The organism is Lysinibacillus mangiferihumi, from assembly GCF_003049665.1.
Classification (GTDB): Bacteria; Bacillota; Bacilli; order Bacillales_A; family Planococcaceae; genus Lysinibacillus; species Lysinibacillus mangiferihumi.
Map to the genome: position 1 here is coordinate 1 of NZ_PYWM01000022.1, position 55,341 is coordinate 55,341.

Annotated in this window: 73 protein-coding genes, 1 tRNA gene and 1 riboswitch (1 of these 75 only partly in view); of the genes, 65 read left to right on the top strand and 9 right to left on the bottom strand. The window is 38.7% G+C overall.

The annotated features are described in order from the left end of the window. Positions 1-429: 429 nt before the first annotated feature. The 5 genes from C9J37_RS18585 (at position 430) to pheT (ending at position 7,052) form a co-directional block, all read left to right on the top strand. On the top strand, positions 430-1,224 hold the full coding sequence (locus C9J37_RS18585) for an alpha/beta fold hydrolase (protein WP_024363850.1): 795 nt from the start codon (positions 430-432) through the stop codon (positions 1,222-1,224). A 27-nt stretch (positions 1,225-1,251) separates the two neighbouring features. Then, on the top strand, positions 1,252-2,220 hold the full coding sequence (locus C9J37_RS18590; RefSeq protein ID WP_107896561.1) for a sensor domain-containing diguanylate cyclase: 969 nt from the start codon (positions 1,252-1,254) through the stop codon (positions 2,218-2,220). A gap of 112 nt (positions 2,221-2,332) precedes the next feature. Further along, positions 2,333-3,097 (top strand): TrmH family RNA methyltransferase, encoded by a 765-nt coding sequence (locus C9J37_RS18595; RefSeq protein ID WP_024363851.1) that lies wholly within the window; start codon positions 2,333-2,335, stop codon positions 3,095-3,097. 487 nt (positions 3,098-3,584) lie between these two features. Beyond that, entirely contained in the window at positions 3,585-4,622 is a 1,038-nt protein-coding gene (gene pheS, locus C9J37_RS18600; protein WP_024363852.1) for a phenylalanine--tRNA ligase subunit alpha, read from the top strand. Between the two features lie 12 nt (positions 4,623-4,634). Beyond that, a complete protein-coding gene (pheT, locus tag C9J37_RS18605; RefSeq protein WP_107896562.1) occupies positions 4,635-7,052 on the top strand; it encodes a phenylalanine--tRNA ligase subunit beta in 2,418 nt (805 codons plus the stop codon). Between the two features lie 225 nt (positions 7,053-7,277). Here the strand turns inward: pheT and rnhC are convergent, their stop codons facing one another. After that, positions 7,278-8,204, bottom strand: coding sequence for a ribonuclease HIII (rnhC, locus tag C9J37_RS18610; protein ID WP_107896563.1), 927 nt, complete (start codon positions 8,202-8,204; stop codon positions 7,278-7,280). A gap of 135 nt (positions 8,205-8,339) precedes the next feature. Here rnhC and zapA point away from each other — a divergent pair, with 135 nt between their 5' ends. The 13 genes from zapA (at position 8,340) to C9J37_RS18675 (ending at position 23,755) form a co-directional block, all read left to right on the top strand. After that, positions 8,340-8,600, top strand: a complete 261-nt coding sequence (gene zapA, locus C9J37_RS18615; protein WP_024363855.1) for a cell division protein ZapA — start codon at positions 8,340-8,342, stop codon at positions 8,598-8,600. A gap of 5 nt (positions 8,601-8,605) precedes the next feature. Further along, positions 8,606-9,151: a CvpA family protein gene (locus tag C9J37_RS18620; protein ID WP_024363856.1), complete on the top strand. Its 546-nt coding sequence runs from the start codon at positions 8,606-8,608 to the stop codon at positions 9,149-9,151. A 259-nt stretch (positions 9,152-9,410) separates the two neighbouring features. Then, positions 9,411-11,120 (top strand): DNA polymerase/3'-5' exonuclease PolX, encoded by a 1,710-nt coding sequence (polX, locus tag C9J37_RS18625; protein WP_107896564.1) that lies wholly within the window; start codon positions 9,411-9,413, stop codon positions 11,118-11,120. Positions 11,121-11,138: 18 nt separating this feature from the next. Continuing rightward, positions 11,139-13,505 carry an endonuclease MutS2 gene (locus tag C9J37_RS18630; protein WP_107896565.1) on the top strand — a complete coding sequence of 789 codons (2,367 nt, stop codon included), beginning with the start codon at positions 11,139-11,141 and terminating at the stop codon, positions 13,503-13,505. A gap of 21 nt (positions 13,506-13,526) precedes the next feature. Next, positions 13,527-13,940 (top strand): DUF350 domain-containing protein, encoded by a 414-nt coding sequence (locus C9J37_RS18635; protein WP_010860124.1) that lies wholly within the window; start codon positions 13,527-13,529, stop codon positions 13,938-13,940. Between the two features lie 515 nt (positions 13,941-14,455). Then, entirely contained in the window at positions 14,456-16,147 is a 1,692-nt protein-coding gene (locus tag C9J37_RS18640) for an AMP-binding protein (protein WP_107896566.1), read from the top strand. A 237-nt stretch (positions 16,148-16,384) separates the two neighbouring features. After that, positions 16,385-16,966, top strand: a complete 582-nt coding sequence (locus C9J37_RS18645; protein ID WP_107896567.1) for a fatty acid metabolism transcriptional regulator FadR — start codon at positions 16,385-16,387, stop codon at positions 16,964-16,966. Positions 16,967-16,980: 14 nt separating this feature from the next. Then, positions 16,981-17,754, top strand: coding sequence for an enoyl-CoA hydratase (locus tag C9J37_RS18650; RefSeq protein ID WP_107896568.1), 774 nt, complete (start codon positions 16,981-16,983; stop codon positions 17,752-17,754). Between the two features lie 110 nt (positions 17,755-17,864). Then, positions 17,865-18,638, top strand: coding sequence for an electron transfer flavoprotein subunit beta/FixA family protein (locus C9J37_RS18655; protein ID WP_024363862.1), 774 nt, complete (start codon positions 17,865-17,867; stop codon positions 18,636-18,638). 51 nt (positions 18,639-18,689) lie between these two features. Continuing rightward, positions 18,690-19,667, top strand: coding sequence for an electron transfer flavoprotein subunit alpha/FixB family protein (locus C9J37_RS18660; RefSeq protein WP_069513669.1), 978 nt, complete (start codon positions 18,690-18,692; stop codon positions 19,665-19,667). Positions 19,668-19,849: 182 nt separating this feature from the next. After that, positions 19,850-20,161: a thioredoxin gene (trxA, locus tag C9J37_RS18665; protein ID WP_024363864.1), complete on the top strand. Its 312-nt coding sequence runs from the start codon at positions 19,850-19,852 to the stop codon at positions 20,159-20,161. Positions 20,162-20,317: 156 nt separating this feature from the next. Then, on the top strand, positions 20,318-22,108 hold the full coding sequence (gene uvrC, locus C9J37_RS18670) for an excinuclease ABC subunit UvrC (RefSeq protein WP_107896569.1): 1,791 nt from the start codon (positions 20,318-20,320) through the stop codon (positions 22,106-22,108). Between the two features lie 136 nt (positions 22,109-22,244). Continuing rightward, positions 22,245-22,422, top strand: a riboswitch (Lysine riboswitch). Between the two features lie 103 nt (positions 22,423-22,525). Then, positions 22,526-23,755: an aspartate kinase gene (locus tag C9J37_RS18675; RefSeq protein ID WP_107896570.1), complete on the top strand. Its 1,230-nt coding sequence runs from the start codon at positions 22,526-22,528 to the stop codon at positions 23,753-23,755. A 101-nt stretch (positions 23,756-23,856) separates the two neighbouring features. On the opposite strand, the gene C9J37_RS18680 is transcribed toward C9J37_RS18675, so the two are convergent. Next, positions 23,857-24,291: a YslB family protein gene (locus tag C9J37_RS18680; RefSeq protein WP_107896571.1), complete on the bottom strand. Its 435-nt coding sequence runs from the start codon at positions 24,289-24,291 to the stop codon at positions 23,857-23,859. A 272-nt stretch (positions 24,292-24,563) separates the two neighbouring features. Between C9J37_RS18680 and C9J37_RS18685 the strand changes: the two genes are divergently transcribed. The 8 genes from C9J37_RS18685 (at position 24,564) to racE (ending at position 30,297) form a co-directional block, all read left to right on the top strand. Next, on the top strand, positions 24,564-25,172 hold the full coding sequence (locus C9J37_RS18685; RefSeq protein WP_024363274.1) for a succinate dehydrogenase cytochrome b558 subunit: 609 nt from the start codon (positions 24,564-24,566) through the stop codon (positions 25,170-25,172). Positions 25,173-25,239: 67 nt separating this feature from the next. Beyond that, positions 25,240-26,994, top strand: a complete 1,755-nt coding sequence (gene sdhA / locus C9J37_RS18690) for a succinate dehydrogenase flavoprotein subunit (protein WP_024363273.1) — start codon at positions 25,240-25,242, stop codon at positions 26,992-26,994. 5 nt (positions 26,995-26,999) lie between these two features. After that, positions 27,000-27,779: a succinate dehydrogenase iron-sulfur subunit gene (gene sdhB, locus C9J37_RS18695; protein ID WP_024363272.1), complete on the top strand. Its 780-nt coding sequence runs from the start codon at positions 27,000-27,002 to the stop codon at positions 27,777-27,779. A gap of 211 nt (positions 27,780-27,990) precedes the next feature. Then, positions 27,991-28,449 (top strand): acyl-CoA thioesterase, encoded by a 459-nt coding sequence (locus tag C9J37_RS18700; protein WP_107896572.1) that lies wholly within the window; start codon positions 27,991-27,993, stop codon positions 28,447-28,449. A gap of 50 nt (positions 28,450-28,499) precedes the next feature. Beyond that, positions 28,500-28,703: a hypothetical protein gene (locus C9J37_RS18705; RefSeq protein ID WP_153063503.1), complete on the top strand. Its 204-nt coding sequence runs from the start codon at positions 28,500-28,502 to the stop codon at positions 28,701-28,703. Positions 28,704-28,740: 37 nt separating this feature from the next. Continuing rightward, positions 28,741-28,962 (top strand): helix-turn-helix domain-containing protein, encoded by a 222-nt coding sequence (locus tag C9J37_RS18710; protein WP_004226437.1) that lies wholly within the window; start codon positions 28,741-28,743, stop codon positions 28,960-28,962. Between the two features lie 74 nt (positions 28,963-29,036). Beyond that, positions 29,037-29,489: a MarR family winged helix-turn-helix transcriptional regulator gene (locus tag C9J37_RS18715; protein ID WP_024363269.1), complete on the top strand. Its 453-nt coding sequence runs from the start codon at positions 29,037-29,039 to the stop codon at positions 29,487-29,489. Between the two features lie 10 nt (positions 29,490-29,499). Further along, the gene (gene racE / locus C9J37_RS18720; RefSeq protein ID WP_024363268.1) at positions 29,500-30,297 is read left to right on the top strand and encodes a glutamate racemase; all 798 of its coding nucleotides are present in this window, start codon (positions 29,500-29,502) and stop codon (positions 30,295-30,297) included. A gap of 64 nt (positions 30,298-30,361) precedes the next feature. Here racE and trhA read toward each other — a convergent pair whose 3' ends face one another. Beyond that, on the bottom strand, positions 30,362-31,003 hold the full coding sequence (gene trhA / locus C9J37_RS18725; RefSeq protein WP_107896573.1) for a PAQR family membrane homeostasis protein TrhA: 642 nt from the start codon (positions 31,001-31,003) through the stop codon (positions 30,362-30,364). 175 nt (positions 31,004-31,178) lie between these two features. On the opposite strand from trhA, the gene rph reads away from it, so the two are divergent. The 5 genes from rph to C9J37_RS18750 all read left to right on the top strand — a co-directional run bounded on the left by rph (position 31,179) and on the right by C9J37_RS18750 (position 34,948). Further along, on the top strand, positions 31,179-31,928 hold the full coding sequence (rph, locus tag C9J37_RS18730) for a ribonuclease PH (protein ID WP_024363266.1): 750 nt from the start codon (positions 31,179-31,181) through the stop codon (positions 31,926-31,928). A gap of 1 nt (position 31,929) precedes the next feature. Continuing rightward, a complete protein-coding gene (locus C9J37_RS18735) occupies positions 31,930-32,523 on the top strand; it encodes an XTP/dITP diphosphatase (RefSeq protein ID WP_024363265.1) in 594 nt (197 codons plus the stop codon). Positions 32,524-32,535: 12 nt separating this feature from the next. Further along, positions 32,536-33,039 (top strand): metallophosphoesterase, encoded by a 504-nt coding sequence (locus C9J37_RS18740; RefSeq protein ID WP_107896574.1) that lies wholly within the window; start codon positions 32,536-32,538, stop codon positions 33,037-33,039. A gap of 147 nt (positions 33,040-33,186) precedes the next feature. Next, positions 33,187-34,653: a protein adenylyltransferase SelO gene (locus tag C9J37_RS18745; protein WP_201262191.1), complete on the top strand. Its 1,467-nt coding sequence runs from the start codon at positions 33,187-33,189 to the stop codon at positions 34,651-34,653. A gap of 133 nt (positions 34,654-34,786) precedes the next feature. Then, positions 34,787-34,948, top strand: coding sequence for a DUF2639 domain-containing protein (locus tag C9J37_RS18750; RefSeq protein ID WP_107896576.1), 162 nt, complete (start codon positions 34,787-34,789; stop codon positions 34,946-34,948). Positions 34,949-35,020: 72 nt separating this feature from the next. Here the strand turns inward: C9J37_RS18750 and C9J37_RS18755 are convergent, their stop codons facing one another. Then, positions 35,021-35,689 (bottom strand): hypothetical protein, encoded by a 669-nt coding sequence (locus C9J37_RS18755; RefSeq protein ID WP_107896577.1) that lies wholly within the window; start codon positions 35,687-35,689, stop codon positions 35,021-35,023. Between the two features lie 84 nt (positions 35,690-35,773). Next, positions 35,774-36,520 (bottom strand): SDR family NAD(P)-dependent oxidoreductase, encoded by a 747-nt coding sequence (locus tag C9J37_RS18760; protein WP_107896578.1) that lies wholly within the window; start codon positions 36,518-36,520, stop codon positions 35,774-35,776. A gap of 218 nt (positions 36,521-36,738) precedes the next feature. On the opposite strand from C9J37_RS18760, the gene C9J37_RS18765 reads away from it, so the two are divergent. Continuing rightward, positions 36,739-36,812, top strand: a tRNA-Arg gene (locus C9J37_RS18765). Positions 36,813-36,906: 94 nt separating this feature from the next. Here the strand turns inward: C9J37_RS18765 and C9J37_RS18770 are convergent. The 3 genes from C9J37_RS18770 to C9J37_RS18780 form a co-directional block, all read right to left on the bottom strand. After that, a complete protein-coding gene (locus C9J37_RS18770) occupies positions 36,907-38,082 on the bottom strand; it encodes a tyrosine-type recombinase/integrase (protein ID WP_167397364.1) in 1,176 nt (391 codons plus the stop codon). After that, positions 38,069-38,572 (bottom strand): ImmA/IrrE family metallo-endopeptidase, encoded by a 504-nt coding sequence (locus C9J37_RS18775; RefSeq protein ID WP_107896580.1) that lies wholly within the window; start codon positions 38,570-38,572, stop codon positions 38,069-38,071. Before C9J37_RS18775 ends, C9J37_RS18770 begins: the two co-directional genes overlap by 14 nt. A 106-nt stretch (positions 38,573-38,678) precedes the next feature. Beyond that, complete coding sequence (locus tag C9J37_RS18780; protein WP_107896581.1) at positions 38,679-39,080, bottom strand: helix-turn-helix domain-containing protein; 402 nt, start codon at positions 39,078-39,080, stop codon at positions 38,679-38,681. Between the two features lie 144 nt (positions 39,081-39,224). On the opposite strand from C9J37_RS18780, the gene C9J37_RS18785 reads away from it, so the two are divergent. Next, positions 39,225-39,446: a helix-turn-helix domain-containing protein gene (locus tag C9J37_RS18785; protein ID WP_107896582.1), complete on the top strand. Its 222-nt coding sequence runs from the start codon at positions 39,225-39,227 to the stop codon at positions 39,444-39,446. A 184-nt stretch (positions 39,447-39,630) separates the two neighbouring features. On the opposite strand, the gene C9J37_RS18790 is transcribed toward C9J37_RS18785, so the two are convergent. After that, the gene (locus tag C9J37_RS18790) at positions 39,631-39,978 is read right to left on the bottom strand and encodes a hypothetical protein (RefSeq protein WP_107896583.1); all 348 of its coding nucleotides are present in this window, start codon (positions 39,976-39,978) and stop codon (positions 39,631-39,633) included. A 66-nt stretch (positions 39,979-40,044) separates the two neighbouring features. Between C9J37_RS18790 and C9J37_RS18795 the strand changes: the two genes are divergently transcribed. The 32 genes from C9J37_RS18795 to C9J37_RS18955 form a co-directional block, all read left to right on the top strand. Next, entirely contained in the window at positions 40,045-40,890 is an 846-nt protein-coding gene (locus tag C9J37_RS18795; protein WP_107896584.1) for a phage antirepressor N-terminal domain-containing protein, read from the top strand. Next, positions 40,890-41,126, top strand: a complete 237-nt coding sequence (locus C9J37_RS18800) for a hypothetical protein (protein ID WP_107896585.1) — start codon at positions 40,890-40,892, stop codon at positions 41,124-41,126. The genes C9J37_RS18795 and C9J37_RS18800 overlap by 1 nt, the downstream gene beginning before the upstream one ends. A 17-nt stretch (positions 41,127-41,143) precedes the next feature. Beyond that, positions 41,144-41,494: a hypothetical protein gene (locus C9J37_RS18805; protein ID WP_107896586.1), complete on the top strand. Its 351-nt coding sequence runs from the start codon at positions 41,144-41,146 to the stop codon at positions 41,492-41,494. Positions 41,495-41,647: 153 nt separating this feature from the next. Then, the gene (locus C9J37_RS18810) at positions 41,648-41,938 is read left to right on the top strand and encodes a type II toxin-antitoxin system RelB family anti-toxin (RefSeq protein ID WP_167397365.1); all 291 of its coding nucleotides are present in this window, start codon (positions 41,648-41,650) and stop codon (positions 41,936-41,938) included. Then, positions 41,926-42,177 (top strand): hypothetical protein, encoded by a 252-nt coding sequence (locus C9J37_RS18815; RefSeq protein WP_107896588.1) that lies wholly within the window; start codon positions 41,926-41,928, stop codon positions 42,175-42,177. Before C9J37_RS18810 ends, C9J37_RS18815 begins: the two co-directional genes overlap by 13 nt. 214 nt (positions 42,178-42,391) lie before the next feature. After that, positions 42,392-42,727 (top strand): RyR domain-containing protein, encoded by a 336-nt coding sequence (locus C9J37_RS18820; protein WP_107896589.1) that lies wholly within the window; start codon positions 42,392-42,394, stop codon positions 42,725-42,727. 137 nt (positions 42,728-42,864) lie between these two features. Continuing rightward, positions 42,865-43,134, top strand: coding sequence for a hypothetical protein (locus C9J37_RS18825; protein WP_107896590.1), 270 nt, complete (start codon positions 42,865-42,867; stop codon positions 43,132-43,134). Continuing rightward, entirely contained in the window at positions 43,131-43,355 is a 225-nt protein-coding gene (locus C9J37_RS18830) for a YqaI family protein (protein WP_107896591.1), read from the top strand. The genes C9J37_RS18825 and C9J37_RS18830 overlap by 4 nt, the downstream gene beginning before the upstream one ends. A 74-nt stretch (positions 43,356-43,429) precedes the next feature. Then, positions 43,430-44,329, top strand: a complete 900-nt coding sequence (locus C9J37_RS18835; protein ID WP_107896592.1) for a hypothetical protein — start codon at positions 43,430-43,432, stop codon at positions 44,327-44,329. A gap of 16 nt (positions 44,330-44,345) precedes the next feature. Beyond that, complete coding sequence (locus C9J37_RS18840; protein ID WP_107896593.1) at positions 44,346-45,083, top strand: LCABL_13060 family 5'-3'-exonuclease; 738 nt, start codon at positions 44,346-44,348, stop codon at positions 45,081-45,083. Positions 45,084-45,279: 196 nt separating this feature from the next. Further along, complete coding sequence (locus C9J37_RS18845; RefSeq protein WP_107896594.1) at positions 45,280-45,483, top strand: helix-turn-helix domain-containing protein; 204 nt, start codon at positions 45,280-45,282, stop codon at positions 45,481-45,483. A gap of 57 nt (positions 45,484-45,540) precedes the next feature. Beyond that, complete coding sequence (locus tag C9J37_RS18850) at positions 45,541-45,891, top strand: hypothetical protein (RefSeq protein ID WP_107896595.1); 351 nt, start codon at positions 45,541-45,543, stop codon at positions 45,889-45,891. A gap of 69 nt (positions 45,892-45,960) precedes the next feature. After that, positions 45,961-46,188 (top strand): hypothetical protein, encoded by a 228-nt coding sequence (locus tag C9J37_RS18855; protein WP_107896596.1) that lies wholly within the window; start codon positions 45,961-45,963, stop codon positions 46,186-46,188. A gap of 15 nt (positions 46,189-46,203) precedes the next feature. Then, positions 46,204-46,995 carry a DnaD domain protein gene (locus tag C9J37_RS18860; RefSeq protein ID WP_107896597.1) on the top strand — a complete coding sequence of 264 codons (792 nt, stop codon included), beginning with the start codon at positions 46,204-46,206 and terminating at the stop codon, positions 46,993-46,995. Further along, positions 46,910-47,749: a DnaA ATPase domain-containing protein gene (locus C9J37_RS18865; protein ID WP_235617171.1), complete on the top strand. Its 840-nt coding sequence runs from the start codon at positions 46,910-46,912 to the stop codon at positions 47,747-47,749. The genes C9J37_RS18860 and C9J37_RS18865 overlap by 86 nt, the downstream gene beginning before the upstream one ends. A 35-nt stretch (positions 47,750-47,784) precedes the next feature. After that, the gene (locus C9J37_RS18870; protein WP_107896599.1) at positions 47,785-47,970 is read left to right on the top strand and encodes a hypothetical protein; all 186 of its coding nucleotides are present in this window, start codon (positions 47,785-47,787) and stop codon (positions 47,968-47,970) included. Between the two features lie 16 nt (positions 47,971-47,986). Then, complete coding sequence (locus C9J37_RS18875) at positions 47,987-48,181, top strand: hypothetical protein (RefSeq protein ID WP_107896600.1); 195 nt, start codon at positions 47,987-47,989, stop codon at positions 48,179-48,181. Next, on the top strand, positions 48,182-48,529 hold the full coding sequence (locus C9J37_RS18880; protein ID WP_107896601.1) for a hypothetical protein: 348 nt from the start codon (positions 48,182-48,184) through the stop codon (positions 48,527-48,529). It abuts the gene before it with no gap. Beyond that, positions 48,522-48,710, top strand: a complete 189-nt coding sequence (locus C9J37_RS18885; protein WP_107896602.1) for a hypothetical protein — start codon at positions 48,522-48,524, stop codon at positions 48,708-48,710. Before C9J37_RS18880 ends, C9J37_RS18885 begins: the two co-directional genes overlap by 8 nt. After that, positions 48,707-48,934, top strand: coding sequence for an LIM domain-containing protein (locus C9J37_RS18890; RefSeq protein WP_107896603.1), 228 nt, complete (start codon positions 48,707-48,709; stop codon positions 48,932-48,934). Before C9J37_RS18885 ends, C9J37_RS18890 begins: the two co-directional genes overlap by 4 nt. After that, the gene (locus C9J37_RS18895; RefSeq protein WP_107896604.1) at positions 48,931-49,476 is read left to right on the top strand and encodes an HNH endonuclease signature motif containing protein; all 546 of its coding nucleotides are present in this window, start codon (positions 48,931-48,933) and stop codon (positions 49,474-49,476) included. The genes C9J37_RS18890 and C9J37_RS18895 overlap by 4 nt, the downstream gene beginning before the upstream one ends. Continuing rightward, positions 49,406-49,945 carry a single-stranded DNA-binding protein gene (gene ssb / locus C9J37_RS18900; RefSeq protein WP_107896605.1) on the top strand — a complete coding sequence of 180 codons (540 nt, stop codon included), beginning with the start codon at positions 49,406-49,408 and terminating at the stop codon, positions 49,943-49,945. The genes C9J37_RS18895 and ssb overlap by 71 nt, the downstream gene beginning before the upstream one ends. A 22-nt stretch (positions 49,946-49,967) precedes the next feature. Then, a complete protein-coding gene (locus C9J37_RS18905) occupies positions 49,968-50,147 on the top strand; it encodes a hypothetical protein (protein ID WP_107896606.1) in 180 nt (59 codons plus the stop codon). Further along, on the top strand, positions 50,144-50,773 hold the full coding sequence (locus C9J37_RS18910; RefSeq protein WP_107896607.1) for a dUTP diphosphatase: 630 nt from the start codon (positions 50,144-50,146) through the stop codon (positions 50,771-50,773). Before C9J37_RS18905 ends, C9J37_RS18910 begins: the two co-directional genes overlap by 4 nt. Continuing rightward, a complete protein-coding gene (locus C9J37_RS18915) occupies positions 50,763-51,416 on the top strand; it encodes a hypothetical protein (RefSeq protein ID WP_107896608.1) in 654 nt (217 codons plus the stop codon). The genes C9J37_RS18910 and C9J37_RS18915 overlap by 11 nt, the downstream gene beginning before the upstream one ends. Before the next feature lie 86 nt (positions 51,417-51,502). Beyond that, positions 51,503-52,318, top strand: coding sequence for a DNA adenine methylase (locus C9J37_RS18920; protein WP_235617172.1), 816 nt, complete (start codon positions 51,503-51,505; stop codon positions 52,316-52,318). A 9-nt stretch (positions 52,319-52,327) separates the two neighbouring features. Then, positions 52,328-52,744, top strand: a complete 417-nt coding sequence (locus C9J37_RS18925) for a DUF1064 domain-containing protein (protein ID WP_107896609.1) — start codon at positions 52,328-52,330, stop codon at positions 52,742-52,744. A 379-nt stretch (positions 52,745-53,123) separates the two neighbouring features. Further along, the gene (locus C9J37_RS18935; RefSeq protein ID WP_107896611.1) at positions 53,124-53,321 is read left to right on the top strand and encodes a hypothetical protein; all 198 of its coding nucleotides are present in this window, start codon (positions 53,124-53,126) and stop codon (positions 53,319-53,321) included. Positions 53,322-53,356: 35 nt separating this feature from the next. Beyond that, positions 53,357-53,611 (top strand): hypothetical protein, encoded by a 255-nt coding sequence (locus C9J37_RS18940; protein ID WP_107896612.1) that lies wholly within the window; start codon positions 53,357-53,359, stop codon positions 53,609-53,611. A 387-nt stretch (positions 53,612-53,998) separates the two neighbouring features. After that, positions 53,999-54,436: a helix-turn-helix domain-containing protein gene (locus C9J37_RS18945; protein WP_107896613.1), complete on the top strand. Its 438-nt coding sequence runs from the start codon at positions 53,999-54,001 to the stop codon at positions 54,434-54,436. Positions 54,437-54,625: 189 nt separating this feature from the next. Continuing rightward, a complete protein-coding gene (locus C9J37_RS18950; protein WP_107896614.1) occupies positions 54,626-55,234 on the top strand; it encodes a hypothetical protein in 609 nt (202 codons plus the stop codon). Positions 55,235-55,249: 15 nt separating this feature from the next. After that, on the top strand, positions 55,250-55,341 hold the start of the coding sequence (locus tag C9J37_RS18955; RefSeq protein ID WP_107896615.1) for a helix-turn-helix domain-containing protein. 172 nt of this gene lie beyond the right edge of the window; only the first 92 of its 264 coding nucleotides appear in the window; it begins with the start codon at positions 55,250-55,252; its stop codon lies off the right edge, out of view.

Genomic DNA, 55,341 nt, shown 5'->3' on the forward strand with positions numbered 1-55,341 from the left:
GGGCTGAAAAGTCTGCAAGTTCGTTACGAAACTTTGCGTTACTCATCTTAATTGAACCGCCGTATACGGAACCGTACGTACGGTGGTGTGAGAGGTCGGGAGTTAATCACTCCCTCCTACTCGATTATGTTTTAAAGGTAAACTGATGTTCTCGATCAGTTGCAACTGATCGCATGTCCTCCATTTTGTTCTATTACACAGAGGTTCCCGTTGTAGCTAGCCTCAACTAGTTACTAAATTTTATTATTGTAAAAGAGTTGTTTTTTACAGCAAAAATGGAAAAACACAGAGCCCTTGTTTCGAAAGTATTAAAAAAATATGTCCCGATGCCTTTTATTATTCATTTCATACTTGTTATTTCCCTTGATAATTATTGAATGCACCGTCAAAATGGAGATATTACATATATTTCTAGAGGGAGTAAATGCGATGAAGGATGTAGTTGTACGCAATAATGTGAAAATAATCGGCAAAGGGAAGCAACCAATTTTATTTGCACATGGATTTGGTTGCGATCAAAATATGTGGCGTTATATTACACCTGCATTCGAGGAACACTATCAAATTATTTTATTTGATTATGTTGGTTCAGGTAATTCTGATTTTAATGCCTATCAATCTCAAAAATACCAGTCACTTCAGGGCTACAAGCAGGATGTTTTGGATATCATTGAGACACTTGAACTGCAACAGGTCATTTTTATTGGTCATTCTATTAGTTCAATGATTGGCTTACTTGCCTCCATTGAACGCCCAGATTATTTTGAAAAACTAATCATGATTGGCCCTTCACCTCGTTATTTAAATGATAGAGATGGCTATGTTGGTGGATTTGAGCTAAGTGACATTATGGAAATATTAGATATGATGGAAATGAACTTTTCGGGTTGGGCTAGTTTTCTAGCGCCTATTGCTATGAATAATCCCGAGTCTCCAAAATTTACAAATGAGCTTGAACAAACATTTAAATCAGCAGACCCAGTCATTGCAAGGGAGTTTGCGGAAGTTACTTTTTTATCGGATCATCGAAGTGACTTATCTAAGGCAAGTATTCCTATTTTAATCATGCAATGTTCGGATGATAGTATCGTTCCGATTGAAGTTGCAGAATATCTACATCAGCATTTAAAAGCTAGCACGTTGCGTTTAATGACAGCAAAAGGCCATTATCCACATATTAGCCATCCGCAAGAAACGATTGACTTAATTACACAATTTCTTTAATGGAAAATGAAAGGATTATTATCACAAATGGATAAACGATTGAACTATGCACCTTGTGGATTTATTGCCATTACACTTGATGGCATCATGATTGAGGTGAATCAGACCTTTCTGCAGTGGATGGGTTATGAACGGGTGGATATATTACACCAGCATATTGAAATTCTCATGTCCAAGCCTAACAAAATGATTTTTCATTCATTTTTTTACCCGACCATTAATTTGTACGATTATGTGGAAGAATTATTCATCAGTTTAAAGCATGACAATGGTACAGCCATTCCTTTTCTGTTGAACGGTCGGAAGTATGCGGTGGGAGAGGTTGAATGTATTGATTGCATTTTAGTGCCGATGAAAAAGCGCATTGATTATGAATTAGAATTACGTGCGGCTAAAAAGCAACTAGAGGCGGCTTATTTAGAAAAGGATCAAGCATTAGCAAAATTAAAGCAAATCCATTTGGCAATTGAGCACAAACAAGAAGAGTTATTATCTATGAACGCCACGCTTGTAGAACTTTCCATTACGGATAAGCTAACAGGTTTGAAAAACAGAAGATTTTTTCAAGAAAAGCTTGAAGAACAGTTTGCTATTTTCAGGAAAACGGCGATCCCTTTCTCACTATTAATTTTGGATATCGATCATTTTAAAAAGGTCAATGATACATTTGGACATCAAGTAGGGGATGAGGTGCTTGCCCAATTGGCACAAATTTTAGATGCACAAGCTCGTCCAAGCGATGTAGTAGCGCGCTATGGTGGGGAAGAATTTGTCATCATTTTACCTGATACTAGTGTCGATGATTGTTGGACTATTGCTGAACAACTTCGTCAAACGGTTGAGCAGGCTCAATGGCAGACAGGAAGCATTACGATAAGTATCGGCATTGCCACAGCAACCGAGAACGATTCCGATGCGACGATTTTGCAAAAGGCGGATCAGGCTTTATATACTTCGAAAGAGAACGGAAGAAACAGAGTGAGTTTGTTTGAGTGACTGGCACGCAAACAATTCTGACAATTTGCTGTGTTTTACTGGACTATGTAATTTGCGGTTTTCTACTGTATAATAATGAACAGTAAATAGGATAAAGGCGGTACAAACTACGATGAAAAGAATAGAATCTACGCAAAATGCGTTAGTGAAATATTGGAAAAAGCTAGCAACTACGCGAAAAGAGCGTGAACGTTCGGGTGAGTTTTTAGTGGAAGGCTTCCATTTAGTAGAAGAAGCGTTGAAAAACAATAATCAAGTGTTACAGCTAATCGTGCGCGAGGGTGTTGATTTACCGTTGCTATGGCCAATCGACAATGTAGCAATGGTGGAAGTAACAGCAGCTGTAGCAAAAGAATTTGCGGAAACAGAGACCTCTCAAGGAGTTTTTGCAGTATGCAAACAGCTAGCGGTAGAAGAAGATGCAATGGCTTCTTGGCGCAAGGTACTTCTAATCGATGCTGTGCAAGACCCAGGTAATATTGGCACAATGATTCGAACAGCGGATGCGGCTGGTCTCGATGCAGTGATTTTAGGCAAAGGTTGTGCAGATTTATATAACCCGAAAACATTGCGTTCTGCCCAAGGGTCACATTTCCATATTCCTGTAATCCGCGGTGATTTAGAAGATTGGATTGATATGCTTCAGGACAATGGTGTACCTGTATTTGGGACAGCTCTTGATGAGGATGCAGTCGTGTATCATGAAATTCAGCATACTGGTGCATTTGCGATTATGATGGGCAATGAAGGCAGTGGCATTAATCCACAACTATTAGCGATGACAGATCAAAACATTATTATTCCCATTTTCGGACAAGCAGAATCGTTAAATGTCGCTGTTGCAACAGGTATTGTGTTATATGGCTTTGTTAAATAGAAATTGGTGTATAAATGGAAGGAAATACCGATAAACAAGTGTAAATCGTCGGTAAAGTAAACCTTCCAACAACGCCGATAGAACAATGCTAAAGTCAAGCTTGCACAGATGCCCCTTGATTTGAAGTGGTATCATATTGTATAATCACATTTAAAATGTAATTCTGTATAATGAAATGCTTTGACCAGGAAGTAGTAAAGATTGTGAATGGACGACAGGGAGCGTAGGCCGGAGATTGAGAGCCAGCGCCGAACCAATGCAATTTTGAATTCATCCTGCGAGCAGCTACCGGGACCAGCAAGAAAAGATGCTGTAAAGGTAAGCCGGCTTCAATCGAGTCGTTATGGCAATGAAGTGATTGTGCGCACCAAAAGCGCGCAATAACTAGGGTGGTACCGCGAATATGTCCTCGTCCCTTTTTTGGGGGCGAGGTTTTTTTATGCCATTTGAGCAAGCGGGCATTTATATGATCAAGGAGGTTTTTTACATGGAAGAGCAATTAAAGCAGTTAGAACAAGAAGCGCTAGCAAAAATTGAAGCAGCAGCAAATTTAAAAGAATTAAATGATGTGCGTGTCGCTTATTTAGGGAAAAAGGGACCTATCACAGACTTGCTAAAAGGAATGGGGAAATTATCGGCTGAAGAACGTCCAAAAATGGGTGCTTTAGTTAATACAGTTCGTGAAAATGTTACAGCAGTGTTAGAAACAAAAGCGACTGTATTAGAAGAAGCGGCAATTGCCGAAAAATTAGCAAGTGAGTCGATTGATGTCACATTACCAGGGCGTGCTATTAAAGTAGGTAACCGTCATCCTTTAACACGCGTTATTGAAGAAATTGAAGATTTATTTGTCGGTATGGGTTATGAAATTGCGGAAGGCCCAGAAGTGGAAAAGGATTACTATAACTTTGAAGCGTTAAACTTACCAAAAGGTCACCCTGCACGTGATATGCAGGATTCATTCTATATTTCCGAGGAAATATTATTACGTACACATACGTCTCCAGTTCAAGCACGTACAATGGAAGCGAAAAAAGGCGAGTCAATTCGTATTATTTGTCCAGGGAAAGTATTCCGTCGTGATAATGATGATGCAACACACTCTCACCAATTTATGCAAATTGAAGGTTTAGTTATTGGCGAAAATATTCGTATGAGTGATCTGAAAGGGACATTAGATACACTAGCAAAAAAAATGTTCGGTGCTGACCGTGAAATTCGTTTACGTCCAAGTTTCTTCCCATTCACAGAGCCGTCTGTTGAGATGGACATTTCTTGCTTCAAATGCGGTGGTGCAGGTTGTAACGTATGTAAAGGCACAGGCTGGATTGAGATTTTAGGTGCAGGTATGGTACACCCAAATGTACTTGAAATGGCTGGTTATGATCCGAAGAAAGTTTCTGGTTTCGCATTTGGTATTGGAGCAGAACGTATCGCTATGTTGAAATATGGCGTCGACGATATTCGTCATTTCTATACAAGTGACACACGTTTCTTATCACAATTCGAGCGAACAGAGGCGTAAGGGGGACTATAAATGTTAGTATCATTAGAATGGTTAAAAGATTATGTAAGTACAAAAGGCTTAGCGCCTGAAGAATTAGCAGAAAAAATTACTCGCTCAGGCATTGAAGTAGACGCAGTAATTGACCGTGCAAGCGGTATGGATAAAATTGTAGTCGGCTATGTTGTATCAAAAGAAAAGCACCCTGAAGCCGATAAATTAAATATTTGCCAAGTAGATGTTGGAGAAGAAGTGCCACAACAAATTATTTGTGGAGCGCCAAACGTGGATGCAGGTCAAAAAGTCATTGTTGCTCGCCCAGGTGCACATTTACCAGGTGGCATTAAAATTAAAAAAGCAAAACTACGTGGGCACGAATCGAACGGTATGATTTGTTCATTACAAGAGCTTGGTATTGAAGGGAAAGTAGTACCGAAAGCTTATGCAGAGGGCATTTATGTGTTACCAGCAGATGCAGAAGTGGGCGCTGATGCTCTAGCGCTTTTAGGTCTTCGTGATACAGTGCTTGAGCTTGGCTTAACACCAAACCGCTCAGATGCGCTTTCGATGTTAGGGGTAGCTTATGAGGTTGGTGCTATTCTATCTGAGGAAGTAAAGTACCCAGAAATCGCTTATAGCACATCTTCTGACAAAGCGGAGGATTTACTAAAGCTTCGTGTAGAAGACTTACAAGCGAACCCAATGTACGTAGCGAAAGTTGTGAAAAACGTTAAAATTGCAGAATCACCAATGTGGTTACAGCACCGTTTGATGGCAGCTGGCGTACGTCCTCACAATAATGTAGTCGATGTGACAAACTATATTTTAATGGAATATGGTCAACCACTTCATGCATTTGACTATGATAGCTTAGCAACAGGTGAAATCGTTGTGCGTAAAGCAACAGAAGGTGAAACAATTACGACTTTAGATGACCAAGAGCGTACATTAAAGGCATCTGATTTAGTGATTACCAATGGCAAAGAGCCAGTGGCAATTGCAGGCGTAATGGGTGGAGCCAATTCGGAAGTAACAGCATCTACAACGACCGTTGTTATTGAATCTGCTTATTTTGATGGCTTAACAGTACGTCAAACTTCACGCAATCTAGGTCTTCGTTCAGATGCTTCAGCTCGCTTTGAAAAAGGCGTTGATCCAAACCGAGTTGTACCTGCCGCTGAACGTGCAGCGGCATTGCTTGCTGTATTAGCTGGCGGTGAAGTGTTAGAAGGCACTTGTATCGTAGATGAATTAGATAAAACGCCAGCACGTGTTGTGGTCTCTCCGGATTTTATTAACGAACGTCTTGGCATGAAAATTTCATTAGAAGATATGCTTTCGATTTTAGAGCGTTTGAAATTCGGTGTAGAAGCAGCAAATGGCTTATTAATCATTGATGCACCAACACGTCGTCAAGATATTAAAATCGAAGAAGATATCGTTGAAGAGATTGCACGTTTATATGGCTACGATGAAATCCCTATGACTTTACCAGAAGGTGCCAACCAAGTTGGACAACTGACAGCGTATCAAGCAAATCGTCGCGTTGTACGTAACTTTATGGAAGGTGCGGGGCTTTATCAAGCTGTTACTTATTCATTAACGTCTGAGGCGTTATCACAACGCTTTGCACTAAAAGCGGAGCCCGTAACACGTTTATTAATGCCAATGAGTGAAGAACGTTCAACACTTCGTCAAAGCTTAATTCCACATTTAATCGAAGCAGCGGCATATAATATAGCACGTAAAGCGGATAGCGTAGCATTATACGAGGTTGGTTCTGTCTTCCTTGGTCAAACAGCAGAGGGCTTACCGTTTGAGGAAGAGCATGTAGCAGCTGTGCTAACAGGTAAATGGTTAGATCATGCTTGGCAAGGTGAGAAAAAAGAAGTTGATTTCTTCGTATTGAAAGGTATTATCGAGGGTGTTATTGGCAAGCTTGGTTTAACAGAGCGCATTACGTTTGTGAAAGCAGAAGTAGCTGGCTTACATCCTGGTCGTACCGCTAGCATTTTATTAGATGGTGAACAAGTGGGTATTATCGGTGGTTTACATCCTGCGGAGCAAAAAGCATGGGGTGTAAAAGATACGTATGTGATGGAAATGAATCTAGTAGCATTACTACAAGCCAATGCAAGTGAAGCGCCACTTGGCTATAAACCGGTGCCTCGTTTCCCAGCGATGTCTCGTGATATCGCACTTGTTATGAATCGTGCAACAACAGCGGGTGAAGTAGTAACGGTTATTCGTTCTGCAGGAGTGAAACTGTTGAAGGATATTAAAGTGTTCGATGTTTATGAAGGTGAAAAAATGGAGGCAGGTAAGAAATCTGTTGCTTTCTCCCTCACATACTTCGATCCAGAACGCACGTTAACAGATGAAGAAGTTGTTGCTGCGCATAATAAAGTATTGAAAGCTATTGCTACAATTGAAGGAACAGAAGTACGTTAATTTATGCTAATTAAAAGCTGTCTCGAATACGAAGACAGCGCAGAATGTCGACAAAAGGCATCCAGAGGTTCGCTCTAGATGCCTTTTGTCTTTTTTATATTATTGATGAGCATTACATGAAATAGCTTTGCAAATATATTCACCTGATTGGAGCGAAGGGCTTACGATGTGCCTGCGGAAAGCGGCCAGCCCGTAGCAAAAATCAACGACAGAAACCCTATAAATCTATTTTAACTTCCGAGCTTTTTCGGTGTTCGCAAAATGCCATTTTGTAATGGAGCGTAAAAATGCCTCACCTTGTCCACGCCAAATTCGTGCTGCTAAGGCATCAACCTTGCTAGATGCACCTTTTTGTAACGCCACGCCAGCAAGCTCACTGAGTCGATCCATTTCTTTTAAGAATGCTGCACGCGCCAAAATGGAAGCGGTGGCAACGGAAACATGTAATTGTTCTGCTTTTGTTGAAAATAGGACGCCATCTCGGACGATTTCACGCTCATTTTTTAAATAATTATAATACACCCCACGTTCTGCAAACTGATCAATTAAAATATGTGCAGGTTTTTCGGGCGCCATTTTCGCTAATGTATGTCCAAGTGCCTTATTATGCATCATCGCTTTCATTTTGCCTTGTGAATAGCCTTTTGCTTGTAAAGCATTATATTTTTCATTGTGCAATACGAGTACGCTATGAATACATGCCGCACGTAAATCAGGGGCAATTTTTCGCATATAGTCATCCGTAAGCATTTTAGAATCTTTCACGCCAAGCTCGTTTATTAGTGCTATTTTTGAAGAGGGAACGTAAACGGCTGCCACTGTTATCGGTCCGAAATAATCGCCAGTTCCTGTTTCGTCAGAGCCTAACACAGACATTGAAGCAAAGCCTTCTGGGAGCGTGTCCCCCTTAGCCCCAACAGCTGAAGATTTTTGCGTAGTGGCTACCCCAGCGGTACCCCATCGTGCGGCTTCTCGCTCAGCACCGCCTCCTTGAAACATACATTTTCCTGATTTATACATCGTAATGGCTGTATCAGGCAGTTTTGCAGCGAACACAACACCAGGTGCTTTTCGCTCCACATAATAATTTGCGTAGTAGGCCATTACCTCTTTTTGTGCAGTTGTTGAAATTAAAAGTACAATATTTGACATTAAACCGTTCCTTTCTATCCTCATTGTTCACAATTTTATACCTTTCATGGTATGATAATATATAGCTTTTTTGTATGGACGTTGCTCATAACGAATAAAACCGTGAGCAAAAAGATTTTACTGGAGGGTGCGACTATGGAAAATCAAGAAAAGAATAAAATTTCTGTGGAAATATATGGTCATACATATAAAATGGTCGGCTCCGAATCCATTGGACATATGCGACTTGTCGCTTCTATTGTTGATGACCGTATGCGCGAAATGAATTTACATAATCCCTCACTTGATAGCACAAAGCTTGCCGTCCTTACAGCCGTAAATACGGTGCACGATTATTTACTCTTAAAAGAGCAAATAGAATTACTAGAAGAAGAATTGAAAAAATTAAAGGGTTGAAGTAAATGCTAGATTTAATTATATTAGTAGTTCTATTAGGTGGACTGCTAGTGGGGGCAAAACGTGGCTTCATTGTACAAATGATGCATATAGTTAGCTTTGTTGTTGCCCTAATTGTTGCGTATATTTATTATAAGCCATTAGCACAGAAATTTGTGTTTTGGGTGCCATATCCAGGTGTTACAGATTCGGGAAGCCTTGGAGTTGTCATTGACAGCTTAGATTTAGACCGAACATTTTATCGTGTCATTGCGTTTGCGGTTATTTTCTTTGCAGTAAAGATTGCCTTGCAAATTGTGGCATCCATCTTTGATTTCATTGCTTATTTACCAGTGTTAAGTACGGTCAACCGCTGGCTTGGTGCACTGCTTGGCATGATTGAAAATTATTTAATTTTATTTATTGTATTGTATGTTTTGGCATTAGTACCGATTGATTTTATACAGAATTTAATGTCGAAGTCGTTCATATCAGGCCTTATTTTGGAACATACGCCGATCATTACAAAGATGTTCCAAAATTGGTGGTATATTTATCTCCATGCTTCCTAAAAAAATTTGGCATCTACGCATGGAAATTTGAATGTAGTATTCACTCATTTGTCCGTAGAAATCTGCTAAATGGCGAAATTTCTGTTAAGGGCGTAGCTGTTTTGTGCACAAGCCGATTGTAAATTTTGTTGAATGTTGATTGCCTATCGCAATGTAAGCTAAAACAAAGTTGCGCAAAAGCCGTAATGAATAGGCAATAGTAAATGATGCACTTCTCTCGGACTAGAGGGAAGTGTTTTTACGATAGGGGGAATTCTAAATGAACAAAAAAACAATTATCCGTACGTTAGAAAAAATTGCATTATATATGGAGTTACAAGGTGAAAATCCGTTTAAAGTATCCGCATTCCGCAAAGCTGCAGCAGCACTAGAGGGTGACGAGCGCTCGCTTAGTGAGATGGAGGATGTAACAAAGCTCAAGGGAATCGGTAAAGGTACAGCCGCTGTTATTGAAGACTTAATCGAGACAGGTGAATCGAGTCTGCTTAAAGAATTACAAGATATTGTACCGAAAGGATTACTGCCATTACTGAAATTACCAGGCTTAGGCGGCAAAAAGATTGCGAAGCTTCACCAAGAGCTAGGCATAGACTCTGCTGAAAGCTTACAAGCTGCATGTGAAGCTGGTAAAGTGCGCGAGCTCGCAGGCTTTGCCGCCAAAACAGAAGAAAAGATTTTAAAGGAACTAGCTAATTTTGCCAATCGTTCAGAACGTTTGCCAATTTGGCAGCTTGAGCCTGTCGTTTTACAAATTGAAGCACTTCTCGGTAGTATGGAGGAAGTGACGCGTTTTTCCGTAGCAGGCAGTTTCCGTCGTGCATCTGAAACAAGTAAAGATATTGATTTCATTGTTGTAACTGAAGCAATAGAGACAGTACGAGAAAAAATATTGAGTGCACTCGCTATTCAAGAGGTAGTGGCAGCAGGAGATACAAAAATTTCGGTTATTTTAGATTTAGATGATGCTGTAAGTGTTGATTTTCGATTAGTAAAGGATGTTGAGTATGCCACAGCCTTGCACCATTTTACAGGCTCAAAAGAGCATAACGTTCGCATGCGCCAACTTGCCAAAACACGTGGGGAAAAAATTAGTGAGTATGGTGTAGAGCAAGCAGATGGTTCTGTGCTGACATTTGCAGACGAAGCGGCATTTTTTGCCCATTTTGATTTGCCCTTTATCCCCCCTAGCTTACGAACAGGGTCAACAGAGTTTGACCGGCAAAGTGAAGTCAAGGATTTAGTTAAGCTAGAGGATATTGTCGCTGATTTGCATATGCATACAACATGGTCAGATGGCGCGTACTCTGTGGCTGAAATGGGTGAGGCGCTAATTTCCCGTGGTTATCAATATAGCGTTATTACCGATCACTCACAATATTTAAAAGTGGCGAATGGTTTGACACCTGCACGATTAGTGAAGCAACGAGCTGAAGTTGACGCTTTTAACGAAGCGCATCCTGACTTTTATTTATATGCAGGCACAGAAATGGATATTTTACCAGATGGTTCGTTAGATTTTGATGATGAAGTACTGCGGAAATTGGATTTCGTGATTGCCTCCATTCATTCGAGTTTTACACAGTCACAGGATAAAATAATGGCGCGATTACATACCGCGATGCAAAATCCGTATGTACATATGATTGCTCATCCGACGGGTCGCATTATTGAAGACCGGGCTGGTTATAATCCAAATATCGCGCAGTTGATTGAATGGGCAAAGGAATATGGTAAAATTTTAGAGTTGAACGCCAATCCCTATCGTTTAGATTTATGCGTTGAGCATTTAGAGATGGCTGTTGCGGCAGGTGTACCGGTAGCGATTAATACCGATGCTCATGATATCGCGCATTTACGTTTTATGGATATTGGTGTGCGCTATGCAAACAGGGCATGGCTAAAAAAAGATATGATTGTCAATACATGGACGCGCGAACAGTTCGAGTCGTTCATTCGACGAAATAAATAGGTTGAGGAGGTGTTCTCAGTGATCGCAGACCGCGCATTGAAAACACTAGAATATGATAAGGTACGTCAACAAGTGGCTACATACTGTACTTCTTCAATCGGCAAATCAGCCATTGATGAACTTGTGCCACAAACAGACTTTGAAAAAGTCGTTCAGTTGTTAGAAGAAATGGATGAAGGGCTATCCATTTTACGTGTAAAAGGCAATGTGCCAATGGGTGGTATTTTCGATGTACGACCAGCAGCAAGACGTGCCCAAATCGGAGGCATGCTTTCAGCGATGGAATTAATGGAAGTGTCTAGTACGATTCGAGCTAGCCGTATACTGCGTAATTTCTTAGAAGATTTAGAGTCAGATGAAATCATTGAAATACCTCATTTTATCGCTAAAAAGGAAATGATGCCTGTATTAACAGGTTTACAGCATGAAATTAATAACTGTATTGATGATAATGGTGCTGTTTTAGATTCTGCAAGTCAAACGTTGCGCTCTATTCGCCAGTCTTTACGAGCAGAAGAGGCTAAAGTGCGTTCAAAGCTAGAGAGCTTAACACGAGGAAGTAATGCAGCCAAAATGCTTTCAGATGCAATTGTAACGATTCGTAACGACCGTTATGTGATTCCAGTTAAACAAGAATATCGCTATCACTATGGCGGCATTGTGCATGACCAATCATCGTCTGGTCAAACGTTATTTATCGAACCAGATTCAGTTGTACAAGCGAATAATGAAATACATCGTCTCAAAATGAAAGAGCAAGTTGAAATTGAGCGCATTTTGCTTGCTTTAAGTGCAATGGTTGAAGAAGTGGCACCTGATTTATTTAATTTAGTAAAACTATTAGGCGAGATTGACGTTATTTTGGCAAAGGGTAAATATGGCCAAGCCAATAAATGTACGATGCCTAAAATGAACAAGGATGGTTATATCCGTCTTGTGCGCGCACGCCATCCGCTATTACCTATCGAAACGGCGGTTGCCAATGACATCGAATTTGGCAAAGATATTACGGCCATTGTGATTACAGGACCCAACACGGGTGGTAAAACCGTGACGTTAAAAACAGTTGGTCTTTGTACATTAATGGCACAAGCAGGCTTACCGGTGCCGGCGTTAGACGGTTCAGAGCTAGCAGTATTTGAGCAACTTTTTGCTGATATTGGCGATGAGCAATCCATTGAACAATCGCTTTCAACATTTTCATCACATATGGTGAACATTGTCGACATTTTACAGCAATTTGATCACGAATCACTTGTGCTATTCGATGAATTAGGGGCCGGAACTGATCCACAAGAAGGGGCTGCCTTAGCTATTTCTATTTTAGATGAAGTGCATGGTCGCGGCGCACGTGTCATGGCAACGACGCACTATCCTGAATTAAAAGCATACGGCTATAATCGCCCAGGGGTTGCCAATGCAAGTGTGGAATTCGATATTGAAACGTTGAGTCCAACTTATCGCTTACTTATTGGTGTACCAGGTCGCTCCAATGCTTTTGAAATTTCTAGTCGTCTCGGTTTGCCAGAGTCCATTATCGATCGTGCCAAAAACTTTACAGGAACGGATCGACATGAGGTGGAATCCATGATTGCGTCCTTAGAAGCAACTAGACGCCAATCAGAGGACGATGCAGAGCGTTCCCATGATTTACTACTAGAGTCCGAAGCACTACGTAAAGAGCTTCAGGACAAGCTTCAAGCTTACGAAGAACGCAAAGAAGCCCTTGACAAAAAAGCGAAGGAAAAAGCGCGCAAAATTGTCGAAGAAGCGAAACGAGAAGCAGAAACGATTATTTCAGAGCTTCGAGAAATGCGTAAAAACGCTGATCAAGTAGTGAAAGAGCATGAGCTGATTGAGGCGCGAAAACGATTGGAAGAAGCGACACCGCTTGAGCATAACAAAGTATTGAAAAAAGCGGCACAAGTCAAGGCGCGTGCACAAAACTTGGTTGTCGGTGATGAGGTAAAGGTGTTAAGCTATGGTCAACGAGGTACGTTGCTTGAAAAAGTATCTGATGTTGAATGGGTTGTACAAATGGGCATTTTAAAGATGAAAATTGCCGATACCGATCTTGAATACATTAAACCAGAGAAAGCGCCCATACAACGAGTTGCTGGTGTGAAAAATCGAGATAGCCATGTGAAATTAGAGTTAGATTTACGCGGGGAGCGCTATGAGGATGCATTAATACGCACTGAAAAATATATAGATGATGCGCTACTTGCAAACTATGGTCGAGTGTCGATTATCCACGGTGTTGGGACCGGAGCATTACGTCAGGGCATTCAAAGTTACCTGAAAAAACATAAACGGGTGAAATCCTTCCGTTTTGGAGAAGCAGGCGAAGGTGGATTTGGCGTCACTGTTGTGGAATTGAAATAAGCTGTAAAGGGGACGGAGAAAATGCTAAATTCTAGCTTTTGGCGATATCCAATTATCGAAACGGCAGGATATTTTAGTGTTGTTGTGTTATGTTTAGTCGTCTCGATGGCATTGTTCGAAGTCGTTACGAAATATAAAAACTGGGAAGAAATAAAAAATGGTAATGTAGCTGTGGCGCTTGCAACGGGCGGTAAAATATTAGGTATTTGTAATATTTTTCGTTATTCGATTGCTCGCCATAGCACGCTGAGTGAAATGATTGGTTGGGGACTATTTGGCTTCACGTTACTAATTGTGGCATATTTCTTATTTGAATTTATGACCCCTCGTTTTAATGTAGATCAAGAAATTGCTAACGACAATCGCTCAGTTGGCTTTATTTCCTTTACGATTTCAGTCGGTTTATCGTTTGTTATTGGGGCAAGTATTGCATAGGAGTGTTATAGGATGGAAAAATTAGCGAAAGTTCTAATCGTAGTCTGTATCGCATTTTTGGCAGTCGGCGTCTACTATATGTTGACCGTATAATGAGACGAGGGATTTAACTGTAGGTAAACTTGAATTTCAAGTTTGTCTACAGTTTTTTTGTTTAGAAATTTGTAGGAATCGCCACGAAAAGCAGGTAAAACGCCACGAAAACAGTAGCAATCGCCACGAAAAAGAGGGAATCGCCACAAAACCAATTGCACGTTGATGGATATTGCTTTTTAAAAATTTTTCTAATATAGAAATATAATGGTTATTAGTTGCATAAAAAACAAAAAAGTGAATGAGTATTCATAATGATATCAACGGAAAAGACATTAAGGGGTAGTAATATAAATGTTGTTAAATGCATAATAATTAATCGAAAATGCATTTATTTTCTATTTTACGTTTGAAAGTACATTCCTTTTTCATTATAATTAAAATAAGAATTTACAAAGTTTGGGACAAAGGGGAGAGGACGTATGACAGCAAAACCATGGCTAGCAAATTATCCTGAAGAAGTACCACCGTCTTTAACGTTTGAGGAAATTCCTGTGCAAGAGTTTTTAACACGTGCCTATAAAAAGAAGCCATCGAAAGTGGCAATTCATTTCATGGGTAAGGATTTGACGTACACCGAGTTATATGAATCTGCACTTAAGTTTGCAAACTACTTACAAGCACTTGGCGTGGAAAAAGGAGATCGTGTAGCGATTATGCTACCAAACACGCCACAAAGTGTAATCGCTTACTATGGGGCAATGTATGCCGGCGCAGTCGTAGTACAGACAAATCCACTTTACACTGAACGAGAATTGCAGTACCAAATGGCGGACTCTGGTGCGAAGGTAATTTTAGTAATGGATATATTGTATCCACGTGTCATGAAAATCATGAAAGAAACAGACCTTGAAAATGTCATTGTAACAGCTATTAAAGATTACTTACCATTTCCGAAAAATTTAGTATATCCATTTATTCAAAAAAAGCAGTACGGTTTTAGTGTGAAAGTGGAGCATAGCGGACAAAATCATTTATTTACAGAAATAATGAAGTCTTCACCTGTAAAAATAATCGATATGCCATTTGATTTCGAAGAAGATTTGGCATTGCTTCAATATACAGGAGGGACGACAGGGTACCCGAAAGGCGTTATGTTAACGCATAAAAACCTAATTGCCAATACGACAATGTGCGATGCCTGGATGTATAAATGCGTACATGGCGAGGAAACAATTATGGGTATTCTTCCATTTTTCCACGTCTATGGTATGACAACTGTGATGCTACTATCTGTTTTTACCCAAAATAGAATGGTATTGTTGCCGAAGTTTGATGCTGAAACAGCTTTAAAAACAATTGATAAGCAAAAGCCAACATTGTTCCCTGGTGCACCGACATTATATATTGGTTTATTAAATCATCCAGATATTGCGAAGTATGATTTATCGTCTATTAAAGCATGTTTAAGTGGTTCCGCTTCACTGCCTGTAGAAGTACAGGAACAATTTGAGGCCGTAACAGGTGGGAAGCTTGTGGAAGGTTATGGCTTAACTGAAACCTCTCCCGTAACGCACGCAACACCCATTTGGGGTAACCGAGTTATTGGTTCAGTAGGTTTACCGTGGCCGAATACCGATGCTGTCATTTTACGTACGGGGGATACAGAACAACTTGCTGTCGGTGAAGTAGGTGAAATTGCTGTCAAAGGTCCACAGGTTATGAAGGGCTATTGGAATCGTCCAGAAGATACTGCTGCAACCTTTGCAGATGGCTGGTTTTTAACAGGAGACCTTGGCTATATGGATGAGAAAGGTTACTTCTATGTGGTGGACAGGAAAAAGGATTTAATTATTGCGGGTGGCTTTAATATTTATCCTCGTGAAGTCGAAGAAGTTTTGTATGAACGGGAAGAAATTCAAGAATGCGTTGTAGCAGGTATTCCTGATCCGTATCGAGGAGAAACAGTAAAAGCATATATTGTATTAAAAGAAGGATATTCGATTACTGAAGACGAATTAAATAAATACTGTCGTCAGCACTTGGCTGCTTTTAAAGTGCCACGCATTTATGAATTCCGAGATGAACTACCAAAAACAGCTGTTGGAAAAATTTTGCGTCGTTCCTTAGTGGATGAAGAAAAAACAAAATTAGCGAATAAAGAAGCAAAATAACTACGTGTGAAAGTATTGACAAGTGCGAGTGTAAAATATAATATGAAAATATGAATGAATAACCATTCATATTTTCATATTTTTTTGTTTCTATTGACCACGCCATATTTAGCTAGGATCACCGCTCAAATTTTTGTATCGGGAACTTCAGCATTTATTAGTATACTGATTGGCAAATAAGCAAAGTGCCACAGATGGAAATGGGCGTGCGTATGTTTTTTAGGTGGTGATATAAAGATGAAACGAGATAAGCCAAAATATAAGCAAATTATTGATGCAGCTGTCTTCGTTATTGCAGAAAATGGGTATCACCAAGCGCAAGTATCGAAGATCGCAAAACAAGCTGGGGTGGCTGACGGAACGATCTATTTATATTTTAAAAATAAAGAAGATATATTAATTTCTGTCTTTAATGAAAAAATGGCTGTTTTTGTAGAGTCATTACAAGATATAATAGAAAATGGAAGCACGTCGAAAGACAAACTTTCACGAATGATTGAAAATCATTTTAATGTTCTAGCTACAGATCGATCACTAGCGACTGTGACTCAATTAGAACTTCGTCAATCAAACAAAGATTTACGTCAAAAGATTAATGCAGTATTAAGAGATTACTTGCAATTGCTTGATCAGATTCTAATTGAAGGTATGGTTTCTGGTGAGTTCAATCAAACGATGGATGTACGTTTGGCACGTCAAATGGTATTTGGCACAATTGACGAAACGATTACTTCATGGGTGATGAATGACTATCGATATGATTTGATAGAACAGGTTCCGAAAGTTCAGGCATTAATCCTGAACGGCATTAAAGCTTAAAAGGATGTGGAGAAATGGAATTTCTAAGTTGGAAAGTAGAAGATGGAGTAGCAATTATTACGATTGCACGTCCTCCAGCAAACGCATTATCTCGTGGAATCATTGCAGAAGTAGATGCTGTGCTAGATGCCGTAGAAAACGATGACGCTGTACGTGTCCTTGTACTTCATGGTGAAGGCCGTTTCTTCTCAGCGGGTGCAGACATTAAGGAATTTACTGAAGTAGAGTCTGGAGATGAATTTACGAAGCTTGCAGGCAATGGGCAACAAGTATTTGAACGTGTTGAAACGTTCTCTAAACCTGTTATTGCAGCAATCCACGGTGCGGCACTTGGCGGTGGTCTAGAACTAGCAATGAGTTGCCATATGCGCTTTGTAACAGAATCTGCGAAATTAGGGTTGCCTGAATTACAACTAGGTCTTATTCCAGGCTTTGGTGGCACACAACGTTTACCGCGTTATGTGGGGGTAGCAAAAGCAGCGGAAATGATGTTTACAAGCGAACCTATTTCAGGGGCAGAAGCTGTGCAGTGGGGCTTAGCGAACCGTGCATTTACCGAGGAATCATTACTTGAGGAAACACTAAAGGTTGCTAAAAAAATTGCTAAAAAGAGCCCAATCGCTTTGAAAGAAGCAATTCAAGCATTGCAATATGCGAAGCCGGCTTCATTCTATGAAGGTATTGAGGCAGAAGCTAAATCCTTTGGTACGGTTTTTGTATCAGCAGATGCTAAAGAAGGTATTCAAGCATTTATCGAAAAACGCGAGCCTGTGTTTACTGGCAAATAGTTTTCCATCAGTGTAGGTAACGACTGAAAGGGGAGTTTATCTACGTTGAAAATATATAATATTTACAAGTTTACTTGGAAATCAAAAAACGTTGCAGGGGGTATGAATATATGAATATTTTTGCATTAATTAAACGTACGTTTGATACAGAAGAAAAAATCGTTGTGTCAGGTGGTAAAATCCAAGAGGATGGCGCTGAATTCATTATTAATCCTTATGATGAATATGCAATTGAGGAAGCAATCCAAGTTCGTGACGCAGCTGGTGGTAAAGTAACAGTTGTCACAATTGGTGGCGAAGATGCGGAGAAACAATTACGTACAGCGTTAGCAATGGGTGCTGACGAAGCGGTTCTTATTAATACAGAAGATGATCTAGATGAATTAGATCAAAATGCAGCTGCTTACATTTTAGCTGAGTACTTAAAAGATAAAGAGGCGGACTTAATTTTAACAGGCAATGTGGCAATTGACGGCGGTTCTGGTCAAGTAGGTCCACGCGTTGCTGATTTATTAGGCATTAACTATGTAACAACAATTACAAATCTTGAAATCGATGGCACATCTGCAAAAATCGTGCGCGATATCGAAGGGGATTCAGAAGTAATTGAAACATCTTTACCACTTTTAGTAACTGCTCAACAAGGTTTAAATGAGCCGCGTTACCCATCATTACCAGGCATCATGAAAGCGAAGAAGAAACCGCTTGCAGAGCTTGAATTAGATGATTTAGATATCGATGAAGATGATGTTGAAGTAAAAGTAGAAACGGTGGATATTTACTTGCCAGCTCAAAAAGCAGCAGGTCGTATTTTAGAAGGCGAACTTTCTGCTCAAGCAAAAGAGCTAGTCAACTTACTTCATTCAGAAGCGAAAGTAGTTTAAGTCATTTGTTAACGCAAATCGAATCTTAAAGGGTAACGGAGGGAATATACTATGTCAAAAAAAGTATTAGTATTAGGTGAAGTTCGTGAAGGAAGCTTACGTAATGTATCTTTCGAGGCAATTGCAGCAGCAAAACAAATCGCTGATGGCGGCGAAGTTGTAGGGGTACTTTTAGGAGATGCGGTTGCAGGGTTAGCAAGTGCATTATTCGAGCATGGGGCAGATCGTGTTGTGACAGTGGAGCATCCGCATTTAAAACAATATACATCAGATGGCTATGGACAAGCTTTATTAGCTGTTATCGAGCAAGAAAATCCAACAGGCATCGTATTTGGTCATACAGCTAATGGTAAAGATTTATCGCCTAAAATTGCGAGTAAATTACAAGCAGGACTTGTTTCTGACGTCACTTCTATTGAAGGTGCCGGTGACGATGTAGTATTCATCCGTCCAATTTATTCGGGTAAGGCTTTTGAAAAGGTAAAAGTAAAAGATGGCGTAGTGTTAGCTTCAATCCGTCCAAATAATATTGCACCTTTAGAAAAAGCACCAGGTAAAACAGGTGATGTATCTTCTATTACAGTTGATATTACAAATTTACGTTCAATCATTAAAGAGGTCGTACGTAAATCTTCAGAAGGCGTAGATCTTTCAGAAGCTAAAGTGGTAGTAGCAGGTGGTCGTGGTGTTAAATCAGAGGAAGGCTTCGAACCGCTAAAAGAATTAGCAGATTTACTTGGTGGTGCAGTTGGTGCATCTCGTGGAGCATGTGATGCTGAGTATTGTGATTATTCATTACAAATCGGTCAAACAGGTAAGGTTGTGACACCAGACCTTTACATCGCAGCAGGTATTTCTGGGGCTATCCAACATTTAGCAGGTATGTCAAACTCAAAAGTCATTGTAGCGATTAATAAAGATCCTGAGGCAAATATCTTTAAAGTAGCAGACTACGGTATCGTAGGCGATTTATTCGAAGTGATTCCATTGCTAATTGAAGAATTTAAAGCGTTAAAAGTGAACGCATAAGCTAGGGGTCTTCCCTAGCTTTTTTAATGCTTGAGAGAAGAAAAAATGGGGAATAGTAAGATAGAGCAACAGGATAGCCAATTGTATGTAAAGCCTAAATTCGACATTGCAGGCAGATTGTTCGCTCAACATAAATTAACCATGCTATACTACAAACATAGTAAGTTTAAGGAGGATTTCAAATGGCAATTGTACATGCAACAGATGCGACGTTCCAAGATGATATTAAAGAAGGCTTAGTATTAGTCGACTTTTGGGCTGCTTGGTGTGGACCATGTAAAATGATTGGACCAGTTCTTGAAGAAATGGATGCTGCGGGTAGTGCTGCTAAAATCGTCAAAGTTGACGTAGATAACAACCAAGGTACTGCTGCACAATACCAAATCATGTCTATTCCTTCACTGCTTTTATTCAAAAATGGTGAATTAGTAGACAAAACTGTTGGTTTCCAACCAAAAGAAGCATTAGAAGCTTTCATCGCAAAACATGCTTAATTCGTAAAAAAAGAGCTGAGCCATCTTTAGATGTGCTCGGCTTTTTTTCGTTATATAATAAAAGAGAAGCAACCGTTAAATGTTGATATTTGATATCCGTTTAGGCATCGCAAATGGCGCTTTTATTTAGCATCAAAAAAAGGGGGCAGGTAGGCGATGAATGATTTAATTAAACGAAAGCTTGATATTTTACCAGATCAGCCTGGCTGCTATTTGATGAAAGATCGACAAGGGACAATTATTTATGTAGGCAAGGCAAAGGTGCTAAAAAATCGAGTGCGCTCCTATTTTACAGGAACACACGAAGGCAAAACACAACGCCTTGTTGGCGAAATTGAAGATTTTGAGTATATTGTGACTTCATCTAATTTGGAGGCACTTATTTTAGAGTTGAACCTTATAAAGCTACACGATCCTAAATACAATATCATGCTTACGGATGATAAAACATATCCGTATTTAAAAATTACGAACGAGAAATATCCACGACTTATTACAACACGTAAAGTAAAAAAAGATAAGGCAAAATATTTTGGTCCTTATCCAAATGCGTATGCAGCAAGTGAGACGAAAAAGCTGCTGGATAGACTATATCCGCTACGTAAATGTGTGCAATTACCATCCAAGGTTTGCTTGTACTATCATATGGGACAGTGCTTAGCTCCATGTGTAAAGGATATTGATGCTCACATATATCACGATATGATTGAAGATATGACGAAGTTTTTAAATGGCGGTGTTGAGACAGTAAAAAAAGAACTTGAGGACAAGATGCTAGTCGCGGCAGAGCAACTAGAATTTGAGCGAGCGAAGGAGTTCCGCGATCAAATTGCACATATTGAGACGGTTATGCAAAAACAAAAAATCGTGTCTAGTGATACGACCAACCGCGATGTCTTCGGTTATGCGGTTGAAAAAGGTTGGATGTGTGTGCAAGTGTTTTTCGTTCGTCAAGGCAAGTTAATTGAGCGAGATGTCTCCATTTTCCCAATTTATCAGGACGTGGAGGAAGAATTTTTAACGTTTGTCGGACGCTTTTATGAAAAGCTAGAGCATATTAAACCGAAAGAAATTTTCATTCCACAGGCTATTGATGCGGCAATTTTAACCGAATTATTAGGGGTTAAAGTACTGACACCGAAGCGAGGGCAAAAGAAAGAGCTAGTTGATTTGGCTATGAAAAATGCGGAAATTGCTGTGGCAGCTAAATTCCAATTGATTGAACGACAAGAAGAACGCACAATTGGCGCATGCGAGGCACTAGGCGAAGCAATGGGCATTTCAGCACCACTGCGCATTGAAGCATTCGATAATAGCCATATGCATGGTACGGATGCGGTATCAGCAATGGTTGTTTTTATTGATGGTAAACCGGCAAAGAAAGAATATCGTAAATACAAAACACGAACAGCCGCAAAACATGACGATTACGGGGCAATGCAGGAAGTGATACGACGCCGTTACACGAGGGTATTAAAAGAAGGCTTGCCATTGCCCGATTTAGTGCTAATAGATGGTGGTAAAGGACAGATGGAAGTGGCACGAGAAGTGTTGGAAGATGAACTTGGTCTTGTTATTCCAATCGCTGGTTTAGCAAAAGATGATAAGCATAATACATCTCAGCTCTTGTTCGGTGATCCGCCTGATGTTATCGCATTAAAACGAACGAGTGATGGCTTTTATTTACTTCAACGTATTCAGGATGAAGTGCACCGTTTTGCTATTACATTCCTACGGCAACAACATGAAAAAAATGCGATTCAATCTGTACTCGATGGCATTGAAGGTGTTGGACCGAAACGAAAGCAACAGCTATTGAAGCATTTTGGCTCAGTTAAAAAGATTCGTGAGGCGAGTGAGCTTGCCCTTCAAGAAGCAGGAATGCCTGCAAACTTAGCGAACATTATTTACACTTATTTTCAGCAGCAGACGTTGTCAAAGGATTAGACATATGCTAATGTTGGAATAGAACATAGCAATGGTAATACCATTATGTTCTAACAATCCTTGTATGAACGATTGTGCAATAAAGCATAATAACGAAGTATTTTCATAAAAGGTAAAATTACATTTCACTATTTTAAGTGATGATAGAGGTGCAAGGTTCAATAGTAGCACATCGAAGGATGGACAAATCCAGTGATGATGTGTGAAAGGGGAGCTTGCCGAAGTGAAGTATCGTTGTTCCGATACTTTGCTGGTTTTGCATTTAACAGATGTAGGACTGTCGAATCTTGACGTTTCGGAGAGCTATCACACATGCGCAAGCTATTTTATTGTACATGTTGCAGGCAGCTTTCACGTTATGTGATGGCTGCCTTTTTGCTGTTCTAGAAACGAATCTAAAAAAGGAGAATGATGAAAATGGCAAGTATTGTATTGAAATTTGGTGGACCTGCAATCGCCTCAACAGAGCGGATTCAGGAGGTCGCTAAAATTGCAATGGCAAAAAAAGAGCGTGGCTATGATGTAGTAGTAGTGACAGCAGCGATGGGCCGTACAGCTAAAGACTTAACTAAAATGGTACGTGCATTATCAGATGATGCCTCTAAGCGTGAGATGGATGTACTGTTATCGACGAGCTCGCAACTATCAAGTGCACTATTTGCGATTGCTTTGCAAGAGGCCGGTTATGATGCAGTGTCATTAACTGGCTGGCAAGCTGGTGTGCAGACAGATGCAAAACATTTTAATGCACGTATTGATCAAATCAATGTTCGTCGCATGCAAGAGCATATGACACAAGGACAAATTGTTGTTATTGCTGGGGAACAAGGGATGAATGCTGCCAACAATATTACAACACTTGGAAAGGGTGGAGCGGAAACGACAGCAGTAGCCATTGCAGCAGCATTAGATGCAGAGCGTGTTGAGATTTATACAAATGTCGATGGTGTCTATACAGCTGATCCAAGTCATATTGAAAAAGCGAGAAAGTTACAGGAGATTTCCTATGATGAAATGTTGGAACTTTCGCATTTAGGGTCACATATTCTACATCCACGTGCAGTGGAGTTAGCAAAAAAATTTCAAATCCCGGTGATTATTCGTTCAAGTGTAGTTGATACAGTAGGGACTTTATTGAAGGAGGAAGTTGAAATGGAGAAAAATTTAATTGTACGTGGTGTTGCTTTCGAAGCAGATATTATTCGTCTAACAATTGGCTATGATACATATTCAACTGCGTCGTTAGCAGATATGTTTGCGATACTGGCAGAAAACCGCATTAATGTTGATATTATTGTTCAAGCTATTATTGAAGGTGTGAAACCATCTGTATCCTTTACCATTTTAAAAGAGGAATTTGCTGAAGCTTTACGAGTGTTAGAAAATAGTAAATTGTCGCTTGGTTTTAGCTTTGCCGATTTTGAAATCGGCTTAGCGAAAGTTTCGATTATTGGATCTGGGATGGCATCGAATCCTGGAGTAGCTGCCAGAATGTTTGATCGCTTACGTCGAGAGGATATTCCAGTAAAAATGGTGAGTACGTCGGAAATTAAAGTCTCTGTTGTTGTGCCGCAAGACGAAATGATTCGAGCTGCTAATGCATTACATGAGGAGTTTAATTTAGAAGAAGAGATTCACAAACAGTAACTACTATATAAAAATGACAAAAGGCATCAAGCGTAACATCTTGTTGCCTTTTGTCCACACGTATAAGGTTTGCTTTTCTTACAAAAGAATCCTTTAGACTTTTATTCATTTGTTATTGTATTCATAATACGTTCTTTAACATCCCATTTGACTGTAAACGTGACAAGCTGTTGTTTTTCACGCTTCTCATCATAACATTCAGTCAAGTACCCTTTTACTTGCTGAATTTGTTCAGCAATAAAGCCTGCTTCAAGTCTAAAGCTACGATTTTGAATTTGTAAAAGGGTTGGTTCATTCATTAAATGGAAAATACGTCCATCTTTAGACTCCTTTGTCAATACTAGATTACCCCAGCACGCATCTGCGAAAAATGCGATAAGTTCATCTTGACTTTTACAAGGAAACTTCCGTGCAAGCTCCTTGCCAGCCCAATATAGTACGTCATCCTCATGTTTACCGAGTATTGAAGATAGGACATGATCACGAATTAACTCATATCCAAATGATGAGATAGTATTAGATGGATTATTTAACATAGAAATCCTTCTTTCTTAGAATTTTCTTATAATTTAGTACCAATAAAGTAATGATAGATTTTTCGAGAAGAAACGACACGTTATGTACTAGATTACTTCTTTAATAAGGTCTAGCAAAAACTCTATGTTACCTTGACGCTCGTAGCTCTTGAGAGTACAATAAACATGTCATAATATTGTACCATGATGAAATACACAGTCAATGGAGTATCATTTACAAAATGATGACTTCTTTTGTTGTGCTATTTTAAGTACTAAGGGGGGTAACAGTCTTGTCGAAAGATCGAGAGTTTTTATGGCGTCGCTTACATTCTCTACTTGGGATCATTCCAGTAGGTCTGTTTTTAACGATGCACCTATTCATTAACTTTACAGCAACAGGCGGAGCAGAAAGTTACAATGATGCTACCGCAGTAATGGAAAAAATTCCATTTCTTATCCTAGTTGAGTGGATTGTCATCTACATTCCATTAATGTTCCACGCATTCTATGGTGTGTTCATTGCATTCACAGCTACACCAAATACAGGGCGTTTCAGCACATACCGTAACTGGATGTTCTCATTACAACGCTTCACAGGTGTATTTTTAGTAATTTTCATTGCATGGCATATTTTCCAAACTCGTATTCAAAAAGCGCTTGGTACACACGTTGATTACGACATGATGGCAAATATCGTTGCAAATCCATTTATGCTTGGATTCTACATTGTTGGTATTTTATCAGCAACTTTCCACTTAACAAATGGTTTGTGGTCATTCTTAGTAAGCTGGGGTATTACACAATCACCACAGTCTCAAAAGATTGCTACTTATGTAACAAACGTTCTTTTCGTAATTCTAAGTGTAGTTGGTGTGGCTGCTATTTTAGCTTTCGTATAATTCAATAGAAGCTACTATAAGAGTACATGCAATCATTGCAATTTTTTAAGAGGAGTGAGAAATAATCATGGCGAAAAGCAAAATAATTGTTGTCGGCGGCGGTTTAGCTGGTCTGATGGCAACGATTAAAGCAGCTGAAGTTGGTACTGAAGTTGATTTATTCTCATTAGTTCCTGTAAAACGCTCACACTCTGTATGTGCGCAAGGCGGAATTAATGGTGCCGTAAATACAAAAGGTGAAGGGGATTCTCCTTGGATTCACTTTGATGATACAGTATATGGTGGGGATTTCTTAGCGAACCAACCACCAGTTAAAGGTATGTGTGATGCTGCCCCTGGTATTATTCACTTAATGGACCGTATGGGTGTAATGTTCAACCGTACACCAGAAGGTTTACTTGATTTCCGCCGTTTCGGTGGTACGTTAATGCACCGTACAGCATTCTCAGGTGCAACAACTGGTCAGCAATTACTATACGCGTTGGACGAGCAAGTTCGTTCTCACGAAGTAGCTGGTTTAGTTAACAAATATGAACACTGGGAATTCCTTGGTGTTGTTATCGATGATGACGGCGTTTGCCGCGGTATCGTCGCACAAAATATGCGTACAGAAGAAATTCAATCATTCCGTGCAGACGCTGTTATTATGGCGACTGGTGGCCCTGGTATTATCTTCGGTAAAACAACAAACTCTGTTATTAACACAGGTTCTGCTGCTTCTATCGTATACCAACAAGGTGCTTCATACGCGAATGGTGAGTTCATTCAAATTCACCCAACAGCGATTCCTGGGGACGACAAAAACCGTCTAATGTCAGAATCTGCTCGTGGTGAAGGTGGCCGTATTTGGACATATAAAGACGGTAAACCTTGGTACTTCTTAGAAGAAAAATACCCTGCATATGGTAACTTAGTACCACGTGATATCGCAACACGTGAAATTTTCGACGTTTGTGTAAACCAAAAACTTGGTATCAACGGCGAAAACATGGTATACCTAGATCTTTCTCATAAAGATCCACATGAATTAGATGTAAAACTTGGTGGTATCATTGAAATCTACGAAAAATTCGTAGGTGATGACCCACGTAAATTACCAATGAAAATTTTCCCTGCAGTTCACTACTCAATGGGTGGATTATGGGTTGACTACAACCAAATGACTGAAATTCCTGGTCTATTCGCAGCGGGTGAATGTGATTACTCTCAACATGGTGCAAACCGTCTTGGTGCTAACTCATTATTATCTGCAATTTATGGCGGTATGGTTGCTGGTCCAAATGCAGTAGATTACGTTAAACATCTTAAAAAGCATGCTGAAGATTTATCGCAAGATATTTATGATGCACGTGTTAAAGAAGAGCAAGCGAAATGGGATGCTATCATGAAAATGGACGGCACAGAAAACGCTTACCTTCTTCATAAAGAGCTTGGTGAGTTAATGACTGCTACAATGACAGTTGTACGCTATAACGACCAACTTGAAGAAACATATAAAAAACTTGGTGAATTCCAAAAACGTTGGGAAAACATTAACATCAACGATACACAAAAATGGAGTAACCAAGGTGCTCACTTTACACGTCAGTTGAAAAACATGCTTTACCTAGCGAAAGTAATGACAAAAGGTGCTTTACTTCGTAATGAATCTCGTGGTGCGCACTATAAACCAGACTTCCCGCAACGTGATGATGAAAACTTCTTAAAAACAACGATGGCCAAATTCGACCCAGCTACGGGCGAGCCAGTTATCACATATCAAGAAGTAGACGTTTCATTAATCCCACCACGTAAACGTGACTACTCTGCGAAAGGAGACTAAGAATTATGGAAATCGCAGCTAATACTGGAAGAATGGTAAAAGTTGAAATTTTACGTCAAGATACACAAGGTGGCCAAAGCTACTGGCAGAAATTCGAAGTTCCTTACCGTCATGGTATGAACGTTATTTCTGTGTTAATGGAGATTCAAAAAAATCCAGTGATGGCAAACGGTGAAAAAACTACACCAGTTTCATGGGATATGAACTGTCTTGAAGAAGTTTGTGGCGCATGTTCAATGGTAATCAATGGTCGTCCTCGTCAATCATGTTCAACATTGATTGATCAATTGACTGAACCAGTTCGCCTTGAGCCAATGAAAACTTTCCCGGTTGTACGTGACTTACAAGTTGACCGTGATCGTATGTTCAACGCACTGAAAAAAGTTAAAGCATGGGTACCAATCGATGGTACGTATGATTTAGGTGAAGGTCCACGTATGCCAGAAGGTAAACGTCAATGGGCTTATGAATTATCTAAATGTATGACTTGTGGTGTTTGTATGGAAGCATGTCCAAACGTGTCTGAAAAAGCTTCATTCATTGGACCAGCACCATTATCACAAGTACGTCTATTTAACACTCACCCAACAGGTGCAATGATTAAAGACGAACGTTTAAATGCAATTATGGGTGACGGCGGTCTTGCTAACTGCGGTAACTCTCAAAACTGTGTAGCTGCTTGTCCTAAAGGTATTCCTTTAACAACATCTATCGCATCTTTAAATCGTGCAACAACAGTGCAAATGTTCCGTAACTTCTTCGGTTCTGACCATTACGTTGACTAATTGTACAATGCTACTCCCTTACACAATAGTGTAAGGGAGTTTTTTTATAGACTGTTAGATAGAAGATGAGTGAAATCGTGAATAAAACACTAAAATTTCTGATTTTTCTATCATAATTGCCTCTCTTCCTTTATAATGAATTTGTATTCATTTTTAACGATGGTAATACGAATAGATTAACAGTAGGCAATCACACAAAGGGGTTGGGGATATGAAAGCAAATTATATTGAAGACTTTGAGAAATGGGCAGAGGATTTTTCATTTTATATTGAGGTACGTGTGCGTTTTTCGGAAACGGATATGTATGGGCATATGAATAATACCGTTAGCTTTACATATTTTGAACAGGCTAGAATCGATTATTTTAATCATTTAGGCATATTAATGCCTTCTGCATTGGACGACAAAGTAAAGGGGATTCCGATTGTAGCAGATTTACAATGTGATTATCGAAAGCAAGTTTTCTTTAATGATGTACTTCGTATATATACAAAAGTAGCGAAATTAGGTAACTCATCAATGGATATCCATTACTTAGCGAAAAATCAAAAGGATGAAGTATGCTTTACAGGTCGTGGTACAGTAGTACAAATGGATCCACGAACAGGTAAAAGCGTGCCGATATCACAAGAAGAAAAGGCGCAATTAGCACAGTTAGTGATTATGTAATTTGCTATTCAGCGAGTGCTTCATTCTTTTAAGTGAGGCATAATGGAATATTGGCATGGATGGAGGTCGGCGTGGAATTTCTTGTGGCAGGTAACGCAGATTTTCCCGAGCATGCTCGAAAAAAGAAGCTAGGGCGTCAAGAATTCCATTTTTCATGTCATTTGTCGCGCGAAAAAGAAGAACTTCCGAAATTTTTGTGGAAACTCGGTGTATTCATGAAAATAGCCGTCACCGCTCAACACTCCTTAACATAAGTTACAATACGTGCGGGGGAGGAGGGTGTGACTGAAAATGAATGGCTCTCATCATCGTTCTCTTTTAACAAACCGAGAACGTGAAATATTTGCGCTTTTATTAGCTGAAAAAACAACGAGGGATATTGCAGAGCAGCTTGGTATTAGTGAAAAAACAGTGCGAAATCACATTTCCAATACAATTCAAAAGCTAGGTGTAACAAATCGATCTCAAGCGTTAATTGAGCTGTTACGCTTAGAAGAATTCAAATTAGACTAATGGACACTTGCTATTTCGTGAAAAAAACGACAAAATAGAACTATTCAACGCATGTTTAGGAGTGGAATAGTTATATGTCGGATGAAGTAACAAAGCACTCACCTGAAACCGTTGCAACGGTTGAAAAGGAACTACGCTATATTGCGGCCATTGTGAAGCAAAAAGGAAGAGAAATTGTTTCACAATATACAATTACGCCGCCACAATTTGTTGCATTACAGTGGTTAGAAGAGCTCGGTGATATTACAATTGGCGATTTATCAAACCGTTTATACTTAGCCTTTAGTACGACAACAGATTTAGTGGACCGAATGGAGAAAAATGAATTAGTCAAGCGAGTGCGTGATGAAAATGATCGCCGGGTCGTTGTCGTTCATCTTCTCGAAAAAGGCGAACGAATTATTCAAGAGGTTATTGAAAAAAGACAGCAATATTTGCAAGAAATGCTTGTAGGATTTAACGAACAAGAAGTCGCGCAATTATCGAGCTATTTACAAAAACTACATGTACACATGAAACAGGATTGAGGCGGAAAGTATGAATGCCCCGATAGGCGTTATTGATTCAGGAGTAGGCGGTCTAACCGTAGCAAAGGAAATAATAAAACGATTACCAAACGAAACGATTTATTATATCGGTGATACCGCAAGATGTCCGTATGGTCCACGAACTCGACAGGAAGTACGGAATTTTACTTGGCAAATGGCCAAAGCACTCGAGAAAATGAATATCAAGATGCTCGTCATAGCTTGTAATACAGCGACTGCAGTAGCACTCGAAAGTTTACAACGTAATATGCCTTTTCCGGTACTAGGCGTTATTAATGCTGGCGCACGTGCAGCTGTAAAGAAAACGAAGCGACATGAAGTCGTTGTGCTTGCAACAGAAGGTACAATTAAAAGTGGGGCGTATGAAGAAGCCTTATTGTCTTTGAATACGTCTACCCACATTATTCCATTGGCTTGTCCAACGTTCGTACCACTAGTAGAAAGTGGCGAATATAAAGGACAATTTGCAAATAATTTAATTGCAGAAGGCTTAAAACCGTTAAAAAACGAACAATTTGATACGGTCATTTTAGGATGTACGCATTACCCGATTTTGCAAAAACAAATTGAAGCTGTCGTCGGAGAAGATGTTTTCGTGCTATCTTCTGCGGAAGAAACAGCAAAGGATGTCGAGGAAATGCTTGCGTATAATGGTACTTTAGCAGATACAAATGCTAAGCCTGCACATAAATTTTATGCAACGGGTTCTGTGCCAATTTTCCGTTCCATTGCAGAAAATTGGTTAGAACAAGGTACGCTTGACATACACCGTATTACATTAAAATAAAAATCAGCTTAGCTTACGAGCTAGGCTGATTTTTTTAGTCGTCATTATATTGAAATAGACAATTTTACATAAACAAATAAATAGCAACGAACATCGCTGCACTTCCTGCCATCACAAAGACATGCCATATTGCGTGGTTGTACTTTATTTTTTTGTTTTTGTAAAAAAATGTGCCAGCAGTATAAAAAATACCGCCGAGTAAAAGTATCATAAACCCGTTGAATGAGATATAAGCGACCAATGGTTTATAGGCAAAGACAATCAACCATCCCATGCCAATGTAAACAATCAACGAGATTTTTTTGAAACGATGGACGAAAAATTGTTTTAATACGATGCCGATAAAGGCAAGAACCCATTCGATGATAAATATGCTCATTCCTAATTTTCCACCTACGGCAATGAGCGCTACAGGTGTATATGTTCCTGCGATTAATAAGAAGATGGAGCTATGATCTAATTTTTTCAAAAGCACTTTATGTGTGGGCAGTGCATGATATAAGGTCGATGCTATGTATAAACAAAACATCGAAATACCAAAAATAATGTAACTAATAAGCTCGGTGCTTGTACCGGTTGTTAGAGCTTTATGCACTAATAGAAGGGTAGCAGGAACTGTTAAAAATGCACCGATTCCATGTGTTAGCGCATTCCAAAATTCTTCCTTTATGGTATAACTACTATGCTCAATTGTTGATTGAGACATGACCATCACCTCTTTCTTTATTATATTACTATAACAGCTTAAGGTTTTTCATTGTAGATGAAAATGTAATGCAATTGATATGATAAATATCATATATTGCATGTAGTAAATCGTCGCATCAGTGGAAAATATGATAAAATAAGGGCGCGAAAGATTTTAGGAGGCACGATGAATGATGACAAGATTTGATGGTAGAGATGCAGATGCATTGCGTCCTGTGAAAATGGATAGCGAGTATTTATTGCATCCAGAAGGCTCAGTATTAATCCAAGTTGGAAATACGAAAGTAATTTGTACAGCAACGGTTGAAGATAAAGTACCAGGTTTTTTACGCGGACAGGGCAAAGGTTGGATTACAGCTGAGTATTCAATGTTACCTCGTGCCACAGCACAACGAACACCACGTGAATCGTCACGCGGGAAAGTGAACGGACGTACAATGGAAATTCAACGTCTGATTGGTCGCGCATTACGTGCTATCGTCGATTTAGAAGCGTTGGGAGAACGTACAGTATGGATTGACTGTGATGTGATTCAAGCAGACGGCGGAACACGAACTGCTTCGATTACAGGGGCATTTGTCGCAATGACACAGGCAATTGCCAAGCTTGCTGAAGAAAAACAACTAGAAAAATTCCCTGTTACTGATTTTTTAGCGGCTACAAGTGTTGGCATTGTTGAAGAGCAAGGTGCCGTTTTAGACTTAAATTATGTAGAAGATGTAGATGCAGCGGTAGATATGAATATTGTCATGACAGGAGCAGGCCGTTTTGTAGAATTACAAGGGACTGGTGAAGAAGCGACCTTTTCACGTGAGGAATTAAATAACTTGCTTGCATTAGGCGAAAAGGGCATTCGCGAGCTTATTGAACTACAAAAACAAGCACTTGGAGAAATAGCTCATAAAGTAGGAGGAAACTGCTAATATGAAACAAGTTGTAATTGCTACAAAAAACAAAGGCAAAGCAAAAGATTTCGAAGCATTGTTTGGGCCGCTCGGTTATGAAGTGGTGACGATGTTTGATGTCGCACCGGACATGGAAATTGAAGAAACAGGCACAACATTTGAAGAAAATGCCGTGTTAAAAGCAGAGGCTTTAGCAAAAGAGCTTGCAACGATTGTTATTGCGGATGATAGTGGTTTAGCTGTAGATGCGCTTAATGGGGAGCCAGGTGTTTATTCGGCACGCTATGCTGGTGATCATGATGATGAGGCAAATATGGTAAAACTATTGCAAAATTTACAAGGTATAGAAGATAACAAGCGCACAGCTCGCTTTTGCTGCTGTATTGCGATTGCGGGTCCTGATTTTGAAACAACAACAGTGTTCGGCACGTGCGAAGGTGTCATTGCACATGAAAAACGTGGAACTAATGGTTTTGGCTATGACCCTGTCTTTTTTGTACCAAGTTTAAATCGTATGATGGCTGAATTAACACCAGAAGAAAAAGGGGCTATTTCTCACCGAGGAAATGCCATTCGCAAGTTAAAGGAACAATTGCCAAACCTTATTAAGTAAGAGGTGATATCCATGCAAATAGTGGTTATGAGTGATACACATGGAGATAGCCATGTTATTGACCAAGTACGTGGCTTTTATCCGTATGTCGAAACGATGATTCATTGTGGTGATAGCGAACTGCCTTTTTCCCATGCTGCATTAGATGGCATGAAAAAAGTGCGGGGAAATTGTGATCTTGATAAAGCCTTTCCAGAGGAAATAATTGTGCAAGTGGGAGATGCTGCCCTTTTTGTCACACATGGTCATTTATTTAATGTTAAATCATCCATGTTGGCATTATTGTATCGCGCAAAGGAAGTCGATGCACATATTGTGTGCTTTGGTCATTCTCATCTATTAGGTGCCGAAATGATTGATGATGTCTTATTTATCAATCCAGGAAGTTTATTAAAGCCAAGAGGTGGAAATGAAAAAAGCTTTGCAGTTATAGACATTCAAGCTAGCTATTATCAGGTGGATTTCTTCACAGAGAACAATGATTGTTTGTCAACGCATACGTTTGTTCGTGCATAACTCAAACTTATTAAAAACGCTTAAGATTCTATGAAAAGAGAGTTTAAGCGTTTTTCTATTTATGGATTACAAAGGCTTTGGAAAATACGTCCACGAATGAATTGCATGTTAGTAGAAAGACTAAATGAAAAGAACAAGGGTGATCAAATGACTAAGGCAAATAATATTGGTTGGAATTTTGATAATAGCTATGCTCGTCTACCAAATTCATTCTATAGCCATCTTCAATTAAATCGCGTGCATGCACCTAAGTTGGCGATTCTAAATGAAGCCGTGGCAAAGTCCCTTGGATTAGATTATAGTGCGCTTCAACAAGAAGATGGTATTGAGGTGCTTGCCGGTAACGAGATACCAAAGGGGGCATTGCCGCTTGCACAGGCATATGCAGGACATCAATTTGGGCATTTTAATATGTTAGGGGATGGTAGAGCACTCCTTCTAGGCGAACAAATAACACCTTCAGGGGAGCGCTATGACATCGGACTCAAAGGTTCAGGACGAACGCCTTACTCTAGAGGAGGCGACGGCCGTGCAGCACTTGGCCCGATGCTACGTGAATATATTATTAGCGAAGCAATGTTTGCGTTAGGCATCCCAACTTCTCGTAGTTTGGCAGTAGTGACAACAGGAGAAACAGTACTTCGTGAAACAGAACTACCTGGTGCGATTTTGACGCGTGTTGCAAGTAGTCATTTACGTGTAGGGACATTTCAATATGCGGCACAATGGGGTAGCGATGAAGAGCTTCAGAAGTTAGCTGATTATGCAATCCAACGCCATTTCCCAATGATTGAACAGACGGAAAATCGCTATTTGAGCTTGCTTCAAGAAGTTATGGAAAGACAGGCAGCCCTTATTGCCAAATGGCAACTAGTCGGCTTTATCCATGGTGTAATGAACACAGATAATATGACGATTAGCGGTGAAACGATTGATTATGGTCCTTGTGCTTTTATGGATCGTTATAATCCAGCAACAGTTTTTAGCTCCATCGACCGACAAGGACGCTATGCTTATGGCAATCAGCCGCCTATTGGAGGATGGAATATTACGCGTTTTGCTGAAACGCTCCTTCCACTTATCCATGACGACCCAGAAGATGCTGTAGCACTAGCTCAGCAAGTGATTGAGCAATATCCGCAGTTGTACTATACAAACTGGTTAGCGGGAATGCGCGCAAAGCTCGGTCTCTTTAATGAAGAACAGCAAGATGCCGCACTAATAGATGAACTTCTAACGTTAATGGAAAAGCATGAAGCAGATTATACAAATACATTCCGTTCACTAACGTTTCAAAGATGTGAAGGAACGGCGCTTTTTGATAGTATGGAATTTAAAAAGTGGTACGAACAGTGGCAAGCAAGAAGACAAAGGCAAGAGCCATCCAAAGCACAATCACAGCAGTTAATGCGAGACACGAACCCTGCCGTTATTCCGCGAAACCATCGGGTAGAGGAAGCGTTAGAAGCGGCTGTTACACGCGGTGATTACCGTGTTATGGATAAGCTATTACAGGTGCTATCTCAGCCGTACGCTCATTTAGCGGAACAAGAAGCGTATGCCACGCTACCAGCACCATCCGACTGTCCATACCAAACGTTTTGTGGCACATAATTGAATGGACTGTAAACAAAGGATTATTTCTTGTCCTTTGTTTTTTATTTTGGTGTAACAAGGGGTAGCGGTAACAGCACAAAACCTTTGCGCATACGCTATGGATGACTAACAGAAAAGGAGACGGTGCAACGTGCATCAATATTCAAAAGGTTGGTTTGTCAAAGAGCTACGCGCAAAAGGGATTTTAGTGCATCCTCAATTAAAAACACATCTAGGCAAGTTTAAAGAATCTGAATTACGGAATTTATATTACCGCTATGTGGAACAACAACCCGATACGGAGCAATCATAGATTTTTTCTCCAATACGAAAAACCAGATTGATGGACAAATGCTAATTGTCGATGAATCTGGTTTTTTATTTATTATGAATAAAAGCGGTAGCAAAACTGCATGACTATCGCATTTGCTATCATGTCTGACATGGCAAGTGCCTCTGCCTCTATATCATCAAACACTTGCACGTCTGATTGATAGTCTTTTTGAATCATCGTCACGGCTTCTTTTTTCGTTAAAGCTAAATGGCGATAAAACATTTGCTGCACAGCTTCTTTAGTTAAATATGGATTAATGGAACTTAAAAATATGGCAATGTCATCGGCATTACGATACCATTCTTGTTCTTTAGCCGCTGCTGTTGCCGCATCTCCTTTATTCGCCGCTGTAACAAGTTGCGCTGCAATAAGTAAATGCTCTTTTATTAGCTCTGCATAGCGATCTGCTATTTGATCGCCGTAAAAGGGGCGCAGACAATTACCTAAATCCGTCGCATTGCGTAAAAGACGTGCTTGCACAAATGGTAAATCCGGCAAATTAAAGACAATACTTATAATGGTCATCCTCGTCCAATTAACATGCTCCATCCACAACAGTCGATTCATCGCCATAAAATCAGCCTCTCCTTTACTAATGCACCTGCGATGATCCTGTTGCGGCTGTAAAAAGTGCCGAATAGGCGCCGTATACTGGTTGGATGGAGCCGTATAGATGGCGCTTAAAGAATTCCCGAAATAGCTGTTTGAATATGGAAACAATGCACATTCACTCCCTTAAAAAATTCATTCTAGTGTAGAATACTCTACACGATCCTTGAATGTGCAAGAATCCAGATGCGTCCATTATTCCTCATAGATCATTTTCTTTGACATGCCTCCATCGACCGTAATATTAATCCCTGTGACAAATCGATTCGCTGGATTTGTTAAGTACAGACAAGCTTGTGCAATATCTTCCGGCACACCAACACGCCCTACTAGATGTTGTTCATGATCGATAGCACGTAGCTGTTCATAATCACCGGTTTCAATCCAACCAGGTGATATACAATTGACCGTAATGTTATCTGGACCGAAAGAGCGGGCTAATGCATGCGTTAACGCTACAATACCGCCCTTGGAAGCAGCATACGCTTCACTATAAGGCTCAGACATAAAAGCCCGTGTAGAGGCTAAAGAAACAATCGAACCTCCAAGCTCATTTGTCCGCATGATTTTAGCCGCTTCTCTAGAACAGAATAAAACACTCGTTAAATTCGTTTGTAAAAGATTATGCCACTGCGCAACCGTAATATCATAAGGTGACACATGCTCAAACTTACCCGCATTATTAATCAAAATCGTAATAGTCCCAAAATGTTGGACCGTTTGCTGCATTAACGCAACAATATCTTGTTCCTTTGACACATCCGTCTCCACAAACAATGCCGAATACCCTTGTTCATTACACTCTTGTGCTAATTGGTGCCCCAGCTCTACATTCACATCTGCAATTACAACCTTGGCACCACGCTGTGCATATGCACGTACAATCCCTTCTCCAATTCCTTGCGCACCACCAGTCACCACAACCACCGACTTTTCAAACATACACATACCTCCATTTTTGCTTATTATTTTAACAAAAAATAAGACAATGTAATGCAGTAAAATAACATAAAGAAAGCTATAGCTTCATACAATAAATAGGTATATAATATTTTCAAGGCAAACCTTGCCTCCATAGTAAAATTCATGTTGACATTATGTAATAAAGGACATATAATAAATATTGTCTTTCCTAAGAGGTTTTTAGGAACACACACCATGTCTCAGTAGCTCAGCAGGATAGAGCAACGGCCTTCTAAGCCGTCGGTCGGGGGTTCGAATCCCTCCTGGGACGCTAACGTAAGCCTTACAGCCACAACGGTTGTAAGGCTTTTTATTTTTATGCAAAGGTGTATATTTAAGGTATTGGTGCCCAAAAGGTGCCCGAATCATTCTTTTTCATCAAATAGTTTATCAAAATGAGAACTTGCTCGTTGGTCAGTTTCTTGTAAAAGGTGGCCATAAGTATTCATTGTCGTTGTAATATTAGAATGCCCTAATCTCGATTGAATGACTTTAGGATGTTCTCCAGCATGAATTAATAAAGTTGCTGAAGTATGTCTTAAATCATGAAAACGAATTTTAGGTAAATCCGGATTCCTTTTCATAAAGCGATCCCACCATTGGCTAATTGAATCAGGACGATATGGCTTACCGAACTCATTTGAAAACAGAAAAATATGCTCGTTCCATTCTCGTTCCTCACCAGCTTCTTCTAATTGATATTTTTTAACTGCAGCAAGCGTAACTAAATCGTTCATTATATTTGTAGGTATAGTTACCACACGTTTTCGTTTCCCCTTAGTCTCTTTTACAATAATTCCTTCTCCAGTTAAATTAACTAATGCTTGTTCAATTAATAATGTATTATTTTCAATATTTAAGTGTTTTTCTTCAATTGCTACTAGTTCGCCTTGGCGCGCAGCACTAACTACTGCAAGTTCTACTAATAATCTTTTTTCAGCATTTTCACGATTATGTAATCGTTCAAACAATAATTTAACTTGTTCTGCACTATAGGCTTTGCCTTCTTCATATTTAAGTTTAGGTAGCTTTACATTTTTGCAAGGACTTTCTTCTATTAAGTTCCACTGGACAGCAACATTCATAATACTAGCGAAAGCTTTGTAAATATTATGGACTGTTGAAGGGGCAAGTTCACCTTCTTGTTCATCTAGCCTACGTTTCTTCTTCTGTAAATCTCCAACGAAGAAAACCACATCTACTTTTTTTATATCCTTTAATTTCATATCACCGAAAATAGGAAGGATGCGTTTTTCTAAGTGAGTGCAGTTATCATGAAGTGATCTTGCACTATAATGTTGTTTTGCATAATTATCTTTCCATCGCGGATAAAGATTGTTTAATGTTATTGAATCTATATTACTAAAATAGACATCTTTACTTTGTTTCATTTCTTCTTCGAACAGTATTAGGAGACGAATCGCTTCTTTTTCGCTTTTAACCTCAACAACCTTTGTTTTACGAATTCTTCGTTTGCCACGGTAACCAAGATCAGCAATTAGTTTGAATTTGTTTTTATCAATTTTTTTAACGTACCCCACAATAATTACTCCCTTCATGTAGACTATAATCACCAAAAAAATGGTTATTAAGATAGTGGCTTAATCTTTTCCTTGCAAATTCATAATCTACATTAAATAATAGTTGAATCTTATTAATAGCTTTTTCTTCATTTACAGGTAGTTGAATCTGGTTAAGCATATATGTAGGTACACATGCATGTAAGGCAAAGTTATTTGCTTTCCATTCCTGGTACTCTCTAAACAAAGGATGAGTTTTTGTTTGATTGCCAGAATGCGAGATTGCATGACCTAATTCATGACAAAAATCTTGCCACTGCTCCTGTTCAGATAATCGTGAATCTATATAGATTATGTTGTCGTAACTTACTGAATCAAAAGGTAAGTAAAGGACAGTAAAACCAAGATTAGGACCAATTATCCTTGGATCTAATTGATTTGGGTTAGTCACGCCAATATTAGTGAACAGGTCTCGAATGTAATCTTCTAAATGAGTATAAACAAAATTCATAACATCCCTCTTTTGCAAACATATGTTCTTTTTATGTTAACAAAAAAATTCACCACTGAAAAGGCGAATTTTTAAATGTTTGGAAAGTCTACATAATAATGTAAAATTACTTCTTATTTTCTTGTTGCTTTTTCCATACTTCATAATAAACTTCGAATTGCTCTAAAGCATCAAGTAAATTTTCTGGTTGGTTTTTGAAAAACAAATTCTCTCTAGTTAAAAAGAAATCAATAACCTCTTTTTGGTATGCACTTAAATTGTTGTACGCCTCATCTGAAATGCCAGCTTGTGTATGTAAGGCATTCTTGTTATCAGTTCTACCTAGTAGATAATCTATAGATACATCATAAAAGTCAGCTAATTTACTTAAAGTTTCAAAATCAGGTTGTGTTGAAGAAGTTTCATAACGAGCATATGTTGATCTATTGATTGTAAGGCGGTCAGTTAGTTCTTTTTGAGACAAACCCTTTTCAGTGCGTAATTTTTTAAATATCTCGCCATATTTCATACAGTACGCTCCTTTCTATTCTCTCTATTATAGGTGAATTTTTTGCACAATAAATATTTTGTGAAAAAAATACACAAAATGTATTGACTGTGCAAAAAATGCACGATATACTATGTGTAAGAAATGCACAAAGGAGGTATTGATATGTTTCCTGAAATTTTAAAGGAACAACGAAAAGCTCTTAAATTATCCCATGAGCGAGTTTCTAATATGGTAGGAATTGAACGCTCCTACTACACCAAGATAGAGAATGGTCTTAGACCAAGTGTGAAAGTTGCACAAGCTATTGGAAAAGTATTAGGTATAGAATGGACCATTTTTTTTATTGAAATTTGTGCAAAAAATGCACATACGAAAACAGCATGATGCATAGTGTTTTTTACTAACCAAGCTATATAACTCGAAAGGAGTGAAGATATGAAATCTAAATTAAATAGAATGCCACTTGAAACAATGCAATGTAAATGCAACGTGTGCAGAAAAGAGTTGCATATCGAAGAAGCAAAGTACTGCACACGCTGTGGAACAGAATTAAATCTCAATCAAACTATTAGAAGAACGGGTCATCATTTCCACTAGATTTATATGAACTCTGATGTACTATTTCAACCTTAGGATATTTATTTTCAATTAGTCCTTTCTCAGCAAATAAGGAGATTGAAGAACATTTTGGACAAAACACAACATTGGGCTCTAGTACGTATTCTTCATCATCTATGTCATGTTCGACAGGGTCATTAAAGTTCCCATTATGAAACTTAGTTGTTCCATAACATTCATTTCGAATAGGAAATCCACATTGAGTGCAATAAATATGTTCTGGATTCAAGTCTGAAACTTCGTTATTGCAATTAAGGCATTGTTTTAAAAACTTATTTTCATGCGTTTCAAAAGACATTATCTCACCTCCAATCTACCAATATTTTAGCAGATTGGAAAAATATAAAACATAGGAGGCTTTATCATGAATCAATTAACAGTAGTTGAACAAAAGTTAGTACCCTTTGGTGATTATGAAATTCTTGCGGTAAAAACTGATGACGGTAAAATCCGTGCGGCAGTTAGTTGGGTGTGTAACGGAATTAAACTTAACGAAAATCAAAAAGATAGACAAGTCAAAAACATACAAAGTGACTTGGTTCTTTCAAAAGGTAGCAAAAAGCTATCCGTCATATTTGACGGTCAGGTTAGAGAAGCATTGTGTATTGAATTAGATTTCCTTCCATTATGGTTAGCGAAAATTTCAATCACACCATCAATGCAAGAGAATAACCCACAGGCTGTTGAAAATCTAGTGACATATCAACTTAAAGCTAAAGACGTATTAGCAGAGGCATTTTTACCGCAAGTACAACCTAAAACACAAGCTGAACTAATTGCAATGATCGCTCAACAAGGTGTAGAGCAAGAACGCCGCCTAAATGTTGTTGAACAACGCACAGCTCAACTAGCAGCCCAACAAGAAAATATCACACAAATTGTTTCTCTTAATCCTAATGAATGGAAGGACAAGGTTAATGTCATTCTAAACAAAATCGCCTTAGCTCGTGGAGGCGGTGAACAATATCGCCTAGCGAGAAATGAAAGCTATGAGTTGTTAGAAAGACGTGGCCATTGTCGTTTAAATATTCGCTTGGAAAATCGAAAGAAAGAAGCTCTATCAAACGGAATCATTTCTAAAGCAAAAATTGAAAAGTTTAAAAAGATTGATGTAATTGCTGATGATCCTAAACTAGTTGAAATCTACTTAGCGATTGTGAAAGAAATGGCTATAACACACAAAATTAAAGTAGAAGGGTTGGGAGCCTAATGTTAGAACTAATCAGAAAAAACACTTTACTCACAGATCAATTTGCAATTGAAACTGATACAAACGTTGATAGTGCTTTATCAGTTGTTTCTATAAATGCAGTAGATGGAAATGAAGCTGATGGCTTCAAAGAAAACACAGGTATAACTTTAAGTCTTGACTATGAAGAATTAGATGAAATCATCTTCATTTTACAAGAAGCTAGTAACGCTCTTAAACGATCAGAAAATCGATAGATTAGGAGGTTAATAAATTGAATCTAACAATAGATGAACTAAAAGAAGCGTTATTAAACGCTGAATTAGCTGACTTGTTTCAAAAGGCTTATAAGCAAGGTGTTGAAGATTGTAGAGAAAGCATGAGATTTGAATTATCTCTACCATCAAACTTAAAAAAAGAACATGTAGCTCAAATATTTCAGTGTGAATTACCAACTGTAGAAAAGATCATACGCATGGATGGATTTCCTAAATGTCATGCACTAACAGCTCGTTATCCAAGAGATAAAGTGTTGGAATGGCGAGATAAAAATGTAATGTACATGAACTCACGTCTTGGTATCTATGTGAGTGAAAATGAAAGTCTCAGATTATTGAGAGCATAGGAGAGGCCAGGGCAAATGGCCTCGTCAAACTACCAATCTAGTAAAAGAGGTAGGGGCAAATCTACCTCTTGTCACTATATTAAGTTAACTTGGGAGAAATTTGTATTCCACTATGGAATTTATTCCGATTCAGAATATTTAGGAGGACTTTTTATGTTCGATGCACTTGAACACGGAAAAATGTTAAAACTCTTTCGCAAGAAAGCCAAAATGACTCAAGAGGATATCGCGGAAGAATTAAATATAACTCAATCATGCGTAAGTAAATATGAAAGTGGCAGGAAGGTATTGGACTTATCGACTTTTTTAAAGTGGATTAACATAACCAACTCGGAGATACCAGCCGCAGCAATGTTGTTCGGAATGGACACAGTGAATATGGTGACTCAGTTAATGCCGATGGTGCCAATGTTTATAGGAGGATTATTCAATTGGATGCTTTAAAACGAATCAACGACCAAATCATCAAAGAAAAGGCTTGTATTAATGACTTAATAAAAGAAATCGCTATGTATACACAAAATGGACGATACAAGTTAGCTGCTGAACGTGGTCGCGATATGCAAAACTCTATTATTCGTATTCAACAGTTAGAAGGTCAAAAAGGGTTGCACTTACTGGCTCTCAAATATGTAGGAAAAGGCATTAATGCAGAGGTGGTACCGAGACATGTTCAAGTTTAAAGCGTGGTGGAGGCTCACGTTAAAAGAGCGCTTAATATCAATCAGAAAGTGGTGAATAAGAATGTTCATTAGTGCAGGGGATTGGTTACATCTCAACAAGAAACAACGTAGATTATTGCTTGAAATGCATGCAAATAAAAAAGCTGCTTAATCAATGACGTGATTAAACAGCAACAACATATACAAGTTCATTATAACACACGGAGGTAATTAAATGAATATCGAACTAATCGCAAAAATCTGTCACAACGTGAACAAAGCTTACTGTGAAAGTCAAAATGATTTCTCACAATCTAGTTGGGAAGAGGCGCCAGAGTGGCAAAAGTCATCTGCAATCAGCGGAGTACAGTACCACCTAGAAAATGAAGTAACGCCTGAAATGTCCCATGAAAACTGGTTAAAACAAAAGCTAGATGAAGGTTGGGTTTATGGCAAAGAAAAAAATCCAGAGTTAAAAACTCATCCATGTATTATGCGTTACGATGAGTTGCCGAAGTACCAGCGTACAAAGGATGCGCTATTCAAATCAGTAGTCGATTCATTCAAATAAATTAAAGACGTTTGCGAGTCGAAACTCGCTCTCGTCAAGCAGTTTGTAAATGGTTGGTTAGCCGTTTCCTCTTTGGAATTTACAAGCTGCTTGATGGGAAAGCCCATCAAAAAATAAAAACGAAAGGGTTGATTTGTATGGATAAACGTATGACCGAACTTTTAGAACTAGCTTCCAAAGTGCCGCAAATTGTTCATTCATTAGGTATCAAATCAGTTATTAATTTGACTGTAAATGAGTTGTATGGCGTTGAGGTGCAGGTCTTAAACACCAATGAGCTCTTGAATCTTAATTGGGAGTTAGCCAGCTATAACCGAATTGTGGCAGAAGTAGAAGGTATCAAGTTTACCACTTGTTTAACTGAATTTGAAAAAGATCACTTATTCATACAGGAGGCGATAGCGTGAATTTATTAGTAGAAAATCCGATGGTGTTAGGCACTATCGAGCCAGTAAATCAAGTTCCAACATTTCGTTATATCGAAGAAGATTTTCGAGATGTATATGGCTCTCTAATTGTAAGTAATGACGATTATATGAAATTTCCAAATGGCGATGTAGTGCATTTCGACAACATTCACACGTATCTAGAAACATACTTCGGTGCAGCATTTTGTACAAAAAAATAAACCACTACTCGTAATAGTGGCTTAAACAAATCAAATATTTAGCGCAATTATAGCGCACTACAGGAGGAATTTCAATGAGTAACTTAGCAGAACAGTTTAATAATCCAACTGCCTACCAACAACCACAAGGTGGAGGGGTACTAGCTCAAGCTAGTTCCTCTCGTGAAATGGAAGAGGTCAAAGGTCAGATTTTCATGGCGAAGTCATATCCACGTAATTATTTTGAAGCTGAAAAACGTATTCAAGATGCTTGTAAACGTCCTTCGTTAGCTGGTACTTCTATGTACGCATACAATCGAGGAGCTACCAAGGTAGAAGGTGCTTCCATTCGATTAGCAGAGGTATTAGCACAAAATTGGGGTAATTTATCATACGGTATTCAAGAATTGGAACAACGCGAAGGTGAATCAGTAGCAAAAGCATTTTGTTGGGACTTAGAAACGAATGTACGTCAAGAAAAAGTATTTACAGTGAAGCATGTACGTAGTGCCAGAGGAAACTTAATACCGTTAAAAGATCCAAGAGATATTTATGAACGAGTTGCGAGTGATGGTGCGCGTCGACTACGTGCATGTATTTTAGGAGTTATTCCAGGTGATGTTGTTGAAATGGCTATTGAACAATGCAGATTAACACTATCTGGACAATCTGATAAACCCTTAAAAGAACGTGTAAGTGGAGCATTAGCTCACTTTAAGGAAAAGTACGGTGTTACTCAAGAAATGATAGAAGATCGCTTTGGTTATAGTGCTTCGTCATTTAGTGAATTTGATCTTGTTCAATTAACAAACATTCGAAATTCTATTAAAGACGGTATGTCTATCGTAGAAGATTGGTTCAACAAAGATATTGGTAAAAACCAATCAAGCGCATTAGGAGAAGATTTTAAAGCTCAAACAGAACCAAAAACAGAGGTGAAACCAGATGCACCAAACGACATTCCAATTGAACAGCCAGAACTACCACTCGAGTGAGGCCAACCGACATTACATGTCAGTATCGCAGTTTAAAAGCGCGATGGAGTGCGAAGCTAGAACATTTGCAGAGGTACGGGGAGAGTTTACTCGTCCCCCCTCTACAGCTCTAATGGTGGGATCCTATTTACATGCTGCTTTCGAAAGTAATGAAGCATTTGCTGAATTTAAGGAACTAAATCATAACAGCATTTACAACAATCGTGGCAACAAATATAAAGACTACGAAAAAGCTGACGACATGATTGAAACGATTAAAAATGACGAGTTTTGTATGTTCGCTTTACAAGGCGAAAAAGAAGTTATCTTCACAGGTGAGTTATTCGGTAATGAGTGGAAAATCAAAGTCGATAACATCAGTCATGAACGTGGATTTTTCAGTGATTTAAAGAGTACGCAGGAGCTTAGGAAACGGTACTGGAGCGAGAAATACAACACTTGGGTTTCGTTTGTACAAGCATTCGATTATGTGCTGCAGATGTGGGTGTATCGTGAAATCATTTATCAAAATACGGGCCGTTACTATGATCCATACATTGTTGCAGTCACTAAAGAATCGCCACCCGATAAAGCAGTTTTACACTTTGATTCAGGACGTTTCGACTTTGAAAAGGAATATGTTCAAACGATGTTACCAAGCATCGTAGAAGCGAAGTTAGGACGTAAAAATCCACATCGTTGTGATAAGTGCGAATACTGTCGGTCTTCAAAGAAGTTAGAAGGAACATTTGAAATTGAGTATCTACTAGAGTAGGTGGTGTAAATGAATGAATAACGTACCGCACAAAGTCCTTCTGCCTGCTTGGATATTCCAACAGGCGAAGGATAACGATGAAATAAGGCGTCTGGTGCTCGACTACATGCGTAGATACCCAAACTACAGAGTGTTAAAGGTTAGTGGTAATTTCGCAGTTTGTGAGAGGGAGCAAGGGCTTTTATAGGAGGTAACCATGATCAAATTACGTTTCAGGGTATGGTGTGCTGCACGCAATTTAAAAGCTAGTGATGTTCATAGGATGACTGGTATCTCATATCCAACATTAAGAGATTTATATTATGGGCGTTCGAAAAGTATAAAAATCAGTGATTTAGATACTTTATGTACGGTTTTAAAATGTGATATCAGCGATATTATACAGCACGAAAAAGCTTAAATAGCAGTAGCAAGGGCAACAGGCAAGATGATTTTTATTCCGTAGGAGGTTTTAAAAATGGGCAAAATTTTGAGATTCAAGGAAGAACCGACGTTATTAGATTTAGAGGGATTAAGTGTTAACGGTGCTACATTCATTAGGGACAAAGGGTTTTTCCAATCGACAGAAACTCTAATTATGAGAATTCCGCATACATTCCGTTTCTCCACTAGTTTAGAGGTTTACAAAGGAGACGAACATTGCGATTTAATATTGGTGCAATTTTTAACACGCGGCCCAGAATATTGGGAAATGGGAGATTCGTTCCGTCGAATTGGATTTAGAAACCCAGAGATTGAAACTCAATTCAAAGAGTTATGCGAAACATTGGTTACTAAAGGTTTGGCGTATTGGACAGAAGAACAATGACCAAATGTGGATTCTGTGAATAATTCTGTGGTTAAAAATTTGAATATTGCGAATATGGAGGGTTGAGGTATGAACAAATCCTTGAAATTAAAACTTGAACTAATTCGAAAAGAAGTTATTAGCGAAATTATCGCTCAAAAAACTAATCAACAACTAGATACAAATACAGCTTTTAAATTTATTAAAGAAATCAATAATGCGACTTATAAAGAGCCGCAATCTCTAGCAATAGAAGCTGTAATTCATGATAAGAAAGTTAGTGATTTATTTATCAATGGCACACCATTGCCATTTTAGGAGAGGTGAGGGCAAATGGGCATCATCCGAGTGGCTAAGAACAGCAACTATGTAGTGATGAATCGAACAGCATTGAACGACAACCGGCTATCTTGGAAAGCTAAAGGCATAATGGCATACATGCTTTCAATGCCAGATGATTGGGTGTTTTATATGGACGAGCTAATGACTCATTCAACTGATGGCAAGGCATCTTTCAGAGCAGGTTTCAACGAATTAAAGACATGTGGCTACATTGAACGAAAACCTATTCGTGAAGGGCAAAGAATTAAAGAATGGGAAACGATTGTTCATGAAGTGCCTATAAATTCTCTACTTACCGATTTTCAAGAAGTAGAAAAGCAAGAAGTAGAAAACCAAGAAGTAGGTTTTCAAGAAGTAGAAAATCGAACACTACTAAGTATTGATAATAACCAAGTATTGAATAAACCAAATACTGATAATAACCAAGTACTGAAAGAGAGAGAAGAGAGTCGGTCGGTCAATCCTTTCCTAGAGATAAAAAATTGTTTTGATTCAATAATCCGAATCAGTAACTTTACGGATCACCGAAAAATGGACAAACTTCTTGAATTGTATCCTGACCACTTACTGATTATCGAAGCCATTAAACTTACTGCTGATTTAGGTAAATCAAGTGTTGAGTACATCGAAGGGATACTACGTAATTGGTCATTAGAAAAAGGAGTAAATTCATACGCAGATTGGCAGGTGAAGGTTGATGAAAAGAATGGGCGACAGAATGGCAGCAGTCATGGAGGAGTTAAAGGCCAGAAGCCAATTGTGTTCGGAGACTACAGTAGTTGAGGAACCTAACTATAACTGTCCAAAGTGTAAGGATACTGGCAGTTACTTAGTCCGAAAAAAGAATGGCTACTATATCAGAGGCGTTGAAGTTGAGCAAGACTATTACGTCGAATGCGAATGTAGCAAGATGTTCAAGATTAATAGACTCATTAAATCTAGTGCAATTACAGAAGAATTTCAGAAAATGAGCTTCAAAAACTTCTCGACTGATGACGTCCATCCCAAAGTCGTTGAAATGAAAAGCAAGGCAAATCAATATTATGCAGCCTTTGATGATATTAGAGGTTTTAGACAGAACAGTATCATGCTTATCGGACAACCTGGTTGCGGAAAGACGCATCTATTGACCGCCATATCTAATTACTTGATGCATGCAAAACAAGTACCTGTCCTGTACTTTCCATACAAAGATGGCATGAACAATATCGCTGCTAATAACTTTGAGCGTAAAAACGAAATTATGGATCGGATGAAAGAGGTTGATGTCCTATTCATAGATGATTTATTCAAGCCGATTGGTGGCAAAGTCGATGTGAAACCGTGGCAGACAGAGGTCATCTTTGAAGTAGTCAACTATCGCTATTTGAACAACAAGCCGTTATTAATATCCAGCGAGTTATCACTGGACGACATGCTTTATATTGACGAGGCGCTAACGAGTCGATTGTTTGAAATGGCTCAAGATTTCACAGTAACGATTCCGAAAGACATGAAAGTGAACTACCGATTACGGAAGGTATTTGAACATAGATAGAGGGGCACACAGCCCCTTGATTGGAGGGCGAAGGGATGAATAGAAAATATCGATACTTTATTTCGTACTTTTACACAAGCGGTTTTGCGAACGCCGAAATTAGACGAGCAACACCAATAACTAGCATCGGTGACATTGTTGAGGTGTCTAAAGATATTGAACGAAATAATGCTTTTGCTGATGGATCAGTTGTAGTCATTAGTTATCAATTATTCGAGTGAAATGGAGGGTGATAGGATGTCGAACTCATTATGTTGTGAAGAGTGTGGTAAAACGCATTTTGAAGTACCAATCATTGAAAAACCATTACGTTTTTGTTCAGTAGTAAAGGTTTATGTATTAAATCAAAACAATCCTGATGGTCGGAAGCAGGACAACATCTGTATAGATTGCTTACAAAATGAAATAGAAGGATTAGTAGGGAGTGAATGAGTGATGAATCAAGAACAGTTGAATGCTATTAAAGAACGTGTGGCAAAGGCAACACCAGGGCCGTGGGAAAGTGAAGAAACAACAGAAGGGCATATCGATATATTCAATCCTAATCAAGATTATGCCATTTGCCAAACAGGGAATGAAACATACGATTGCTTAAATGATGGTGATACAGAATTTATTAAACATGCGATTACAGATGTGCCAAAGCTTGTTGCAGAGATTGAGAGGTTACGTAAAGCGCTTGAGCAAATCATGGAAGCCGAAGCGCCAAACATGGAAGGTTGGAAAACTGAGGTATACAAGATTGCGCGAGAGGCACTAGGTGGTGAAGCTGATGAATGAACAATATCTAATAGATCAGCTAGTGTTACACGTTGGCCTCTACAAGAAATACCAGTACAAAGAAAACGAAATAGGGTTTTATCAGAACTTAGAAGCTTTACGAGTGCTGAAAGGTCTTTGCACACAGGATGAGGCGTTAGATTATGCAATCTCTATTACAGAAGGGGTGAAGGCTGCGTGAGTGAAAGTTTAAAAAAATGTGAGGCTTGTGATGAAACATTCAGTTGGAATGATGAAGTGGTTCTTGTAAACGACGAAGTATACCACAAAGATTGTGTATCGCTTTATCCAACAGGATATTTTGCAATGTTGGATGGAGAGCCTTTAGGAGAAACGGAAAACGATGACGGAAGTAGCGCATATGAAGTTATGCACGAAGGTGAATACGAGGAGGAGTCGGCATGAGTAGAGAGATTAAATACTTTCCGATTCATGGGCATGAAGGATATTACGTTGATGTAAAAGGAAATGTTTATTCTCGTTGGGTAAATAAGGGTCTACATGGTTTAGTTCTTGAAAATAACTATAAAAAACTTAAACCAAAAGTAAACGCAAATAGTGGGCATCACTCTATTTCATTAGGTAGGAAACACCAAAAACTTATTCATAGGTTAGCTTACGAAGCCATTATAGGACCGATCCCAGAAGGTTTGGTTGTAAGGCATTTAAATGACATTCCTTCGGATAATCGAATAGAAAATCTAGCATTAGGGACACAATCTGACAACATGCTTGATTGCGTCAGAAATGGGCATCATGGCTCTGGAACTAAGATAACTTTTAAAGATTGCGAGAAAATTTGGAAGTTAAAAGAAACTCTAAGCTGGAAAGCGATAGCTGAGATATATGGAGCTTGTCCTTCAACAATAAGGAAACATGCTAACAAGTACAAAGAAATTAGGAGGAACAAGCTTGAACTCTATAAATCTAATCGGAAGGCTAACTAAAGATCCTGAGCTTATGTACACTCAATCAGGTATTGCAAGGGCACGTTTTACATTAGCTGTAAATCGAACTTTCAAAAGTCAGAATAACGAAAATGAAGCTGATTTTATCCAGATTGAAGCATGGAGAAAGACTGCTGAGAATGCTGCTAACTACTTAAGAAAAGGTAGTTTAACAGGGATAACTGGAGCTATACGCACTGGTTCGTATGAGAGAGACGGGCAAAGAATCTATTTTACGAACGTTGTAGCCGACAGCATCCAATTCTTAGAGCCAAGAAACAGCGCAGGAAGCTCACAGAGCACGCCAAACTATCAATCTAGTACAAATACAGGTGGAACGTATCAAAACCCACCACAGGGCAATTACGGCGGTAATAATAACCAGCCAAGTTATACGAGAGTGGATGAAGATCCATTTGCTCATAGTAAGGGGCCGATTGAGGTTAGTCAGGACGATTTGCCTTTCTAGAAAATAAATCGAGGTGATATACATGGTACCACTAAGAAAAATCACCAAGGCTAGAACAGCACGAGAGTTAGAACGATTGATTGAGGATGACAAGGAAAGAGGTTGGAAAGTAGGAAGTAGGGTTAATCATTTTCCGCATCATTCACGACCGTATCAAATACTAATGAAATTCGAAACAGATAAGGAGCATGTGAAATTATGAACTTAACTAAATTATTCAAAACACAGGCAGCGTTGGACGAGCACATCATGCAGGAGCATCCAGAACTACGAGGGCAGAACAATCTTGACTGGAAGCTGTTAGCGTTACAGGTTGAGCTAGGCGAATGTTCGAATGAATGGCGAGGGTTTAAGAAGTGGAGTAATGATCAGGACCCAAGGACATGTGTAAGTATAGACGTTTGTAAAAATTGTGGAGGTACGGGTATTCCATTAGGAAATATTGAGGGCGGAGTAGATTGTTGGAATTGCGGAGGAAGTGGAGAGATTACAAAAAATCCTCTCCTTGAAGAGTATGCAGATGTTCTTAGTTTTGTTTTATCTATCGGTAATGAAATGGACGGAAGTCTAGATTTAATTAGTTATTTATTATCTGAGGAATACAAGCAAGAAATACGATATGCCGAAATAGATGTATGTGATCAATTCAGAAAACTATTTAGAACAATATCACTGTTAGACATGCATAGAAACAGAGTGAATTTCGGTGAAGTACTAGCTGATTTGATGGGTTTAGGCAAAGTGCTAGGATTTACAACTGAACAAATTGAAACTGCTTACTATGCTAAGAATTCGGAGAATCATAGGAGACAAGAAAATGGGTATTAAAAAGTCTTTATTCAAATGCCAATGTGGTTGCAATGAAGACATACCTTATTCACCTAGACATGAATATCCATCGAGAAAACCAAGATATAAAGCAGGTCATGCACACAGAAACAAATTCTTTTTAAATCGAGACACGATTGAAATGGAATATCTAGCAGCTGGAAGTGGTATATCATTAGCCAATTCTTACGGAATATCCTCAGTAGCTGTTTATAACATGCTAAAGAAGATGAACATTGAATTACTTCCTAAAGATATCTTAGATAATCACAATCTCAGTATTGGTAGGAGTTGGGAGTTGTTTTGTCTACAGAAACTTGATGGTTCAGAGGATTTCTCAGGTAAAGACTGGAGATGCTCATTCGACTTAAGGTGGAACAATTTCAATATCGACATAAAAGTTTCGAACCCGGTAAATGTCGGTAAGTCCAAAGATCGTTCTGCATGGTCCTTTAATACAAAGGTTAAAGATGAAATTGATTACTTCTTATGCTTGGGGTTAAACGAAAAATCTGAATTAGAAAAAATGTTTTGGATTCCATCGGAAGATGTGAAGAAACAGACTACTATTCGTAGGAATGGTAATACAAAGTACGAAAAATATAAGACTAGTTTCAGTGAATTAAATAACTTGAGGGATTGAGGATTAAATACACGCTGCTGGTAGAACGGCATTAGGTTGTTTTATCAGCAGACTAATAAGAGTGCTAATAAGGATGTGGAAATAACGTGAAAAGGATTTTAAATTACGTGGGTAGCAAGTGGAACTTGGCCGAATGGATTGTAAGTCAAATGCCAGAACACAATGTGTATCTTGAAACGCACTTTGGTAGTGGTGCTGTGTTATTCAATAAGCAACCCTCAAAAATCGAAACAGCGAACGACATTGACTGCAATATTGTGAACCTATTCAAAGTCATTCGAGAACAACCTGAACAGCTGGCCAAACATATTCAACTCACTCCTTATTCGAGACAAGAATACATTTCTTCTTTTGAGGCTTTACAAGGCCAGTTAAGTGACTTAGAAAGAGCTAGAGTATTTCTTGTTCGTTGTTGGATGGCCCACGGAGGTAAAACAAGCGACCGTACAGGGTGGCGCCACAATGTAGACTCTACAACATTTAGTGCATTACCTGATTGGCGTAAGCTACCAGCTGTCGTTTTAGAAGCAACAGAACGATTACAAAATGTACAAATTGAAAATTTAGATGCAGCAACATTGATAGCTCGTTATAACAAGGAGGATTGTCTGATTTACAGTGATCCACCGTATTTATTGAGCACACGTACAAAACGACACTATGCTCATGAAATGACAAACGAACAACACGAAACATTACTATTGGCTCTAAATCAACATCGAGGGTTTGCCATGATTAGTGGCTATAACAGCGATATGTACAATGACATCTTACGAGGTTGGACAAGAATTTCAAAGATGGCCACAACCGAAGCTGCAAAAGAAAAATGTGAAAGTTTGTGGCTCAACCCTCAAATAATTGAGCGTGGATATATACAAGAAACACTTTTTGGAATTGTGTAGGAGGAAAACATGGGCAAAGCAAAATACGGAAACAAAAAAGTAGTACATGACGGAATTACATTCGATTCAGCGATAGAAGCAAGGTATTACGATCACTTGAAAAACCTACAAGCACAAGGCGTTGTGACAGCCTTTGAATTACAGCCAAGATTCGTATTGTTGCCTAAGTTCGAAAAGAACGGCAAGAAATATCGTGAGATAGGTTACAATGCAGATTTTACTGTTCATTATGCAGATGGTCGTACAGAAGTGGTTGATATTAAAGGAATGGTTACACAGCAATTTGAGTTAAGGAAGAAGTTATTTGAATATCGTTATCCGCATGAATTAAAGCTTCTAACGTATTCGAAGATTGATAGTGGTTGGATAACACATGATGAACTTAAAAAGGCTAGGAAAGCACGTAAAGAGGCTAAAGCAGGGTGATTAAATGAACGTAGTACGCAAGGAAGTTAAACAACGCAGAGCAAGGTTAGTTAATCAGCAGGACCACATAGCTTTCCTAAAATGCAAAGGGTGTCCGAAACGGCTTATGACCCTAGTAAGAAATGCAGAGGATGTAAGGTATATAGAGAACTTAGAAGCATCGGAAAAGAGCTTGAGCAGATTAGTCGTTTGCGTAGGTGGGCTAGGTAGTTAAGAAAAATTATGTATAAAAGGGATTGAAATAACTGCTAGGGATCAAAACGGGTTTTCAAAATCGAGTGTACAATTGGAAGTTTCCTTAGCAGTTATACAACCACTATTTACAAACTGAATTACTTTTATACAAGTATTTGAAAGTGTTTATGTAGGAGGTCAATTTATGTGTGAAAAAGTTTGTTGGACATGCGGACATTATGCTTTTGGTTGCTTTGTAACAGGTGAATACAACAATACAGTTAAAGTAAATGACACATGTGATAAATGGTGTCCAGAAGGCACAGAAGGAACTGTAACGGACTATGGTTACGATGATGGGAAAAATGAAGAGTGGTTAAAAGATGATATGTCTAATCTTTAATAGATAAATATTGTTCAGCAAGGGAGTTGGTAAATTTGGATTTCAAAATTATAAATGAACGTCAGATCATCTTGCAATTAGCTATGCAAGAGGCGTATAAAAAGCGTGATGAATGTCAACGAGATTTCGATAATTTAGACAAAAAACTAAGTATTATGACCGCTGATGGTTGTTCATTACCTGATAAAGATAAAGTTGTTGAATCTATGCTTTATTTGAAAGAGTGTCGAGATGGATGGCAAGAAACAATTGACCATATAAGACAATGGCAAGATGAATTGAAAAGTTAATCAACATTCTGTCGAAGTTACTTAACAATATGAGGAAATAAAAAAAGTTTGGTAGGAACATACCTGCCAAACTTTAAGGATTAGTTTGTTCGAGATTTTCTAAAGTAAAATTTCCCTAGAACAGCTATAACTATGACTATCCAAATTGGTTTATATGGCAAAACCATTACATTCCAAAAGATAGAAATGACATTAACCATACTTTCTAACGTAAAGGATAAATCGAACATAATTTACCTTCTTCCTTTTTAACCAAATTATAACATATTGATAGATTTAGAAAAGAAAAAGCCGCAGCGTCGTCACACGCTACAGCTCGAATTGGTTCATGCCCTTTTAAGACAATCTAGTAAAAGAAGTATATCACAACTTAGGAGGGCAAACCTAATGGGCAAACAAGGGCAAATTAAAGTAACAAAAGAGAATTTACTTCAGTGGATTGAAAATTATCGATGGATGGTTGAAACGATTGAGGAAGCAAGACAGCCAGTAGCAAAGGTTGATAACAACAGTTACATTGGTGCTAAAACAGCTATGTATGGTATTGAGGCAACATTACCAAAGGCTAGTGGAGGTACAAGCGATCCAGTATTTACAGAAGTACAACGTCGTGTATATTCGCTAAATTATCGCATTAAGGAATATGAGCATAAGATTGCGGAAGTGCAGAACCGCATTCCATTTGTAGAAGGGGATAGAGAGGTTGAAGTGCTTCATAGATTACTGGATGGGGATAGTATGCGTGCTATTGGAAAGCATATGAGATTATCTAGTACGACTATTTTTAGAGTGAGAAATAATATTTTGAGTCAGATGATGAAGTAGCCAATGGGCTACTTCTTTTCGTATGTTCAACAATCAGGTCAGATTGTGGAATAACTACAATTAAAATTTTACACTCAAAAGTAGTAGTTACATATATTGCCACTTTTTGTTTGCTTACAATTGGTAAATAGTGTATTATGTAGTAAGTAGTAAGTAGTAAGTAGAATTTTTATTTTAGGAGGAACATAAATGCAGGAAAACTTGATTAGTGATGAATTTATTTTATTGACCAAGGGACGAAAGATGAAATTTTCTTTTATCGGAAGGAGACGTGTGCAGCAAATGTATGCAATAGGTGGATTGTTTATGGATCTTCTTATATCAGATTTCATAGGTTTTGATGATAAAGGTAAAATTATCATTAAAAATCGAACAGTAAACATTAAACATGCACCTGCAAAAAGGCTATATTCTCTTATTCAGGCTACAAAACCCTTGACGTTTAAAAAGTGGATGAGCAAATTTAATATTCCTTCAAAAGAGAGAAAATACATCTATAATGGGTTTAATAACACTTTGGGCAATATCCCTGTATTACAACAAAAAACAGTTGAAAAGATACGAGCAGAACTACTTGAAGAAGGTACTGTTAGTGAGGAGACAGTTGCTTTGACCTTGTTGCTATCAGCTAGTAAAACAATAAAGGATTATTTTTCGAAGTTTGAAATCAATCAGTTAAATAATCGAATTGATGAATTTCAAAAAATGTACCCTTCCCGTTGGAAGGACATTCAACGTATTAATAAAGAAATAGAAAACATGGATATAATTATTCTTACTTCAGCAATACTCGTTTAGAGAGAGGTTATTTATATGGGACGTAGACGCTCAGACGAAGTAATTTTCAATTCCGATTATGTTAGCATCAGTGAGCTAGTTCGCATTACTGGAATAAGGTACAGCAC

Excerpts from the sequence above, each read along its gene's own strand:
- C9J37_RS18585 (WP_024363850.1), top strand. The coding sequence starts at position 430 with ATGAAGGATGTAGTTGTACGCAATAATGTGAAAATAATCGGCAAAGGG.
- C9J37_RS18590 (WP_107896561.1), top strand. The coding sequence starts at position 1,252 with ATGGATAAACGATTGAACTATGCACCTTGTGGATTTATTGCCATTACA.
- C9J37_RS18595 (WP_024363851.1), top strand. The coding sequence starts at position 2,333 with ATGAAAAGAATAGAATCTACGCAAAATGCGTTAGTGAAATATTGGAAA.
- pheS (WP_024363852.1), top strand. The coding sequence starts at position 3,585 with ATGGAAGAGCAATTAAAGCAGTTAGAACAAGAAGCGCTAGCAAAAATT.
- pheT (WP_107896562.1), top strand. The coding sequence starts at position 4,635 with ATGTTAGTATCATTAGAATGGTTAAAAGATTATGTAAGTACAAAAGGC.
- rnhC (WP_107896563.1), bottom strand. The coding sequence starts at position 8,204 with ATGTCAAATATTGTACTTTTAATTTCAACAACTGCACAAAAAGAGGTA.
- zapA (WP_024363855.1), top strand. The coding sequence starts at position 8,340 with ATGGAAAATCAAGAAAAGAATAAAATTTCTGTGGAAATATATGGTCAT.
- C9J37_RS18620 (WP_024363856.1), top strand. The coding sequence starts at position 8,606 with ATGCTAGATTTAATTATATTAGTAGTTCTATTAGGTGGACTGCTAGTG.
- polX (WP_107896564.1), top strand. The coding sequence starts at position 9,411 with ATGAACAAAAAAACAATTATCCGTACGTTAGAAAAAATTGCATTATAT.
- C9J37_RS18635 (WP_010860124.1), top strand. The coding sequence starts at position 13,527 with ATGCTAAATTCTAGCTTTTGGCGATATCCAATTATCGAAACGGCAGGA.
- C9J37_RS18640 (WP_107896566.1), top strand. The coding sequence starts at position 14,456 with ATGACAGCAAAACCATGGCTAGCAAATTATCCTGAAGAAGTACCACCG.
- C9J37_RS18645 (WP_107896567.1), top strand. The coding sequence starts at position 16,385 with ATGAAACGAGATAAGCCAAAATATAAGCAAATTATTGATGCAGCTGTC.
- C9J37_RS18650 (WP_107896568.1), top strand. The coding sequence starts at position 16,981 with ATGGAATTTCTAAGTTGGAAAGTAGAAGATGGAGTAGCAATTATTACG.
- C9J37_RS18655 (WP_024363862.1), top strand. The coding sequence starts at position 17,865 with ATGAATATTTTTGCATTAATTAAACGTACGTTTGATACAGAAGAAAAA.
- C9J37_RS18660 (WP_069513669.1), top strand. The coding sequence starts at position 18,690 with ATGTCAAAAAAAGTATTAGTATTAGGTGAAGTTCGTGAAGGAAGCTTA.
- trxA (WP_024363864.1), top strand. The coding sequence starts at position 19,850 with ATGGCAATTGTACATGCAACAGATGCGACGTTCCAAGATGATATTAAA.
- uvrC (WP_107896569.1), top strand. The coding sequence starts at position 20,318 with ATGAATGATTTAATTAAACGAAAGCTTGATATTTTACCAGATCAGCCT.
- C9J37_RS18675 (WP_107896570.1), top strand. The coding sequence starts at position 22,526 with ATGGCAAGTATTGTATTGAAATTTGGTGGACCTGCAATCGCCTCAACA.
- C9J37_RS18680 (WP_107896571.1), bottom strand. The coding sequence starts at position 24,291 with ATGTTAAATAATCCATCTAATACTATCTCATCATTTGGATATGAGTTA.
- sdhA (WP_024363273.1), top strand. The coding sequence starts at position 25,240 with ATGGCGAAAAGCAAAATAATTGTTGTCGGCGGCGGTTTAGCTGGTCTG.
- sdhB (WP_024363272.1), top strand. The coding sequence starts at position 27,000 with ATGGAAATCGCAGCTAATACTGGAAGAATGGTAAAAGTTGAAATTTTA.
- C9J37_RS18700 (WP_107896572.1), top strand. The coding sequence starts at position 27,991 with ATGAAAGCAAATTATATTGAAGACTTTGAGAAATGGGCAGAGGATTTT.
- C9J37_RS18710 (WP_004226437.1), top strand. The coding sequence starts at position 28,741 with ATGAATGGCTCTCATCATCGTTCTCTTTTAACAAACCGAGAACGTGAA.
- C9J37_RS18715 (WP_024363269.1), top strand. The coding sequence starts at position 29,037 with ATGTCGGATGAAGTAACAAAGCACTCACCTGAAACCGTTGCAACGGTT.
- racE (WP_024363268.1), top strand. The coding sequence starts at position 29,500 with ATGAATGCCCCGATAGGCGTTATTGATTCAGGAGTAGGCGGTCTAACC.
- trhA (WP_107896573.1), bottom strand. The coding sequence starts at position 31,003 with ATGTCTCAATCAACAATTGAGCATAGTAGTTATACCATAAAGGAAGAA.
- rph (WP_024363266.1), top strand. The coding sequence starts at position 31,179 with ATGACAAGATTTGATGGTAGAGATGCAGATGCATTGCGTCCTGTGAAA.
- C9J37_RS18735 (WP_024363265.1), top strand. The coding sequence starts at position 31,930 with ATGAAACAAGTTGTAATTGCTACAAAAAACAAAGGCAAAGCAAAAGAT.
- C9J37_RS18740 (WP_107896574.1), top strand. The coding sequence starts at position 32,536 with ATGCAAATAGTGGTTATGAGTGATACACATGGAGATAGCCATGTTATT.
- C9J37_RS18745 (WP_201262191.1), top strand. The coding sequence starts at position 33,187 with ATGACTAAGGCAAATAATATTGGTTGGAATTTTGATAATAGCTATGCT.
- C9J37_RS18760 (WP_107896578.1), bottom strand. The coding sequence starts at position 36,520 with ATGTTTGAAAAGTCGGTGGTTGTGGTGACTGGTGGTGCGCAAGGAATT.
- C9J37_RS18775 (WP_107896580.1), bottom strand. The coding sequence starts at position 38,572 with ATGAATTTTGTTTATACTCATTTAGAAGATTACATTCGAGACCTGTTC.
- C9J37_RS18780 (WP_107896581.1), bottom strand. The coding sequence starts at position 39,080 with ATGAAATATGGCGAGATATTTAAAAAATTACGCACTGAAAAGGGTTTG.
- C9J37_RS18785 (WP_107896582.1), top strand. The coding sequence starts at position 39,225 with ATGTTTCCTGAAATTTTAAAGGAACAACGAAAAGCTCTTAAATTATCC.
- C9J37_RS18790 (WP_107896583.1), bottom strand. The coding sequence starts at position 39,978 with ATGTCTTTTGAAACGCATGAAAATAAGTTTTTAAAACAATGCCTTAAT.
- C9J37_RS18795 (WP_107896584.1), top strand. The coding sequence starts at position 40,045 with ATGAATCAATTAACAGTAGTTGAACAAAAGTTAGTACCCTTTGGTGAT.
- C9J37_RS18800 (WP_107896585.1), top strand. The coding sequence starts at position 40,890 with ATGTTAGAACTAATCAGAAAAAACACTTTACTCACAGATCAATTTGCA.
- C9J37_RS18810 (WP_167397365.1), top strand. The coding sequence starts at position 41,648 with ATGTTCGATGCACTTGAACACGGAAAAATGTTAAAACTCTTTCGCAAG.
- C9J37_RS18820 (WP_107896589.1), top strand. The coding sequence starts at position 42,392 with ATGAATATCGAACTAATCGCAAAAATCTGTCACAACGTGAACAAAGCT.
- C9J37_RS18825 (WP_107896590.1), top strand. The coding sequence starts at position 42,865 with ATGGATAAACGTATGACCGAACTTTTAGAACTAGCTTCCAAAGTGCCG.
- C9J37_RS18835 (WP_107896592.1), top strand. The coding sequence starts at position 43,430 with ATGAGTAACTTAGCAGAACAGTTTAATAATCCAACTGCCTACCAACAA.
- C9J37_RS18840 (WP_107896593.1), top strand. The coding sequence starts at position 44,346 with ATGTCAGTATCGCAGTTTAAAAGCGCGATGGAGTGCGAAGCTAGAACA.
- C9J37_RS18845 (WP_107896594.1), top strand. The coding sequence starts at position 45,280 with ATGATCAAATTACGTTTCAGGGTATGGTGTGCTGCACGCAATTTAAAA.
- C9J37_RS18850 (WP_107896595.1), top strand. The coding sequence starts at position 45,541 with ATGGGCAAAATTTTGAGATTCAAGGAAGAACCGACGTTATTAGATTTA.
- C9J37_RS18855 (WP_107896596.1), top strand. The coding sequence starts at position 45,961 with ATGAACAAATCCTTGAAATTAAAACTTGAACTAATTCGAAAAGAAGTT.
- C9J37_RS18860 (WP_107896597.1), top strand. The coding sequence starts at position 46,204 with ATGGGCATCATCCGAGTGGCTAAGAACAGCAACTATGTAGTGATGAAT.
- C9J37_RS18865 (WP_235617171.1), top strand. The coding sequence starts at position 46,910 with ATGAAAAGAATGGGCGACAGAATGGCAGCAGTCATGGAGGAGTTAAAG.
- C9J37_RS18870 (WP_107896599.1), top strand. The coding sequence starts at position 47,785 with ATGAATAGAAAATATCGATACTTTATTTCGTACTTTTACACAAGCGGT.
- C9J37_RS18875 (WP_107896600.1), top strand. The coding sequence starts at position 47,987 with ATGTCGAACTCATTATGTTGTGAAGAGTGTGGTAAAACGCATTTTGAA.
- C9J37_RS18885 (WP_107896602.1), top strand. The coding sequence starts at position 48,522 with ATGAATGAACAATATCTAATAGATCAGCTAGTGTTACACGTTGGCCTC.
- C9J37_RS18895 (WP_107896604.1), top strand. The coding sequence starts at position 48,931 with ATGAGTAGAGAGATTAAATACTTTCCGATTCATGGGCATGAAGGATAT.
- ssb (WP_107896605.1), top strand. The coding sequence starts at position 49,406 with ATGCTAACAAGTACAAAGAAATTAGGAGGAACAAGCTTGAACTCTATA.
- C9J37_RS18905 (WP_107896606.1), top strand. The coding sequence starts at position 49,968 with ATGGTACCACTAAGAAAAATCACCAAGGCTAGAACAGCACGAGAGTTA.
- C9J37_RS18910 (WP_107896607.1), top strand. The coding sequence starts at position 50,144 with ATGAACTTAACTAAATTATTCAAAACACAGGCAGCGTTGGACGAGCAC.
- C9J37_RS18915 (WP_107896608.1), top strand. The coding sequence starts at position 50,763 with ATGGGTATTAAAAAGTCTTTATTCAAATGCCAATGTGGTTGCAATGAA.
- C9J37_RS18925 (WP_107896609.1), top strand. The coding sequence starts at position 52,328 with ATGGGCAAAGCAAAATACGGAAACAAAAAAGTAGTACATGACGGAATT.
- C9J37_RS18935 (WP_107896611.1), top strand. The coding sequence starts at position 53,124 with ATGTGTGAAAAAGTTTGTTGGACATGCGGACATTATGCTTTTGGTTGC.
- C9J37_RS18945 (WP_107896613.1), top strand. The coding sequence starts at position 53,999 with ATGGGCAAACAAGGGCAAATTAAAGTAACAAAAGAGAATTTACTTCAG.
- C9J37_RS18950 (WP_107896614.1), top strand. The coding sequence starts at position 54,626 with ATGCAGGAAAACTTGATTAGTGATGAATTTATTTTATTGACCAAGGGA.